General features: G+C 38.5%; 57 protein-coding genes, 1 pseudogene and 3 riboswitches (2 of these 61 cut by a window edge). Of the genes and pseudogenes, 11 read left to right on the top strand and 47 right to left on the bottom strand.

The window, feature by feature from the left end:
* The 3 genes from B1NLA3E_RS08350 to B1NLA3E_RS08340 form a co-directional block, all read right to left on the bottom strand.
* A protein-coding gene (locus tag B1NLA3E_RS08350) for a phosphoadenylyl-sulfate reductase (RefSeq protein ID WP_015593403.1) crosses the window boundary here: on the bottom strand, positions 1-680 show its 5' portion. The gene continues 37 nt to the left of window position 1, outside the view; 680 of the gene's 717 nt are visible here — the first part of the coding sequence; its start codon is at positions 678-680; its stop codon lies beyond the left edge, outside the window.
* Positions 681-799: 119 nt separating this feature from the next.
* On the bottom strand, positions 800-940 hold the full coding sequence (locus B1NLA3E_RS24725; RefSeq protein ID WP_144061565.1) for a YezD family protein: 141 nt from the start codon (positions 938-940) through the stop codon (positions 800-802).
* Positions 941-1,010: 70 nt separating this feature from the next.
* Positions 1,011-1,116: riboswitch (SAM riboswitch) on the bottom strand.
* A gap of 242 nt (positions 1,117-1,358) precedes the next feature.
* On the bottom strand, positions 1,359-1,760 hold the full coding sequence (locus tag B1NLA3E_RS08340; RefSeq protein WP_041580398.1) for an RDD family protein: 402 nt from the start codon (positions 1,758-1,760) through the stop codon (positions 1,359-1,361).
* Between the two features lie 239 nt (positions 1,761-1,999).
* Between B1NLA3E_RS08340 and B1NLA3E_RS08335 the strand changes: the two genes are divergently transcribed.
* Entirely contained in the window at positions 2,000-2,638 is a 639-nt protein-coding gene (locus B1NLA3E_RS08335) for a DUF2238 domain-containing protein (RefSeq protein WP_015593400.1), read from the top strand.
* A gap of 815 nt (positions 2,639-3,453) precedes the next feature.
* Here the strand turns inward: B1NLA3E_RS08335 and B1NLA3E_RS08330 are convergent.
* Both B1NLA3E_RS08330 and B1NLA3E_RS25230 read right to left on the bottom strand, forming a co-directional pair.
* On the bottom strand, positions 3,454-4,230 hold the full coding sequence (locus B1NLA3E_RS08330) for an ABC transporter ATP-binding protein (RefSeq protein WP_015593399.1): 777 nt from the start codon (positions 4,228-4,230) through the stop codon (positions 3,454-3,456).
* Between the two features lie 160 nt (positions 4,231-4,390).
* Positions 4,391-4,549: a hypothetical protein gene (locus B1NLA3E_RS25230; RefSeq protein WP_015593398.1), complete on the bottom strand. Its 159-nt coding sequence runs from the start codon at positions 4,547-4,549 to the stop codon at positions 4,391-4,393.
* A 332-nt stretch (positions 4,550-4,881) separates the two neighbouring features.
* On the opposite strand from B1NLA3E_RS25230, the gene B1NLA3E_RS08325 reads away from it, so the two are divergent.
* On the top strand, positions 4,882-5,757 hold the full coding sequence (locus B1NLA3E_RS08325) for an NAD(P)H-hydrate dehydratase (protein ID WP_041580973.1): 876 nt from the start codon (positions 4,882-4,884) through the stop codon (positions 5,755-5,757).
* Positions 5,758-5,989: 232 nt separating this feature from the next.
* Here the strand turns inward: B1NLA3E_RS08325 and B1NLA3E_RS08320 are convergent, their stop codons facing one another.
* The 12 genes and pseudogenes from B1NLA3E_RS08320 to B1NLA3E_RS08270 form a co-directional block, all read right to left on the bottom strand.
* Positions 5,990-7,771, bottom strand: coding sequence for a TIGR04190 family B12-binding domain/radical SAM domain protein (locus tag B1NLA3E_RS08320; RefSeq protein WP_015593396.1), 1,782 nt, complete (start codon positions 7,769-7,771; stop codon positions 5,990-5,992).
* 207 nt (positions 7,772-7,978) lie between these two features.
* Positions 7,979-9,106 carry an FMNH2-dependent alkanesulfonate monooxygenase gene (gene ssuD, locus B1NLA3E_RS08315; protein ID WP_015593395.1) on the bottom strand — a complete coding sequence of 376 codons (1,128 nt, stop codon included), beginning with the start codon at positions 9,104-9,106 and terminating at the stop codon, positions 7,979-7,981.
* 14 nt (positions 9,107-9,120) lie between these two features.
* Positions 9,121-9,672, bottom strand: coding sequence for an NADPH-dependent FMN reductase (ssuE, locus tag B1NLA3E_RS08310; RefSeq protein WP_015593394.1), 552 nt, complete (start codon positions 9,670-9,672; stop codon positions 9,121-9,123).
* An 87-nt stretch (positions 9,673-9,759) separates the two neighbouring features.
* A pseudogene (locus B1NLA3E_RS08305) lies at positions 9,760-10,491 on the bottom strand (ABC transporter permease); the annotation flags it as partial.
* Between the two features lie 159 nt (positions 10,492-10,650).
* A complete protein-coding gene (locus B1NLA3E_RS08300) occupies positions 10,651-11,676 on the bottom strand; it encodes an aliphatic sulfonate ABC transporter substrate-binding protein (RefSeq protein ID WP_187292183.1) in 1,026 nt (341 codons plus the stop codon).
* A gap of 16 nt (positions 11,677-11,692) precedes the next feature.
* Complete coding sequence (locus B1NLA3E_RS08295; RefSeq protein WP_015593391.1) at positions 11,693-12,460, bottom strand: ABC transporter ATP-binding protein; 768 nt, start codon at positions 12,458-12,460, stop codon at positions 11,693-11,695.
* A gap of 419 nt (positions 12,461-12,879) precedes the next feature.
* Entirely contained in the window at positions 12,880-13,062 is a 183-nt protein-coding gene (locus B1NLA3E_RS08290) for a YezD family protein (RefSeq protein WP_015593390.1), read from the bottom strand.
* Between the two features lie 501 nt (positions 13,063-13,563).
* A complete protein-coding gene (locus B1NLA3E_RS23785; RefSeq protein WP_015593389.1) occupies positions 13,564-13,704 on the bottom strand; it encodes an anti-repressor SinI family protein in 141 nt (46 codons plus the stop codon).
* 24 nt (positions 13,705-13,728) lie between these two features.
* A riboswitch (cyclic di-GMP riboswitch) is annotated at positions 13,729-13,822 on the bottom strand.
* A gap of 152 nt (positions 13,823-13,974) precedes the next feature.
* Positions 13,975-14,607: a TasA family protein gene (locus B1NLA3E_RS08285; RefSeq protein ID WP_015593388.1), complete on the bottom strand. Its 633-nt coding sequence runs from the start codon at positions 14,605-14,607 to the stop codon at positions 13,975-13,977.
* A 93-nt stretch (positions 14,608-14,700) separates the two neighbouring features.
* Positions 14,701-15,480: a TasA family protein gene (locus B1NLA3E_RS08280; RefSeq protein ID WP_015593387.1), complete on the bottom strand. Its 780-nt coding sequence runs from the start codon at positions 15,478-15,480 to the stop codon at positions 14,701-14,703.
* 83 nt (positions 15,481-15,563) lie between these two features.
* Positions 15,564-16,139, bottom strand: coding sequence for a signal peptidase I SipW (gene sipW, locus B1NLA3E_RS08275; protein WP_015593386.1), 576 nt, complete (start codon positions 16,137-16,139; stop codon positions 15,564-15,566).
* Between the two features lie 151 nt (positions 16,140-16,290).
* Positions 16,291-16,791: a SipW-dependent-type signal peptide-containing protein gene (locus tag B1NLA3E_RS08270; protein WP_015593385.1), complete on the bottom strand. Its 501-nt coding sequence runs from the start codon at positions 16,789-16,791 to the stop codon at positions 16,291-16,293.
* A gap of 567 nt (positions 16,792-17,358) precedes the next feature.
* Here B1NLA3E_RS08270 and B1NLA3E_RS08265 point away from each other — a divergent pair.
* Both B1NLA3E_RS08265 and B1NLA3E_RS08260 read left to right on the top strand, forming a co-directional pair.
* Entirely contained in the window at positions 17,359-17,976 is a 618-nt protein-coding gene (locus tag B1NLA3E_RS08265) for an RraA family protein (protein ID WP_015593384.1), read from the top strand.
* A 57-nt stretch (positions 17,977-18,033) separates the two neighbouring features.
* A complete protein-coding gene (locus B1NLA3E_RS08260; protein ID WP_187292163.1) occupies positions 18,034-19,020 on the top strand; it encodes an MBL fold metallo-hydrolase in 987 nt (328 codons plus the stop codon).
* Between the two features lie 51 nt (positions 19,021-19,071).
* On the opposite strand, the gene B1NLA3E_RS08255 is transcribed toward B1NLA3E_RS08260, so the two are convergent.
* Both B1NLA3E_RS08255 and B1NLA3E_RS08250 read right to left on the bottom strand, forming a co-directional pair.
* A complete protein-coding gene (locus B1NLA3E_RS08255) occupies positions 19,072-20,517 on the bottom strand; it encodes an HD-GYP domain-containing protein (protein WP_015593382.1) in 1,446 nt (481 codons plus the stop codon).
* A gap of 101 nt (positions 20,518-20,618) precedes the next feature.
* Entirely contained in the window at positions 20,619-21,224 is a 606-nt protein-coding gene (locus B1NLA3E_RS08250; RefSeq protein ID WP_015593381.1) for a hypothetical protein, read from the bottom strand.
* Positions 21,225-21,543: 319 nt separating this feature from the next.
* Here B1NLA3E_RS08250 and B1NLA3E_RS08245 point away from each other — a divergent pair, with 319 nt between their 5' ends.
* Entirely contained in the window at positions 21,544-21,996 is a 453-nt protein-coding gene (locus tag B1NLA3E_RS08245) for a ribosomal maturation YjgA family protein (RefSeq protein WP_015593380.1), read from the top strand.
* Between the two features lie 82 nt (positions 21,997-22,078).
* On the opposite strand, the gene B1NLA3E_RS08240 is transcribed toward B1NLA3E_RS08245, so the two are convergent.
* The 14 genes from B1NLA3E_RS08240 to B1NLA3E_RS08175 all read right to left on the bottom strand — a co-directional run bounded on the left by B1NLA3E_RS08240 (position 22,079) and on the right by B1NLA3E_RS08175 (position 36,231).
* Positions 22,079-23,086, bottom strand: coding sequence for a ThiF family adenylyltransferase (locus B1NLA3E_RS08240; protein ID WP_015593379.1), 1,008 nt, complete (start codon positions 23,084-23,086; stop codon positions 22,079-22,081).
* Positions 23,083-23,850, bottom strand: a complete 768-nt coding sequence (locus B1NLA3E_RS08235; protein ID WP_015593378.1) for a thiazole synthase — start codon at positions 23,848-23,850, stop codon at positions 23,083-23,085. The genes B1NLA3E_RS08240 and B1NLA3E_RS08235 overlap by 4 nt, the downstream gene beginning before the upstream one ends.
* A gap of 3 nt (positions 23,851-23,853) precedes the next feature.
* Positions 23,854-24,063, bottom strand: coding sequence for a sulfur carrier protein ThiS (gene thiS, locus B1NLA3E_RS08230; protein WP_015593377.1), 210 nt, complete (start codon positions 24,061-24,063; stop codon positions 23,854-23,856).
* Between the two features lie 12 nt (positions 24,064-24,075).
* A complete protein-coding gene (thiO, locus tag B1NLA3E_RS08225; protein WP_015593376.1) occupies positions 24,076-25,185 on the bottom strand; it encodes a glycine oxidase ThiO in 1,110 nt (369 codons plus the stop codon).
* Positions 25,185-25,787, bottom strand: coding sequence for a thiazole tautomerase TenI (gene tenI, locus B1NLA3E_RS08220; RefSeq protein ID WP_015593375.1), 603 nt, complete (start codon positions 25,785-25,787; stop codon positions 25,185-25,187). Before tenI ends, thiO begins: the two co-directional genes overlap by 1 nt.
* A gap of 154 nt (positions 25,788-25,941) precedes the next feature.
* Positions 25,942-26,051: riboswitch (TPP riboswitch) on the bottom strand.
* A 588-nt stretch (positions 26,052-26,639) separates the two neighbouring features.
* Positions 26,640-27,290 (bottom strand): 3-oxoacid CoA-transferase subunit B, encoded by a 651-nt coding sequence (locus B1NLA3E_RS08215; protein WP_015593374.1) that lies wholly within the window; start codon positions 27,288-27,290, stop codon positions 26,640-26,642.
* 206 nt (positions 27,291-27,496) lie between these two features.
* Positions 27,497-28,198: a CoA transferase subunit A gene (locus B1NLA3E_RS08210; protein WP_015593373.1), complete on the bottom strand. Its 702-nt coding sequence runs from the start codon at positions 28,196-28,198 to the stop codon at positions 27,497-27,499.
* Between the two features lie 47 nt (positions 28,199-28,245).
* A complete protein-coding gene (locus B1NLA3E_RS08205) occupies positions 28,246-29,790 on the bottom strand; it encodes an acyl-CoA carboxylase subunit beta (RefSeq protein ID WP_041580972.1) in 1,545 nt (514 codons plus the stop codon).
* Between the two features lie 55 nt (positions 29,791-29,845).
* Positions 29,846-30,628 carry an enoyl-CoA hydratase gene (locus tag B1NLA3E_RS08200; protein ID WP_015593371.1) on the bottom strand — a complete coding sequence of 261 codons (783 nt, stop codon included), beginning with the start codon at positions 30,626-30,628 and terminating at the stop codon, positions 29,846-29,848.
* 14 nt (positions 30,629-30,642) lie between these two features.
* Positions 30,643-31,560, bottom strand: a complete 918-nt coding sequence (locus B1NLA3E_RS08195) for a hydroxymethylglutaryl-CoA lyase (RefSeq protein ID WP_015593370.1) — start codon at positions 31,558-31,560, stop codon at positions 30,643-30,645.
* A 43-nt stretch (positions 31,561-31,603) separates the two neighbouring features.
* A complete protein-coding gene (locus B1NLA3E_RS08190; protein ID WP_015593369.1) occupies positions 31,604-31,816 on the bottom strand; it encodes an acetyl-CoA carboxylase biotin carboxyl carrier protein subunit in 213 nt (70 codons plus the stop codon).
* Between the two features lie 11 nt (positions 31,817-31,827).
* Positions 31,828-33,198, bottom strand: coding sequence for an acetyl-CoA carboxylase biotin carboxylase subunit (locus B1NLA3E_RS08185; RefSeq protein WP_015593368.1), 1,371 nt, complete (start codon positions 33,196-33,198; stop codon positions 31,828-31,830).
* Positions 33,199-33,219: 21 nt separating this feature from the next.
* Positions 33,220-34,863: an AMP-binding protein gene (locus B1NLA3E_RS08180; protein ID WP_015593367.1), complete on the bottom strand. Its 1,644-nt coding sequence runs from the start codon at positions 34,861-34,863 to the stop codon at positions 33,220-33,222.
* A gap of 228 nt (positions 34,864-35,091) precedes the next feature.
* Positions 35,092-36,231 carry an acyl-CoA dehydrogenase gene (locus B1NLA3E_RS08175; RefSeq protein WP_015593366.1) on the bottom strand — a complete coding sequence of 380 codons (1,140 nt, stop codon included), beginning with the start codon at positions 36,229-36,231 and terminating at the stop codon, positions 35,092-35,094.
* A gap of 305 nt (positions 36,232-36,536) precedes the next feature.
* Between B1NLA3E_RS08175 and B1NLA3E_RS08170 the strand changes: the two genes are divergently transcribed.
* Positions 36,537-38,378, top strand: coding sequence for a helix-turn-helix domain-containing protein (locus B1NLA3E_RS08170; RefSeq protein WP_015593365.1), 1,842 nt, complete (start codon positions 36,537-36,539; stop codon positions 38,376-38,378).
* Positions 38,379-38,456: 78 nt separating this feature from the next.
* Here B1NLA3E_RS08170 and B1NLA3E_RS08165 read toward each other — a convergent pair whose 3' ends face one another.
* The 6 genes from B1NLA3E_RS08165 to B1NLA3E_RS08140 form a co-directional block, all read right to left on the bottom strand.
* Positions 38,457-39,017 carry a dimethylamine monooxygenase subunit DmmA family protein gene (locus B1NLA3E_RS08165; protein ID WP_015593364.1) on the bottom strand — a complete coding sequence of 187 codons (561 nt, stop codon included), beginning with the start codon at positions 39,015-39,017 and terminating at the stop codon, positions 38,457-38,459.
* Positions 39,018-39,032: 15 nt separating this feature from the next.
* Positions 39,033-40,016 (bottom strand): heme-dependent oxidative N-demethylase family protein, encoded by a 984-nt coding sequence (locus tag B1NLA3E_RS08160; protein ID WP_041580397.1) that lies wholly within the window; start codon positions 40,014-40,016, stop codon positions 39,033-39,035.
* A gap of 52 nt (positions 40,017-40,068) precedes the next feature.
* Positions 40,069-40,626 (bottom strand): FAD synthetase family protein, encoded by a 558-nt coding sequence (locus tag B1NLA3E_RS08155; RefSeq protein WP_015593362.1) that lies wholly within the window; start codon positions 40,624-40,626, stop codon positions 40,069-40,071.
* Positions 40,627-40,671: 45 nt separating this feature from the next.
* Positions 40,672-41,967, bottom strand: a complete 1,296-nt coding sequence (locus B1NLA3E_RS08150) for an ammonium transporter (RefSeq protein WP_201765848.1) — start codon at positions 41,965-41,967, stop codon at positions 40,672-40,674.
* Positions 41,968-42,131: 164 nt separating this feature from the next.
* On the bottom strand, positions 42,132-43,352 hold the full coding sequence (locus B1NLA3E_RS08145) for an acyl-CoA dehydrogenase family protein (protein ID WP_015593360.1): 1,221 nt from the start codon (positions 43,350-43,352) through the stop codon (positions 42,132-42,134).
* 108 nt (positions 43,353-43,460) lie between these two features.
* Positions 43,461-43,877 carry a cupin domain-containing protein gene (locus B1NLA3E_RS08140; protein ID WP_015593359.1) on the bottom strand — a complete coding sequence of 139 codons (417 nt, stop codon included), beginning with the start codon at positions 43,875-43,877 and terminating at the stop codon, positions 43,461-43,463.
* Positions 43,878-44,108: 231 nt separating this feature from the next.
* Between B1NLA3E_RS08140 and B1NLA3E_RS08135 the strand changes: the two genes are divergently transcribed.
* Entirely contained in the window at positions 44,109-44,843 is a 735-nt protein-coding gene (locus B1NLA3E_RS08135; protein WP_015593358.1) for a hypothetical protein, read from the top strand.
* 396 nt (positions 44,844-45,239) lie between these two features.
* Here B1NLA3E_RS08135 and B1NLA3E_RS08130 read toward each other — a convergent pair whose 3' ends face one another.
* Positions 45,240-46,202, bottom strand: coding sequence for a PDR/VanB family oxidoreductase (locus tag B1NLA3E_RS08130; RefSeq protein WP_015593357.1), 963 nt, complete (start codon positions 46,200-46,202; stop codon positions 45,240-45,242).
* 240 nt (positions 46,203-46,442) lie between these two features.
* On the opposite strand from B1NLA3E_RS08130, the gene B1NLA3E_RS08125 reads away from it, so the two are divergent.
* Complete coding sequence (locus tag B1NLA3E_RS08125) at positions 46,443-47,186, top strand: IclR family transcriptional regulator domain-containing protein (RefSeq protein ID WP_041580396.1); 744 nt, start codon at positions 46,443-46,445, stop codon at positions 47,184-47,186.
* A gap of 100 nt (positions 47,187-47,286) precedes the next feature.
* Here the strand turns inward: B1NLA3E_RS08125 and B1NLA3E_RS08120 are convergent, their stop codons facing one another.
* The gene (locus tag B1NLA3E_RS08120; protein ID WP_015593355.1) at positions 47,287-47,646 is read right to left on the bottom strand and encodes a 2Fe-2S iron-sulfur cluster-binding protein; all 360 of its coding nucleotides are present in this window, start codon (positions 47,644-47,646) and stop codon (positions 47,287-47,289) included.
* 153 nt (positions 47,647-47,799) lie between these two features.
* Here B1NLA3E_RS08120 and B1NLA3E_RS08115 point away from each other — a divergent pair, with 153 nt between their 5' ends.
* A complete protein-coding gene (locus tag B1NLA3E_RS08115; RefSeq protein ID WP_015593354.1) occupies positions 47,800-48,264 on the top strand; it encodes a hypothetical protein in 465 nt (154 codons plus the stop codon).
* Between the two features lie 54 nt (positions 48,265-48,318).
* Here the strand turns inward: B1NLA3E_RS08115 and B1NLA3E_RS08110 are convergent, their stop codons facing one another.
* From B1NLA3E_RS08110 to B1NLA3E_RS08100, 3 genes are all read right to left on the bottom strand, one after another.
* On the bottom strand, positions 48,319-49,167 hold the full coding sequence (locus B1NLA3E_RS08110; protein ID WP_015593353.1) for a family 1 encapsulin nanocompartment shell protein: 849 nt from the start codon (positions 49,165-49,167) through the stop codon (positions 48,319-48,321).
* 16 nt (positions 49,168-49,183) lie between these two features.
* On the bottom strand, positions 49,184-49,774 hold the full coding sequence (locus B1NLA3E_RS08105; protein ID WP_015593352.1) for an IMEF encapsulin system ferritin-like cargo protein: 591 nt from the start codon (positions 49,772-49,774) through the stop codon (positions 49,184-49,186).
* Positions 49,775-49,884: 110 nt separating this feature from the next.
* Positions 49,885-51,096, bottom strand: a complete 1,212-nt coding sequence (locus B1NLA3E_RS08100) for an MFS transporter (RefSeq protein WP_015593351.1) — start codon at positions 51,094-51,096, stop codon at positions 49,885-49,887.
* A gap of 329 nt (positions 51,097-51,425) precedes the next feature.
* Between B1NLA3E_RS08100 and B1NLA3E_RS08095 the strand changes: the two genes are divergently transcribed.
* On the top strand, positions 51,426-52,595 hold the full coding sequence (locus B1NLA3E_RS08095) for a TIGR04053 family radical SAM/SPASM domain-containing protein (protein ID WP_015593350.1): 1,170 nt from the start codon (positions 51,426-51,428) through the stop codon (positions 52,593-52,595).
* 369 nt (positions 52,596-52,964) lie between these two features.
* Positions 52,965-54,194: an NAD(P)/FAD-dependent oxidoreductase gene (locus tag B1NLA3E_RS08090; RefSeq protein ID WP_015593349.1), complete on the top strand. Its 1,230-nt coding sequence runs from the start codon at positions 52,965-52,967 to the stop codon at positions 54,192-54,194.
* Between the two features lie 144 nt (positions 54,195-54,338).
* Here the strand turns inward: B1NLA3E_RS08090 and B1NLA3E_RS25225 are convergent, their stop codons facing one another.
* The 3 genes from B1NLA3E_RS25225 to B1NLA3E_RS08080 form a co-directional block, all read right to left on the bottom strand.
* Positions 54,339-54,485: a hypothetical protein gene (locus B1NLA3E_RS25225; protein ID WP_187292162.1), complete on the bottom strand. Its 147-nt coding sequence runs from the start codon at positions 54,483-54,485 to the stop codon at positions 54,339-54,341.
* Positions 54,486-55,005: 520 nt separating this feature from the next.
* Complete coding sequence (selB, locus tag B1NLA3E_RS08085; protein WP_083935064.1) at positions 55,006-56,886, bottom strand: selenocysteine-specific translation elongation factor; 1,881 nt, start codon at positions 56,884-56,886, stop codon at positions 55,006-55,008.
* Positions 56,887-56,911: 25 nt separating this feature from the next.
* On the bottom strand, positions 56,912-57,671 hold the end of the coding sequence (locus tag B1NLA3E_RS08080) for an AAA family ATPase (RefSeq protein WP_015593347.1). 2,378 nt of this gene lie beyond the right edge of the window; the window shows 760 of its 3,138 coding nt (coding positions 2,379-3,138); its start codon lies beyond the right edge, outside the window; its stop codon occupies positions 56,912-56,914.

The following is a 57,671-nucleotide window of genomic DNA, read 5'->3' as shown; positions in this document are numbered from 1 at the left end:
GTCCATCTGCCTGAACGTAAATCCTCGGCATTGAAAGCAGGCGCTGTACAAGGTTTGCACCCAATGCTTGGATATCCATTGTCGTGAAGTACATTGTATGGTAAGCCATTTTTGTGAGCGTATCTCCAAATATCCTTCCACGTCCAATGTATTAATGGACAAATTTTAATAGATTTAAATTTATTGTCTTGATTGAAAAAGTTGGTGTTTTTTCTCGTCTCCGATTGTTCGCGTCTTAATCCAGACAACCAAGCGGTAGTTCCAGAAAGAACACTATTAAGTGGGATGACCTTTCTTATTTCACAACATTTATTTGGTTCTCGTTCCCACAATTCATCTCCGAATTGTTCTGCTTGTTCCTCAAGAGTTAGACTCGGCTTTTTCAATTCGATCCGTAAATTAGGATATTTTTTCTTTACTTCATTAATAAGGTTGTAAGTCTCATCAAAATGAAGATCCGTGTCTAAAAAGACGATTTTCGCTGACTCATTCACTTTTGCAATCAAGTCGATGAGGACGATTCCTTCAATTCCAAAGCTACAGGCATAGACTAGTTCATCATCTTCATAATGGTCATAAGCCCATTTCAATACATTCAAAGCTCCCTTTGTCTCATCCTCTTCTAAAATATTAATCTGTGTAAAAGTTTCAAAATTGCTAAATGTTAGTTTCTCGGTCAAATTTGTGCCTCCATTCTTTATTTAAAGGCAGTTTTATTCCCATTTGGAATACAAATAAAACTCCCTCTAGTTTACTAGTCAGCAGTCAATCGTTTCATTTCTTCATTTCTTGCGTTTCATCAATTAATTCTAAGTTTTTCATTTTTTTCAATTTGAATGATTTTACCGTCTTGCACCACTAATGTAATAGATCCATATTTCATTGTTTCTAGTGTTTGTGTGATTTGCAAAAATACGGCTTCAAGTTGATTTTTCCCCAAACGAGCCCCTCCTCCTTTAAAATAAAAAATCCCTCCATCTTGGAAAGACTGTTCAGGTAAGTATGTTTTTACCTTATCTTCCAAAATGGTTTACATTTTGTTGGATTTAGCACCTTGCACATGTGCAGGTTGCCGGACATCTTCGGGCCAATTCCCTCCGCCTCTCTGGATAAGATTTAATTATTTTAAATTTTAACACAAATAGATCGGTTGTCAATATAATTTCGATAGGTTTAGTGTGAATTAAAAAAATATTTATTTATAATTTTTTAACTATTCGAAACATGCTCTCATATCCTACCGCAATCCATACCCCTTCACAACAAAAAGAGCCTCACTTTACTGCGTTGCCATACAAAACGGTGCCTGACCCCCGGTGCTTTACTGCGTTGCTGCACCGGGGGTCAGGCACCAATTTTTAATCGCGAGTTACATACGTTCCAGCAATAAAATCATGTATAGACCTTTTGTCCTGTCGAATTCCTACCATAAAGGCGCTTACGATTATGCCTATTCCAAGGGTAACGGTATATACAATGGCCCCTACTAATGAACGAAGTAGCATCGTAACTATTCCAACACTTTCTCCGTTCACTCTTGCGATCCTAATTCCCGCAATTCTTTTGCCAACTGTAAATCCTGACCATATAACTGGTATTAATAAGGCATATAACAAATCAAGTATAGAGCTAACTACATTTGCACTCGTTTCTCTAAAAATAAAATTACAAATTAATGAAATAGGGAAGCTAATAATAATTCCATCCAAAATGTTCGCAAGCAATCTTCTCCAAAAGCCAGCCGGATTTGAAATCACAATAATTTACCCCCTTTTTTTATTTCTGAGTTAAACTTGCCTGTTGATTTCATCTCCAGGCACTCGCTATATGTGGGGCCGTTATTGCTTCATAACACCCTTTATCATCATATTTTTTACATTTCATAATTATCACCAAATAGGCAAAAATAACGAATGATCTTGTGGTAGACATAGTTTAGATTTATACCAGTCTTAATGGAAAATTTCACAACGACACAATAAAAGGGGTGATTTTGAAAATGGCAAAAAAGAAAAGTAATTATATTCATTTATTAATATTGGTCATCGTAATAGCTGTTTTTATTTGGTCATTCATTAAACCTGTTCAATACTCAGATTGGATTTTAGAGGTGTCCCCCGCTCTGATTGGACTGATGATGGCCATTGTTATCTATAATAAGTTTCGTCTCACCACCCTTTCCTATATCATCATCGCTCTTTTGTCTATATTGGTATTTGTAGGTGGGCACTACACTTATTCAAAAGTACCGCTTTTCGATTGGATAAAAGACCATTTTAATTTACGCCGCAATCATTACGACCGTTTTGGGCATTTTTTTAAAGGTCTAATCACCATTCTGTTAAGGGAAATATTGTTAAAGAAAAGCCCCTTAGTTAAGGGGAAATGGTTGTTTGTTATTACGGTCAGTATGTCCTTAGCTATTGCTGCTTTTTATGAAATTAATGAATGGATATTTTCAAAACTAGCGCATGGGGGGAAAACTGCAAAAAATTTTTTAGGGACGCAGGGAGATATTTGGGATGCGCAGTGGGATATGGCATTTACACTAGGTGGATCTATATTAGCCTACCTATTTCTCGCAAACCTCCATAATCGTTTACTGAAGCAACAAAAGGAAAACAATCACCTAAAGTAATCAAAAAAACATATGCGTCCGCATATGTTTCAGATTGTCGAAAAAGGTACTATCTCGGCAACTTTCCATTTTGTCAGAACATTAAATGCCGATATTTAATATGAGATTGTCAATATTAAGGGACCTATTGATCTTCGCTCCAATCAACAAGGGGGTCAACCTAAAGAATTGCAACACACCTTATCCGACCTGGCTAAATGTGTTGCAATTTTCTTATGTTTTGGTAGGCTGCTGTAAGGCCTGTTACTTACATTCTTCAATCCCCGTAAACGGCAGTCGCGAAGCCCATGCAGCTCTTTGATTCCCGTTTTTTCGCGACTCTTGAATTTTGGTCATCAGTGCAGCTCTTTGATCCCCATTTTCCCACGAGGGTCCTTGAATTCAAACTTAAAAGTATTAAGGGATCAGTATAGGGCGTGAAATGTCATCAATAGACACAAATTCATATTCACTTTGGCTAGGCTCTTTTGGCTTAAACATTGATTTCATCACTTATTTTTATTATTTATTGGTTGAGTGGAAGATCTTTATTGGAACCTCTCTGTTGATGAGTGGAAGGCGCGAAGACTCCTGCGGGAGCAGCGGGACAGGTGAGACCCCGCAGGCGCTTTAGCGCCGAGGAGGCTCACCGCCCGCCCCGCGGAAAGCGAAGCGTCTGGAACGGAAATCAACAGACCTATTGAACATCCTATTTATTAATAATTATTAATGATATTACAACAAATTAGCGCGGTTAATTACTAAAGTTATTAAAGGGGGAATAATAGACTGTCGAGAGTTTCTCGACAGCCAGACATATGCGTCGGCATATGTTTTTATTTCTTCATTAATAATGGTCTTCCGTTTCTCCATATAACGGTAACATCAATTCCAAAAAAGTCTGAGAGAATTGATTCAGAAATCATATCAGATGTTAACCCTGCTGAAAAAACCTCCCCTTTTTTAAGTAAAAGTGTTTTTTGAAAAGTTGGTAAAATTTCCTCAACGTGGTGGGTAACGTACAACATCGTTGGTGACCCTGGTCCTTTTGAAATTTTCTCAATCGATTCTAATAGCCTTTCACGGGCTAAAAAATCAAGACCGTTCGTCGGTTCATCTAAGATGAGCAAAGCGGGGTCCGCCATTAATGCTCTACCAATTAAAACTCTTTGTCGCTCACCTTGAGATAGAGTTTCATAATTTCGGTTGGCATAATCGATGCAACCCAGGTCTTCTAATAATGAAATTGCCTTGTTTCTCATTTCATCCGTTGGCGTTTGGTAGAGGCCTATTGAAGCAAACGCACCACTTAACACAATTTCAAAAGCATTATCACCAGGATGTAGTTTTTCCTGAAGGCTTGAAGAAACCAGTCCGATGTGTTGGCGTAGGTTTTCAGCAAGAGGATCTTTGCCAAACTTTTTCCCTAAAACCATAATATTCCCCTTAGATGGATATTCATAGGCATTCAACACGTTTAGTAAGGCTGTTTTCCCCGCACCATTTAACCCAAACAATACCCAATTTTCCCCTTTTTTAACTTCCCAGTTTATATCACGTAATATCCAGTTACCATTTCTCTTTAATGATATATTTTTTAGATTTAAAACCATGTGTTTCTCCTTTCCATGATTTAACGATTTACAATGATTTTTAGACTATTTTTCAAAAAAGTCAATCATTTCGAATGTAAAAAAAGGGCAACACAAAAGGCTATTTTGTGCCACCCTCTATCATTATAGGTTTTAAGTGTTGCATCTATATATAAGTTTCTTAGACAGCTGTTAGTTGGAAACAAGGATCATTAAAGTAAACAACTTCTGAAAGAATTTTACAACCTTTGATTTCCTTGAAAGCCTCTCTTGCTTCCTTTTCGTTGTCAAATTCGAACATTCTAGTTTGTTCCTTTGAATGAACTGTGATTACCCACATTATTTAAGATCCCCTTTTTTTATTTACCCCAGGAAAACTCAAGCGGATATAACTTTTAAAGGAGTAAATTATTTTTAACCGGACTCATTATAACACCATTCTCTGTAATATTTTGTGAATAATCTTTGACATTTATCACCGTTTTATGAACTTTCCCACGGTAGAAAAAGGAGTTTAATAGAATTTCCATTATTAAAAAAATAAGATAAAATAAAGCATGAGAATCATTCAATTATGCTGAATTAGATATTACTGTTTTTTTAAAAGGGGTGATCGAAATGAATGTTAATAATAAAAGTAAGCTAAGAAAAGATAATAAGCTTGCTGAAGAAATGGCATCCTTGCAACTAGAGTTACCTCAAGATGGACATTGGAAGATATGTACAATATCTGATGTGATAAATACTTTCCCAAGGCGACCAAAAAACGGCCATAAGGGGACTTTTGGGACCGGACTACTGATTGCCGGAAGTGATGAAATGCCCGGAAGTGCTATGCTTTCTGGGATTGGAGCCATGCGCTGTGGAATTGGGAAGCTGATCATAGCTACGAGTACTTTTGCTTCGTCGATTATTTGTACAAGATTGCCGGAAGCAACTTATATTCATAAGGGGCTTGAAAAAATAGCTAATGGATACCTACCTGAAAAAATTAAAGCGATTGCGATTGGCCCAGGATTAAGCGATCAAACCCTGATAGAAAAAGCACTGGAAAATATATTGGTCAGTAACCTTCCTGTCATTATCGATGCTTCTGCTCTTTCTGCACGTTCCTATCCAACCAGAAAGGCACCTACCATCTTAACCCCTCACCTAGGAGAATTCAGTAAAATGGTTGGTCAAAGCATTACCTATATCCAAGCAAATCGGTTTAAGCTTGCTTGCCAATATGCACAAGAAAATCATGTAACCGTCGTATTAAAGGGGGAAAATACGATTATTGCCTTTCCTGATGGGTCGGGGCTTGTTAATCCAACCGGTAATTCTGCACTTTCAAAGGGAGGAACCGGTGACACGTTGACCGGAATGATTTTGGCAATGATTTGTACTCATGATAATGAACGCGCTGCTATCGCCAATGCAGTTTATCTTCATGGAAAATGTGCTGAGTATTGGACTATTGACCATTCTGAAGAATCGATGCTTGCCAGTGATTTTTCTGAGATACTACCAAAAGTATTAAAAGGGATTACTGAATCCAGTAAATAGTAACTTACCATATAATTTTTGGCTCTGTTAATGCTAGAATGTTGATTTCCATTCCAGGCACTCGCTTTCTGTGAGGCGGGCGGTGAGCCTCCTCCCGCAGGAGTCTTCGCGCCTTCCACTCCAATCAACATTGTGCAAAAAAATCAACATTGAGCTTTAACACAGTAGAATTTTATAAAATAAGGCTGCCGCAAGTCATTGCGACAGCCTTTTCTAATTAAATTGCGGATTATTAAAGGGTCACCTTATGTCGGTCAACCTTTCCAAGCTGTAATTTAACCCCTTTTACCATCTCTTTTAAAAGCAGTTCTAATCCAATAATAGTTAACGAACCAAAATTTGCGTATAACTTTTTCGTTTCCCATTTTAATTCATTTTTCCCACAGATACTATGTCGATTGACCTCGATTACTTCCCTTTTGATTTCAGCAAGTCCTGCTTCTCTTTCAAGTGGAGGTAATTCCAAAATCCCATCGATTCTATCGATAAATTCTAATGATTTCGTAATCTTAGTCTCAATATCATCATACGCTGCTTGGTCAATTAATCCGTATTTTAATTTAAATTGATTTAACAATAAGGCTGAATCATAAGTTGCTTTTACAATCTCGTCACGCTTCATTTGATCAGTTTCATAGCTAAGCATATATTTCCACGATGGTTGTACCATCGCCTGACGAAAATCTTCTAATTTTGAATAAATCTTGGTATAGCCGTATTTATCCGGATTTTCAAAAGCAGGGCTTCCTGGATCAAGGAATGGCGATAATGGTGCTACAAAATAAGATAGGCGGGTATCTTGATTGCAAATATTGTGAATATCTTCACAAAAACTAATGTTTTCAATTGCACTTTTATACGATTGACCCGGGATACCAACCATAAAGAATAGATCGATTTTCGCACAGTCATGGCTTAAAGCGTGTTGTAGTGTTTCGATTATTTTTTTGTTCGTACATGGCAGCTTTCCATTTAATCGCCTTAAATCTTCATCTGATGATTCTAATGTTAATTCTATGCTATATTTTGGAATTGCATCATGAAGCTGTTTGAAGAAATCTTCATCAGCAAATTGAAAAAGTTCAAAAACAATTTCATTTTTAATATTTAACTTTTTAAGACCTGATAAAAATTCCTGAACATATTCAGGGCCACCCTGTCTAATATCATTTAGTAGAAAAATAGGTGCACGACTAAATCTTTGAATAAAGGCGATGTCTTCTAACATTTTCTTTGGTGATTTCATCACAAGTTTTTTCCGATTGCAATTTATGTCGTAGGCTGTTCTGGATCCGCCGCAAATTAAACAATTAAATGTGCACCCCTTTGAAGTAAGCAGGGCAGTGTTCGGATATTGGAGCCAGCCTTTATATGGTAGAGGGTCTAATAGATTTCGATACTTAAAGACAGATTTAATGATATATCGATACCCAGGGAAATCAAACTCATCCAGATCATCTGGAACATATGTAATCGGATTAAAGTGGTATTGTCCATCTTTTTTCCAAGTTAAGTTCGGGATAGTTGAGAAGTCTTTATGTTTGTTTTCTATGCGGTTTAACAGCATCAACAATGGTTTTTCTGTGGTATCACCCCGCATAACAAAATCAATCTCAGGATATTCGATTAGTTCCTTGTGGAAGTAAGTGGAAGATAATCCCCCGAAGATAACTGGGACATCTGGGTGTAGTTTTTTGACGACCTTTGCCAGCTCAACACTTCCGTGTGCGTGTGGAAGCCAATGAAGATCAATTCCAAATGCTTTTGTCTTGATTTTACTTAATTTTTTTTCAACATCGAAATTTGGATTTAATAACATTCGGTTGGCGATGTTGATAATTTTCACCTTTAAGCCAAATCGTTCAAGATAATCTCCGATACTAGTTAAACCGATCGGATACATTTCAAATACCGGTGATGATGGGACGACGTCGCTGATGGGACCGGTAAAGATCATTTCCTTCCGAAAATCATACACGGTTGGTGGATGCAACAAAACCAGGTCATAAATCATAAGATCACCTTCATATATTTTATTTTTAGAAAAACAAGTTTTTCCTTAAATTTACTATACCCCAACTGTCCGGTGAAAGGCAGTGAACATTCGTTGAAATTTACAATATTTAGGAACATTACTACAATTGTTATAGGGTTATTGTTAACTCCCTTTTCCAGACAAAAAAGCGAGTTCCTCAGAACTCACCTTTTTTCATTAAAATATCTATAACAGTGAGAATGCACTGTAGCTTTTTCCATATACGCTCCCAACTATATTTTTCTTGGAATCAGCGCTACTTTCGTTAACTGGAAGAAGTGGGAATAGTAATTCTGCGGTTCGATAGGCTTCCTCAAGATGGGGGTAACCCGAGAGAACAAACGTATCAATCCCTAAATCAGCATATTCTTTGATTCTATCGGATACCTGAATCGGATCACCCACTAGTGCAGTTCCCGCTCCGCCTCGAACTAATCCAATCCCTGCCCATAAATTTGGACTAATCTCAAGATCCTCTCTTTCGAATCCATGCAAATCGGTCATTCGCTTTTGACCAACAGAATCCATCCGATCTCGACCACGTTGTGCAGCTTCTATTGTGTCGGAATCTAAATGTTTAATTAGTTTATCTGCTGCTTCCCAAGCTTCTTTTTCTGTTTCTCTTACTATGACATGGAGACGAATTCCGAAGCGAACTGTTCTTCCCTCTTTCTCTGCTAGGCTACGAACTTCCTTAATCTTTTTCTCAACCTCTGCAGGTGGTTCTCCCCATGTGATATAAACATCGGTATGTTTTGCCGCCACAGCGTGACCTGCCGGTGATGATCCACCGAAATAGACTGGAGGATGGGGCTGTTGTACCGGTGGAAATAGTAGGTTCCCTCCTACAACTTTAAGATGTTTCCCTGAAAAATCTACATCTTCTCCTTTTAATAACCCTTTCCAAACTGTTAAGAACTCATCTGTCGCTTCGTAACGTCCATCATGATCAAGGAAAATTCCATCACCAGCCAATTCAACTGGGTCTCCTCCAGCAACCACATTGATCATCACTCGACCATTTGAAACCCGGTCTAGTGTTGAAGTCATTCGAGCCGCAACAGAGGGAAGTGTAAGTCCTGGACGAACCGCAACTAAAAACTTTAGTCTTTCTGTATCAGCAGCAAGGGCACTTGCCAAAATCCAAGGATCCTCGCAAAAATTTCCGGTCGGAATGAGCACACCTGTATAGCCGAGACGATCCGTCGCTTGTGCAATCTGGCGGAAATAACTATATTCCGCTTGTCGTGCCCCCTTTGTAGTTCCTAAATAACGAGTATCACCACTTGAAGGAATAAACCATAAAATCTCCATTATTTGATCCCCCCTTACCCTTTTATCACTAATGTTGGTTGATTATTTACCCTGCTGATTAATTCACTAACATTGTTTCTCAGTCGCTGTTCCGCTTCATTTTCAATAAAGGTTATTTCTGTTTCTCGATACTGAACCTGTGAATCAACCAAATAAACACCATTGACAATATCTGTCGCACCTAATACCGAGAACACAGGTTTAAATGCATATTCAAGTGATAATAGATGCGCAACTGTGCCCCCATTTAAAATCGGTAATATTGTTTTATTCACAAGAGACTTTTCTGGAAGTAAGTCAATAAATGTTTTTAATAACCCTGTATAACTTGCTTTATAGACTGGACTAATAACCACCAAAGCATCAGCACTTTCAATCAGCCTAATTGATTTTTTGATTGCTTCACTGTCCCATTTTGCATAGACCAAATCTTCTGGTGGTAAATCTTTTACGTGGATGAACTCAACCTCGTTGTTTTCTTCCAATAATTCACCCACAAATTTGGCGATTGCCGCTGATCTTGAGAATTCTGCTGGACTGCCTGAAACAATTACAAATTTACCCATGTAAATCCCCTTCCTTTTTGTAAAATAAATATTAGTTTTCCAAGATGTTTACTTACTTTTAGAGCAAAAGAATGTATTACTGCTTCATTAATTCGTTTTATTTTCACCAGAGAAGTGATCTTGCCACTTTAATAGTCTAGTCTCAAAGAGACGGACAACTGAATCTGTAAATTTCCCAACTAATGCAAAAATAATGATGCCCACAAATACAACTTCGGTATTTGAAAATTGTCGTGCATCCATAATCATGTAGCCAATCCCTTCGCTTGATCCCATTAATTCAGCGACTACCAACCCAAGCCAAGCTACTCCAAGTGACAACCGTACACCAAGAAGGATATTTGGAAGTGCAGCAGGAATAATCAATTTGGTAATCAGTTTCAAGCGACTGAATTCCAAGACTCTTGCGACGTCAAACAATTTCGAATCGACACCTCTTATTCCCAAAAACGTATTAACATAGATTGGAAAAAATGCGCCCTTCGCAATCAGTAAAATTTTTGAAGTCTCTCCAAAACCAAACCACAAGATAAACAGTGGTGCGACCGCAAGATGGGGAACAGTCCTGAGCATTTGTAAAGAAGGATCCATAAAATGCTCCGTCTTATTCGAGAATCCTACAAACAAACCAAGTAATAAGCCTAACCCAGCACCAATGACAAATCCGATAGCAGCTCGCCATATACTAATTTCCATGTGGCCCCATAACTCACCAGTGACGATCAGATCTGTAAAGGATCCCAAAATCGCCCACGGAGTCGGTAACAACGTTTTTGAAACTAGTCCGAAGGAACCGACTAATTGCCAAATGGCAACCACAGCTACTGGTAATATGAGCCCTCGTAGCATGACAATGAGTTGTTTTTGTATCGTAACTCTCTTACCACGTTTTTTAATAAATAACGGAGCACGAAACTTAAATATTGGATTGGATGAAAGAGAAACTTCCTTTGTTTTACTCATCAAATTCACCTCCGATTATTTATTTTCTTTTTCTAACTCTTTTAATGCTTTGTTAATAAACGTGTTATCTGCAACCTTTGATACATTTATTTTTTTGTTGATGGCCTTTAAAGAGTATTGGAAGTCGGCGGTGTCCTGTTGTGCTTCCACAATTTTCTCATCAACTGGTACATTAATCGCTACAGAATTTTTCAACACCTGCTTTACCACTTCTGGATCGATTTTTTTCTCTTTTGCATATATTTTAATTGCTTCATCGGTATGCTCATTTTGGTATTTTAGAGCTTTCTCATATATTTTTAAAAACTCAACCACAAGCTCAGGGTGTTCATCTGCAAATTCCCCACGTACAATGGTGAAACTTGGTGAAACGACCTTTAAGGTGTCACCGTCTGCCAAAACTCTGGCGTCATGGTTTATTTGCTGTAAGCTGACAAAAGGATCCCAAATGGCCCAAGCATCAACTGAACCTGTTTCAAACGCAGGTTGCGCTTCATCAGGCTGAAGTTGAATAATCTCAATATCATCTGGTTTTAATCCAGCTTGATCGATGGCACGATACAGTAAATTAAAAGCGCTGCTTCCCTTTGCTACGGCAATTTTTTTACCTTTAAGATCTTTTATATTTTTAATTGGACTATTTTTTTGTACGAGAATGGCATTTCCCTTTAATCCCTTACTGATCGTGTTAATTTCCTTAAAATCAATATCTGCTGCCTGTGCTGAAATGACTGGTGAGTTTCCAACTTGACCGAAATCCAAGCGGTCAGAGGCCATTGCTTCAAAATGAGGTGGACCACTTTGGAATTCTGCCCAGGTTACCTTAGCTCCAACTTTGGCGAAGCCTTCCTCAAACCATCCCTTGTTTTTCGCTAACAGAAGTGGTCCGATGAGTTGTTGAATCCCGATATTGACAGTGACATTTTCACTTTTTGTGGTTGCCTTTACGCTTTCTTGCTTTGATTCTGTGGAGGAACACCCTGCTAGTAAACTCAAACTAAGAATAAATATTAAACCAATAATTTTAAATTTTTTCATGATTTTTATCCCTTTCCGATTAAATTCCGGAACCTTCTACTAAAAGAAGGTCATCCGATTTCTCAAATTCTTCTAAAACGCGTTGTCTAAGCTCCTGAAACGTACGATTTACTTTTTTACGAGGATATGGTAAATCAATTGTAATTGTTTTGCTAACTCTTCCTGGTCTAGGGCTCATAATTACCACGCGTTGTCCAAGATAGATAGATTCATCAAGATCGTGGGTCACTAGAATCATTGTTGTGCCTTTCTTCCTCCAAATATCAAGGAGTACATCTTGCAGGTGAGTCCTTGTGAATGCATCAAGTGCCCCAAACGGTTCATCCAGAAGTAGGACCTCCGGATCTCTAAGTAGCGCTCTGGCTATTGCCACTCTCTGTGACATTCCTCCCGATAATTCCCTTGGGTATGCTTTCTCAAACCCTGTTAATCTGACAATCTCAATTAATTCATCTACCTTCTTCCTTACTTCAGGATCTTTTAAAGATAGATCTGCTGCAATATTTTTTTCGACAGTCAACCATGGGAAAAGACGATGCTCTTGGAATATGAACCCTTGCTTAATTCCTGGACCTTTAAGGTCGACATTACTAATTTTCACTGTACCTTCAAAATTGAGATCGAGCCCTACAACAATCTTTAATAAGGTACTCTTCCCACACCCACTTGGACCAATAATCGTAATGAATTCTCCTTTGTTAATATGTAAATTGACATCCTGCAAAGCTTGAATAACTTGTTGTGATTTTATAAAGGTTCGATTCAACGATTCAATGACTACACTCATCCTTGCTTCCCCTCCTCCTTCTTGTTTGCTCCAGACTTACCCAAAAACGACAAATTTGCCTTCCCCCTATCAACACTTACTGATTTAAAAAAAGAATAAAAAAAAGACTGCTATCTTTTATCAATATAAAAAAAAAGAAGAGCAGCCTTCAGTTGTCTGATAAGCCAAATATCTTATTAAGTTGTCTAATTTGTATTAACCGTAATAAACGGCTATAAATTTTAGTTTTAAACATCTCTAAAGCTTTCAGTCCTTCCGTTATCGGATAGCAACTGCTGATATCCTAAGAAATGTTAAATAATTTCCTAATAATTGCTATATTATCCTTATTTATCACATAAGTCAACTTGGAATTTAAAATAAACTAATCATTTCGAAAAATACAAATAACTCGATCATCATTTCTTAGTTAAAAGCTCTTAATTATAAGTTTGTACTGCCCTATTGGTCTTTGATTTACTTTTTGAAATAAAACGATTTTTCTCGGTTTTGTCCACTTGTGTAATTTGCCCGTCATGAATGGTAATCACGAGAGAACCAAATTGCAAATCCTTTAATGAATCCAAAATATATTTCTTTTTCTCTTGTTCAAAATCTGCCATTTTATCATTCTCCTCTCAATTTTGAAATCTACGATAATCATTTATCTCATTAAAGAATCCATCATATTTAATTAAGAAAGATGAATCCCCCCTTTTTTTTTGAGTAATAAAAAAGGCGCATACTTTTATTAAGTATGCGCCTTCGGTTTATCCAATCAGCATGCACTATTAGCTTGAAGGATTCCCCACTTTTCAGACAAAACATATATCAGGTGGGAATTCCAAGTTATTATGTTAAATATTACCTAACAATATCTTCATCTTATCCTCACTTATCCTACCTGTCAAGTGTGATTTTGAAATTCAAAAATTCCCCTATCATTTTCTTTAATGAAATACCTATAATGAACAACCACGAATACTTGAATCAAAAAAAGCAAAAAAATAAGCTGAATTTTGGTTATTCCAAAATAGCAGCTTATTTTTTTTGTCTTACATCATCTATGTTATTAATAACCATTATGATCAATTCGAATCTTCCTTTTCATTTTAGTTTTCTATCTAATGAGGTATACTTTGTGTAGATTCATCCAAAAATGACCTAATCTCCTCTTCTGACAACCCCATATCCAGAGCATTCATTATTAGCTCAACCCATTCCAAATCTAATTCCTCATGACTAAGTATTACTCCCCCTACCATTCCTCTCCCTCCAGCCCAATTATTTCAGGCAGCCCAGCCGTCATAATCAGAGAACTCCTCTAATTTTAGACCTGTAACTTTGCGTCACTATCTTTCAATAGATTTGCCTTTTACTGTTCACCGATACAAAATTGTTGTTCGAAAAGAAATAAATCCTAAGAGGTCAAAAACTTTTCAATGGATATCATGAGGTAGTATATAATAGACATCATGGGTATATTATATCATCTATGGACACTCGTTCCTAATAATACGAATTCAATAATTTTTTTATTCAGCTTTTTTCGAAGAAAGGCGAGCTAATCGTTTTCCACTTGAAATTTTTTTACTTAACAAAAATGTACCACCACCAAGGGCTAGGAATGCTCCGGCAATTAATAAATTATAAATACCAGTTGCGCTATTAGGAAGTTTATACCCGGCAACTGATAAGACTCCACCATTTGTCCCATCAACAAAAAACCTAAGCTGGAATTCACTATTAAGATTTTGAAATTCATTTCCAAGTTCAATAGGTATATAGATATTAAATTTTAGTATCTCTGAAGCATGCCTTTTCAATTCCCTTGAATCTAATTTTTGAAGATCCTTAAATTTCCCATCAAATATTACACCATTTTTATCTTCAACTTTTAATAATAATTCATTATAAAATTTTTCAGACCCATTTAAAAAGCTATTTGAAAATAGATACTTAATATCCTGGTCCCCATTATTTTTAACTTCTATTTCTTTAATGTAAGTATCGCCTGGTCTCCCACTTTTTATATCAAAGAAAACTTTCTCGGGACTTGTTGAAATATCAATTTCTTTTTTAGTCCCATTGGCATTAATTAAACTTAAGGGGGAATACAAGGAATAAATGGTGACAATTATTAATATAACAAAGGATTTTTTTAACATATTTACCCCCCATTTCCCCTTTTTTTAAAAGAGGTGGATAATAACCCTACCTTTAAAACAAAATATCTTTCTGTATTTAGTAAATTTATTTTTCTAATCCTGCCAAGCAGGCGCGTCAACTACTGCTGGTTGGTTAGCAACATTACTAGTTGAATCAGTTGTTGCACGGTCACCAATTATCCCATTACCTGTAAGGTTTCCGTTAGGTGCATTTTGATCATGATATTTTGGAGCCATTACTTGCCTTGCATCGAAGTTAAAGGCAACTTTTGCTACCATACCTTGTAAATTATTTTGCGGCTGTCCAGAGTCTTTAAACTCTATGATGATACGATATCTATTTGTTTCACTTGAATTTATTCCCAGAGGTGTTAAATTTAGTTTTCCATTTTTAATATAGTCAGCTTTGATTTTTCCTGCAAAATCTCCAGCAATCGCTTCTCTTAATGAAATATCCTGAGAGTTAATAAGGAGATAACCAGCATCTGGTGCATCTGGGTCAATATAAGGTGGTGTTGCATCAACAAAGTATTTTACATTTAGGGCATCCAAAAATTGATCAGAAGTTCCACCTGTGCCTAACGGATTTGTTACATTAGCCGTTACACCCATGAATACATCTTCAATAGCAAGGCTTCCGGAATTTTTTAATACAAATTGTCTTTCAAAACTGTCACCAGGTTGGATATTACTTAAGTCAAAGTTAAGTGGAAAATCCCATGCTTTCTGTAATTCAACATTTAATGTGCCTGCTGCAAATCCATTATGAAGGGTTGCTGCATCACTAAAATAAGCGAATGTACCACCACCGATTAGTGATAAACCTAGTGCAGCTGATGCTGCTCCTAACCCTAACTTTCTTTTAATACTCATTCCCTTTTCCTCCCTTTTCCACCTCTTTAAAGAGGTATGTAAATTTATGATGGATCCTTATGACAACATAAGGAAAACAACCGTTAAATAGTTTCATGACCGTCTTTTAGTTCTTTCTCCCTACCCTTATCAAGTTCTTTTACAGCTTTGAAAATTGTAACCCCTGAATATGCAAGCAATATTATCCCTGGCAATATAAGTAATAGCGAAATTCCTTGTTTTGATTTTGCAAAATCTATTAAGTAGCCCGCGTAAGGGACAGTAAATCCAGTGTATTTTCCAACTACATTTTGTGAAAGTACGGCATTTGCATCTGGATCCTGGTTATTATCCCCTTTTGTTTTATACATTGTTTGATTACCATCTTTATTAACTTCAACTATTCTGTGTGTAACTAACTTATTATCTGATTCCATAAATGTTATTACATCTTTCTTTTTTAGGCTTGCAGGATCACTAACAGGTTTTATTGCAATTATCGAGCCTGTCTTAAAGGTTGGTTCCATTGAACCAGATAATACGGTTTTTAATTGATAGCCAAGAAACTGTGGTTCTCCACCTGCAATTTTCGAAGAAATCACTATATAAACCATAAAAATTAATAAAAGAAAAAGTAGTATTGTAATAAAGTTGCTAACAATTTTCATGCTTTTTTTCATAGATTTCACCTCATTATTCATACTCATTATTTATTGACTTATAATTATTTATCAGCAAAGGTAGATTTTCTTCATTGGAGAGAGAATTGCTATCTTTTGTCGGAATATTATCTTGAGATCAGGTGCTATTTGTTACTTCATTACCTCCCGATTAATTGGTTGCTTCGGACTGATTTATCGGTGTGCTACCTGTTTTTAGAAGTTCCTCACTTTTTTTTTGCTCTTCGGTTAAAGCGTTATTATTCGATTTATCATTTACGTTAGGATGATCGTCACATACTTCTCTTTCTGGAGTGTTTGGATCATCTGGACAATAAGTTTCTTGATGCCCTGGGTTATCCTCATCACCAAAATCATCATCATATTGATCACATTGTTCGCTTCCATTACCTAAACCAGAGTTATCTTTGCACTTGCATATATCTTTATATTTCTTTGCATATTCTGGATCTTTACAAAAATTATTTGATGCTGAAAATGAATTATTTATTTGCTCAGAGTCATTAAAATAAGAAAATGTATCGTTCGATATAAAACTTGAGGAAAGGATAATTAAATATAAAAGCCAAAGATTCAAAATTAGGTAAAAAGGCTTTTTATGTCTTTGAATTACCTTATTGTGAGACCGCTTCTTCCGCCTTGTATAATCCATTTGAACTACCCCTCCTTTAAGTTCTTTAAAGTGAACATATCTTATCGTTAGATCGCAAATTATATATCGCCCAGTTCTTTATAAAGAACCTCCCTGTTTGAGTATAGGTCATTTTTCCTAATAATAAAAATCCCAAAATAGGGCAAAAATACTAAATTAAGCACCTTTCACTTGAATTATCTCTTGTTTTCTTAATTTCCTGTACAATATAAAGAATTTAACGTTCTATATAATGAACTATTTAACAGTATTAACTATTAGAATAGAGTAAAATTAGAGATAGTTCGATTGAAGATGATCAAAGAGACTATAGCTTCAAAGTAATATTCCATTACTGATATGACAACCTTAGTTACAATTAGGAGAGGGTGTTTTTCGTAGGTTTCGACAAAATCCTAAGTAAATGTAATGCTCTGGGTTTGAATGGAATCCAAATAGGATTAATTATGCTAACTTGTCGGTAGTGATTACAATTTCTTATGACACCTTATAGTATTTTCTTATTTTTCCATTTAATTGTAAGAGTTGTATAATGGATAATAGACTATTTAAAAAGGGGAATGCGAAATGGATGAACTTGTGTTAAAATATCAAAATATTCCAACAACATGTATTTCTGATGCGATGGACGGATTATATAATTTGGATCCCTCTATTAAACCTTTAAAGGAAGAATATAAATTTGCTGGAAGAGCTTTAACTGTTAAGATTCCGGTCGGTGATAACAAAGCTGTATTACGTGCGATTAGAGAATCAAAGCCAGGTGACATTATTGTCGTTGATGCCAAAGGAAATCAATATCGAGCGATTGCGGGCGATTTTGTGGTAGGAATGGCCCAAACTCTTGGCGTAGCCGCTATTGTCGTTGACGGTGTTATCCGCGATATCGTTGGGATTAAAGACTTAGACTTCCCTATTTTTTCAAAAGGAACAGCTGTTGCGGCCAGTGGAAAAGCAGGTGTTGGTGAAATTAATATTCCAATCGCATGTGGTGGACAAGCCGTATATCCGGGCGATATCATAGTTGGGGATGCTGATGGGGTCGTCGTTATCCCGCAATCGGTGGAACAAATAGTTTACACGAAGGCATTGGACAAACTAGAGAAGGACCAGGTGCGCGAAGAAAAGATTTCAGGGGATCGTAACGCGATCATTAAACATTTAGACAAGCTTTTAGCTAAATAGAATGATGGAGGGGGAGAAAGCTCTCCCCTTTTCATTTCAATGGAAATTGCGGGGTGTATGCTGTTGATAGATTTAAAGAGAAATGGTTGCGAGGTTTTCCCTATTTTTGTGCCGAATCAGTCAGGATTAAAAAGTATTAATTTTTATTTACTAAAACAAGACCATTCTCTTACGCTGATCGATGCGGGTTTGAATAATGAAGACTGCTGGAATTCATTACTATCCACACTTATCAGGAACGGTTTTCGTTTGGAAGATATGACTGAAGTGCTCTTAACCCACCATCATAATGATCATATTGGGTTAGTAAATAAGATTGTTGAAAATCATCAGATCCCAATATACGCCTCCCCCCATTCCATTCCCCGATTAAAAAGAGATCAAGCTTTTTTGGAAATGCGGGTTGAATTTTTTGCGCAGTTATATAAAGAAATGGGTTGTGGTGAGACTGGTGAAACCCAAGTGGCATTTTTAAGAAAAGCTATTCAAAAAAATAAGGATCAAGCTATTCAAACGAATATTATTGAGTTAACTAATAAAAAATTTTTAAATTTTAACGTTATGCAAACTCCAGGCCATGCATCTGACCAACTTGCATTTCATGATACAGCAAATAACTGGTTATTTGCTGGTGATTTATTGATTGAGCATATTTCAAGTAATGCCTTAGTTGAGCCCGACTTACATGGGAAAAGAATCCACTCGCTCATCCAGCATTCAAACTCGTTAGAGCGGTGCTTATCGCTTAATGCTGATCTTGTTTTTGCAGGTCATGGAGTATTGATTGAAAATCCAAATCCGTTATTCAAAAAAAGATTGGACCGAATAGAAGGAAAGTCACTGCGACTTCTTCAATTGATCCAATCTGGAATTCATACTGCAAGTGAACTTGCCCAAACATTATATAAAAAAATGTATGATCAGCAATTTTCTCTTGTTATGTCTGAGGTTATCGGACATTTAGACTATTTAGAGGTCCAAGAAAAAATTTACAAAGATTTAATTGAGGGCATTTGGCATTATTCGATTGCCAGAAAATCTTGAAGTCAGAGACTTCATTTTCAAAATTTACCTAGATTAAGAAGATTAACCAAGTTATAAGGTAGCAAGGCATTTAGCTGTAGTTTCATCCTTTATCGTTTGTGATGGAATTTGATAAACCCTTGGATCTTGCTCACAAACTTTTACCCAAGCATCAACACATTGAGGGTCAAAGTGTGACCCTTTGTTATCTATTATAAAATCCATTGCCTTAGAATGTGGCCAGGCCTTTCTATATGAGCGATCGGATGTCAATGCATCGTAAACATCTGCAACGGCTACTATCCTAGCATAAAATGAAATTTCCTCTCCCTTAAGTCGATCGGGGTAACCACTCCCATCCCATTTTTCATGATGAGAGCGAATGATGCTTAACTCTTCTTTCATAATCCCGAGGACTCTACACATTTCATACCCTTTGACAGGATGTTCTTCAATCAAAGCACGCTCATCGGGTAATAATTTTCCCGGTTTATTTAGAATAGTGTCGGGTACATTTATCTTTCCAACATCATGGAGAAGTCCACCTTGAACTAATGCTCGCAATTGTTCTGGTTTTAAATGGAGTCCTTCAGCAAGCTTCAAGGCATACATTGTCACTCTCAAGGTATGGCCTGCTGTGTATATATCTTTCTTTTCCGTTGCCATTATAAGAGCTTTTACACTTGGTACTATACTGTTTGTAATTCGTTCAAACGGATCATTAGTGAAAAGTGACTTTAATGCGCCTATCATTGTTCCTTTTACGGCATACTGCTTAACAAGACCTATAAGCATGACCACCATCGATGCAAGCAATAAAAAATGATAGATCCACCAACTTAATCTCCACAATTCTCCTCTTACCATTATCCATTGTGATACCATAAACCAGCCAGTACAATACACAATCGCAATCTGTAAAGGAAACCGAGAATATCGATAAGACCGGTAATAACGATACATCGCTATTGCATTTAGTAAAATAGTTAGTGTCATAATAATTACATTAAGTGGTTTCACATTTAGCGGAATCCACTCAGCAACAGTAGGAAAAATCATTCCTATAATAGCGAAGATAGATAACGCTATCGCCCAACTAGGAAGCAACCAATTTTGTTTGCGCGATAATAATTCAATCCATTTATTGTCCGATGGCAGTGAGGATAACCACAACCAGATTGTTGCTAGAAACAAACTTAATTGTGCAGAAATAGCTGGTATATGATTCATGTCCATAATAAAATGTGGCGTTGATAAACCATGGACGGAAAACATTAGCCCAAGAGTAAAGAAGGATAAGGCTAAGAAACTTACTTTAATGTTACGTACTCTGTTTCCAGCAATCCCTACTGCTATTGAAATCATGGTCGATAATACAGACACTATACTTACAATATAAAAATGTCCCCTCGGCATCTCGAAAAAAGGATCTGCTAAGATCCCATTATGAAAAGATTCGAACAGAATAAATGGTAGTATTACGGCTAATAACGGACCTATGAAAGCAAAACTCTTCATTATACTTATAGACCTCCGAAGCACATCAATATAGTTGGTTATAACACCCTCTATCGTAACACATCCAAAATAATCCTGAAATAATATTCCGTTATAATCTCCTATTTCTGTTCTACTGCTTCATCAAGTTTAAATAGAAATTGATAAATCAAACCGTAAGCTTCTCTCATTGACATTTCTTCATTAAATCCCTCTACAAAGTTTAAAGCAAAGTTTAAACTCCATAAACCGTCCCCTTGATCAAACATTAAATCGAACTTCGCGCCGTCATTGTGCAAAGAGTTTTGAAGAAATTCCTTAATTGAAGGTTCAAATTTCTTTTGCAGCTTTAAACCTAACATGACATCGTATGTTCCGAATACATCATCAGCTTCAAAGGCAACTGCATCTACTCCAATCAAATCAAACCACTTAGATTCCACATAAATAAATTCATTTTTATGTTTTTTAAAGTAATCGATCGGTTGTTCTAGAAAAGGGGCTGTTTCTTCAGCGATTACTTCTTCTTGTTCTTTGTCACCCCGTTCAATATAGGCGTCTGCAAAACGTGATGCGGAGTTTTTCTCGATAAGGTTTACTTCAGCTTCGATTAAATGATTTTTTTCAATATATTCTTTTTCTTCCTTATATAATTCAATCGTTTTCGGTGATGCTTCCTGCTCACCCATTATTTCTGATATATATTTTTTCATTTCTTTATTTAACATTGATTATTCCTCCTTGGTTTCCTTTGGATCATGATCTACTATGTACATGAACAGTATATCCCAAAAACAATCAAGGTTCATTCTTTCTTACTAGAATCCAATTATTTTTACATAAGCAATGTTAAACTAGAATATTGATTTCCGTTCCAGGCGCTTCGCGCACCTTAGGGGCGGGCGGTGAGCCTCCTGGGCGCTAAAGCGCCTGTGGGGTCTCACCTGTCCCGCTGCTCCCGCAGGAGTCTTCGCGCCTTTCACTCCAATCAACATTGAGCTTCAACACAGCTTTTACATATGCAAATTTATTTATTAATGAGATACAATGAATATCAATCCATACAAAAGAGTGATTCTATTGACTACTAAAAATGAACCAATCAATCCGCGTTACGGTAACTTGAGAATAGCTTATTTGATAGCCGTTTTTATGACCATTTTATTAGGCCTAGCCTCCAGAAAATACAGCCAACACCTTTTGTTATATTTAGCCGAGAACGCAGGGGATGTGCTGTGGGCGATGATGGTCTATTTCGGTTTCCGTTTCTTACTCGTCCGTAATAGGCTGTTCATTGCCATCTGGCTTAGTTTTATATTTAGTTTTGGCATTGAGTTTATTCAATTGTATCAGGAAGACTGGATCAATCAGATTCGGGGTACCTTGCTCGGAGCACTTGGCAAAGGATTTCTTATCGTAGATCTGTATCGTTATTCAACAGGAATTATCATCGCCACAGTCTTGGATTGGCTGACGATAATGCTCACTCAACGTAGATAACCGCATCGTCAATATTTTCAGATGATAAAGGGCACTGAAAAGGTTAAAAGGCGATCCTTCATGGTGAAGAATCGCCCTCAATTTAGCCAAACATTTTGTTATAAATTGATCTTGCCCTGGAAGGTTCATTTGTTCCGTGAATGATCGCCCTACCATCTTTAAATAAGACAATTCGGTGGTCTTCAAATGTACATGAGAGCAAATAAGGATTAACAATCAGGTTATTTACAATCCCTGTTAAGTTTTGCGCTAATCCCTCAAGTGAATGAATTTGAACAGTACCCGGACGAAGTTGGATAGCATCTCTGCCACACAAAACATCGGTTTTGGTTTGATTTTCAAATGACAAATATGGAAAAATGGCATCCTTACCACAGGTTGGGCAATGTTGATTCTTTAATTTCCCAACGTTTATTTGGGCACTTTCATCTTTCCATATATCAAAAGATTGTAATACAGGACGCAACTCATGTCCTGTTAAATACTGCAAAACTCGGGTTACCTGATAGGACGCTACTAGTTGGACAATCGGACTTATGACACCTAATGTATCACAAGTCATACCTTGTGCTGGTAAATGACTTATTAGGCAATGAAGACACGGTGTTTTACCAGGGATAATCGGATATGTAAGTCCGTAGCTGCCCACGCAGGCGCCAAATATAAACGGGATCCCTAGTTTTACTGCACAATCATTCATGATCATTCTTGTTTCAAAGTTATCGGTGGCATCCACGATAATGGACTTGTTTTTCATTAACTCTTCAATATTTTGAGCATTAATGTCGCCGACTAGACCATTTATGGTAATCTCACTATTTATTTGCTTGAGACGATTTTTTGCCGCAATTGCTTTCGGCATTTTATTTATTGCGTCGTCCTCTGTATATAATTGCTGCCTTTGCAAATTGCTGGCTTCGACATAATCTCTGTCAACGATGGTGATTTGACCAATACCCGCTCTGGCAAGCATCTCCGCACTTGTTGACCCAAGTGCTCCCGCCCCCATTATGATGACATGGGCATTCTGCAATCGAGCTTGCCCAGCACTTCCTAAAAATAATTCCTGCTTTTTGTAACGGTCCTTCAAGATGTCACCATCCCGGCTTGCGGGCTACTGGCAACAGCATAATCCTTTTCGGTAATTCTACCAGCCTCAAAACCAAGTCGGCCCGCCTCAATTCCCAACTTCATCGCTAACGCCATTTTTACTGGATCTTTTGCTCCGGAAACAGCGGTATTAAGCAAAACACCATCCGCACCAAGCTCCATTGCGAAGGCAGCATCTTTTGGTGAGCCGATGCCAGCATCGACAATAACCGGGACAGTAGCTTGTTCAATAATAAATTTAAGATTTAACGGGTTGACGATGCCTCGTCCTGAGCCGATTGGTGAAGCACCTGGCATAATCGCATGTACCCCAAGTTCTTGAAGTCGTCTCGCTAACACGACATCATCGGACGTATAAGGTAGGACAATAAATCCTTCTGCCAACAGCATTTCTGAGGCTTTTAAAGTTTCTACCGGGTCAGGTAGGAGCGATTTGTCGCAGCCAATCACCTCGACTTTAATCATGTCACATAAACCGGAAGCCTTTGCCAGCCTTGCGATCCTAACGGCTTCTTCTGCAGTTTTTGCTCCTGCAGTATTGGGAAGTAATTTGTATTTTTTTAAATCCAACTGTTCAAGAAAATTAGGTTGGGATTCTTCAAAAATATTCATTCTTCTGACGGCAAATGTTAATATTTCTGCTTCCGATACCTCAACAGAACTTTTTTGAATTTCAAATGATGGATATTTCCCTGTTCCAAGTAATAATCTTGATTTAAACGTTTGGTTTCCTATTTTTAGCATAGGTCATCCTCCTCCAACAAAATGAATAATTTCGATTGCATCTCGATCTGATAATAGGGTTGATTGGTATTGTTCCTTGTCGGTGATTTCTTTGTTTATCTCCACGACAACAATTCGATTTTCTAAATGATAAAATCCTAATAAATCTTGGACAGAGCAAACTTCTTCAGGCAGTTGAACCATTTTCCCATTTAAATGAACGGTCTTAGTCATTTCATTTCTCCTTTAAACTAGCACTGGGTTTTTTCGATCAATTTTGAATGCTTCTTGCCAGTCTTTATTTACCGGTTTCTCAAGAATCAAATCGCGGATCATTTCCCCAGTTGCCGGAGCGAGTAGAATTCCGTTCCGAGAATGACCGGTTGCAAATAAGATTCTATCTTGTTCGGGATGTTTACCAATGAATGGCTTTTGATCAAAGGTTTGCGGACGAAGCCCTGCCCAAAAAGAGTTGATTGTCATATCGGTCACAGCAGGCAACATCGACTTGGCTTTGTCGATTAGTTTTTCCATCCCGCCAAGTGTCGGTTTTTCATTCCAGTCGTTTGCGATCATCGTTGCACCAATTATGAGTTCACCATTTTTCCTAGGCATCACATAACTACCATTATGAAAAATCGTGTGTTTCAGCGAAACCGATTCACTTGATACAGACAGGATTTCTCCTTTGATTGGAAAAAGCTGATGGTTCAAACCAAACCGATAAAACAATTCACTGCTCCAAACACCATTTGCCACGACAACATAATTGGCTTCGAACGATCCTCTGGTTGTTTTAATGAGGTAGCTTTCTCCATTTTTTTGAATATCTAGTACAGTAGTATATTCATAGATTGAAGCACCAAGTATTTTGGCCCCTTTGCTTAAACCGCGAGATACAGAAGTTGGCAATACATTGACATCTTCTTTAATATAGGCAGCGCCAATTATGTTTTGATTTACGCCAGGAACACTGTTTTCGACTTCGTTCGCTTCAAACCATTCAACCGTAGGGAGAGCAAGCGCTGAACGGAGCTCCTCTTTTTCTGAAGCTGAATAGGCTACCTTAAAAATACCACCGGTCTTTATTTCGAAATCAATGCCAGTGAGAGTTTGAATTTCCTCTTGAAGCTGAGCGTATGCCTTTTGACTGCTCCGAGCAAACGGATAAAAGATCTTCATATCATCACATTCTGAATGGGCACCGAGCATTCCCGCCGCTGCTCCAGATGCTTTACATCCAATCTGTTGGGCCTCAAATAGAGCAACCTTCATGTTTTCTTTCGCTAAGTGATAGGCTACTGAAGAACCGATAACACCTCCACCAATTACCGCCACATCATATTTATTAGTCATTATCTTTCCTCCTTACATTTTTCAAAAAGGTTTCGGGCGCTTGCCACAGGATCGCAAGAGGCAAAGATTCCTGACATAACAGCTATTCCAGCTGCACCAGTGTTTCTTACCACATCGACCCGATCAGGATTAATTCCGCCAATTGCGTACACAGGTATTTGTAATTCGTTGGCAATTTTCGAAAGCACTTCGAGACCATTTGGCGGTTTCCCTTGCTTACAATTAGTTTCAAAGCAATGACCATACAGAACGTAATCCGCTCCATCCCTTTCCGCTTGCTTCGCTTCCTTCAAGGAATGGACAGAACGCCCCACACGAATCTGTGGATACCGCTCTTTTACAGTCTTAGCCGGTAGGCCGTTACCGGGCAAATGAATATTTGGAATATCGTGAAGTAACCCGATATCCAACCGATCATTGATAACAATTTTTTCATGGCTGACATTTCCTGCTTTTAAAAGCTGAAGTAGTGCAACAATTTCACTGGTGGTTTTTCTTTTTTCGCGAATATGTACATAATCAACCATGTCCTTTATTTGAATAATGCTGTTTGCCAGATCTACCACAGAATGTTGATCATCTGTTATGGCGATCAATTTCATTTTTACTTACACCTCCTTTTTAACTGAAAAATAGGGGGGAATCACAACATTTGGAAAATAACTAACAAACTTTTCCGTTTTTCCCCAAAATAAAAACCACTCTCCTACATGGGAAAGTGGTTTGAAAATTTGCACGTCGAATAAACCAGCACAAAATTACAATGCGCCACTTCCCTACGCAGGTACGAACCTGTTCAGGTTTTGAGGGTTTAAAAGTAACTACTTTATTCTCAGCCCTTATCAAGGGATCCCCTAGTGATATTTTAATAATTAGGTTGATAATGAAATTCAGTCCCTATTATAGCATAATATGGACTTCGTGCAATGGTTAATTGAAAATTGTGTTAATTATTCAATTTTAAGTTTACTAATCTAGTAAACATTTACCCCTAAATTTATAACGAGGCTTAGTTTTGAAGTACTAAATTGCAATTTTTCAACATTTGACCCCGTTTTTTGAAAACTGCCACCTTAATTTTAGATATTTCCCGATTTTTGATGTGTTAAGGTCGATTTTCGAGGTTTTATGCTCGACTTTTATGATGTTATGCTCGACTTTCGAGGTTTTATGCTCGACTCTCAGGTTTTATGCTTGACTCTCAGATTTTATGCTCGACTCCCAGGTTTTATGCTCGACTCTCAGGTTTTATACTCGACTCTCAAGGTGATTTACACGAAGTAATTTTAATATAGTAATCGATAAGTTTTAACATTTGAATTTGAAAGATGACAATAACAACTTCTATCATCCTGCTAAATCAGGTGCGAATTCTTATTCACAAATTAACAATAAGAAGCAGTCCAATTCATATGGATTGGACTGCTAATTGGTCGAAAACCGAACTCGTTACGTTATTTTGCTGATGTTTCTAGACCGATTGTAAAAGCAGCATCTGTCTTTTCAACAACTTCCTCGACAGTTACTCCCTCTTGTGTTTCCACGAGTACCATGCCTTCAGGAGTAAAATCAAATACTGCCAAATCCGTGATTAATCGGTGGACCACTTGTTTACCAGTAAGTGGCAGGGTACACTCTTTCTTCACTTTCGATTCGCCATGTTTATTTACATGTTCCATTATGACAACAACACGTTTCGCACCATTAACTAAGTCCATGGCACCACCCATTCCCTTGATCATCTTACCTGGAATCATCCAGTTGGCTAAATCTCCAGATTCAGAGACTTCCATTCCTCCTAAAATAGCTAGGTCAATATGGCCACCACGAATCATCGCAAACGATTCGGCACTATCGAAATAAGAAGCACTTGGTACAGCTGTAACCGTTTCTTTCCCAGCATTGATTAGATCAGGATCTTCTTGGCCTACTACAGGGTAGGGTCCAATCCCCAATAATCCATTTTCTGATTGAAGTAGCACATTATATTCACTCGGAATCTCATTGGCAATGAGAGTTGGGATTCCTATTCCAAGGTTTACGTTCATTCCGTCTTGAATTTCCAATACTGCCCGTTTGACGATAGTTAATCGATCATCCTTCATATCCTCACTCCTCGTCTATTTTTGTCGATTTCCGTTCCAGGCGCTTCGCTTTCCGCAGGGCGGGCGGTGGGCCTCCTCGGCGCTTAAGCGCCTGTGGGGTCTCCCCTGTCCCGCTGCTCCCGCTGGAGTCTTCGTGCCTTTCACTCCAATCAACATTGTGCAAAAAATCAACATTGAGCTTTAACACGGCCTAAAAATAAAACCGCTTATGCTTTTGCTACAGTAAGTCTTTCAATCCGCTTCTCATAATTGGTGCCTAATAGGACCCGTTGAACGTAGATTCCAGGTGTATGTATTTCATCCGGATCTAATTCGCCCATTCCTACAATCTCTTCTACTTCTGCAATGGTAATTTTCCCAGCCGTTGCCGCCATTGGGTTAAAATTGCGAGCTGTTTTGCGGAAAACGAGATTACCAAGCGGATCTGCCTTCCAAGCTTTTACTAAGGCAAAATCTCCAACGATTCCCTCTTCTAACAGATACGTTCTACCGTTAAACTCTTTATGTTCTTTCCCATCGGCAATCGGAGTTCCTACCCCTGTTGCGGTGTAGAAGCCAGGAATCCCAGCGCCACCGGCACGAATCCGCTCAGCTAATGTACCTTGAGGGACTAGCTCTACTTCAAGCTCTCCACTTAAATACTGACGCTCAAAAATTTTGTTTTCGCCAACATAGGAAGAAATCATTTTCTTAATTTGTTTATTCGCAAGGAGTAAACCAAGTCCCCAATCATCCACACCACAATTGTTGCTAACAATCTCTAAATCTTTCGTACCTTGATCTCGCAATGCTAGGATTGCTTTTTCAGGAATTCCACAAAGTCCAAATCCGCCGACAATGATGGTTGCCCCATCCTGAATATCTTGAATTGCTTCCGAAAAAGAATCTACTATTTTACCTTTTTTCATTGAACAAACCCCCTTTTGAAGAATGAATGAGCTTCAAAAAAACAAGATTAGACCGGATAAACTGGATGCTTCCGTTCAGAGAACATCACATATTTAGATGAATAAACCTCAAAGCGATTCACCAACTCTTCACGTAACGAATCTGCTGGGATAATTCCATCAATAATCATTTCAGAAGCTAGGCGATAAATGTCAATATCCTCTTTGTACTCCTCGCGCTTTTCATCAACAAATGCAGCACGCTCGCTTTCAGGTAAGGAGGCAATTTTATTGGCATATACGGCATTTACAGCTGCTTCAGGTCCCATAACAGCAATCGAAGCTGATGGCAAAGCTAGACAACAATCAGGTTCAAATGCTGGGCCCGCCATGGCATATAGTCCCGCACCGTATGCTTTTCGGACTATAACCGAGATTTTTGGAACACTCGCTTCAGCCATCGCTGAAATCATTTTGGCACCATGACGAATGATTCCTGCACGCTCAACCTTTGTTCCAATCATATATCCTGGAACATCAACTAGGAATAATAATGGAATATTGAAGGCGTCACAAAGGTTAATAAATTTAGCTGCTTTATCTGCAGAATCATGGAATAACACCCCACCTTTGACTCGAGGCTGATTCGCAATAATCCCGATAGGCTTTCCATTCATTCGTGCTAAACCAGTAATAAGTTCACCTGCAAACAGTTTTTTGATCTCGAAGAAGGAGCCTTCGTCAATAAACCCTTCAATCAGGTGATGCATATTAAATGGAGAATTCTGATTCGGCGGAATGATATCCGCTAACTTTTTCGTTAACTGCTTAGGTGCGACAACATCTCGAACAGGTGGTTTCTCAGAAAAATTAGCTGGGAAATACGACAAATAATTTCGTGCTAGTGAAATTGCTTCTTCTTCATTTTTTGCAAGGATATCACCACAGCCTGAAACAGAACAATGCATCCGGGCTCCGCCCATTTCTTCGAGGGTTACTTTTTCACCAATAACCATTTCTGCCATACGCGGCGAGCCAAGGTACATTGAAGCATTCTTATCGACCATGATTACGATGTCACAAAATGCAGGAATATAAGCTCCACCAGCAGCTGACGGACCAAACAAAACACAGATTTGCGGCACTTTACCCGAAAGTTTAACTTGATTATAAAAGATTCGTCCTGCACCACGGCGACCAGGGAACATTTCCACTTGATCTGTAATCCGGGCTCCGGCTGAATCGACTAAATAAAGAAGAGGTACTCGAAGTTTCTCGGCCGTTTCTTGAATTCGAATAATTTTCTCAACCGTGCGAGATCCCCAAGAACCCGCTTTGATCGTTGAATCATTTGCCATTACACAAACAACCTGACCATTGATTTTACCCATCCCAGTGACAACACCATCTGCCGGAAGATCGCCAGCTGCACAGTTTGCAAAAAGGGCATCCTCTAATCCAAACCCAGGATCAAACAATAACTTTAACCGATCACGAACAAACAATTTGCCTTGTTCTTGATTCTTTTCATGGTATTTAGGGGCTCCACCCTTTTTAATTTGTTCCACTCTTTCCTGAAGGGTCTCCTGAATGGTCTTTACCTCAACTGTCATTGCTTTTCCTCCCTCTGTTAAACTAGTTTCATCTATATGATTATTTCGCTTATTCTCATTCTCCAACATAAACCGGCGGTCTCTTTTCCTTAAATGCTTGTAAGCCCTCGATACGATCCTTCGTCGGAATCGTAATTTCGTAGGCATTTTGCTCAATAGCTAGACCTGTGTTTAAATCAACATCATAGCCTTTATCAATGGCAAACTTTGCTTGAGCAACCGCGATTGGACCATTACGAACTATTTGATTTGCTAATTCTAAAGCTTTTTCAAGCAAGAGATCAGCTGGCACTACATATTCTACTAAGCCAATTTCTCGTGCTTCCCACGCATCAATCCGGCGGGCGGTAAAAATAAGTTCTTTAGCTCGACCCTTGCCTACCAATCTAGGCAAGCGTTGCGTCCCCCCAGCACCTGGAATGATTCCGAGTGCGGTTTCAGTAAGTCCTAGTTTGGCAGTTTCCGAAGCAACACGGATATCACTCGCCAATGCTAATTCTGTTCCTCCACCAAATGCTACTCCGTTCACTGCGGCAATTACTGGCTGAGGCAATGCTTCTAATTCATTTATATTTCCACGAATTAATGAAACTGTTTTCCGTACTTGAATCGGATCCATTCCGGCCCGTTCTTTTAGATCAGCCCCTGCACAAAAAGCTTTCTCCCCTGCTCCGGTAATAACCAGGCAGCGGATGGTCCGGTCAAATTTACAGGTCAGGATTGCTTCATGAAGTTCTTCCAACATATGGATCGATAATGCATTGGCTGCTTCCGGGCGATTTAGCGTTATCAGAACAATTCCATTTTCCAATCTTGTAACTAACACCGATTTACCCACGTTTTCACCTTCCCCTATACTGATTGTTCATCCTTACTTGCACAAGCAAAGCTAAGACTGCGACTTGGTAATGGCTTACCGATCTTTTCCTGAATGAAACGGGCTGCCTGAAGCAATTTCCCCTGATCCACGCCTGTGTGAATTCCCATCCCGTTTAGCATATAGTTAAAATCATCTGTTGCCACATTCCCAGATGCCCCTGGTGCATACGGGCAACCACCTAATCCACCAAGAGAGGAATCAAAAGTGGTAATTCCCATGTCTAACGATACTAGGATGTTGGCTAACGCTGTTCCCCTTGTATCGTGAAAATGCATAGCTAATTTCTCGGCAGGAAATCTATTTAATAAGACTTCCAACACCATTTGTACCTGCTTTGGATTAGCCACACCGATGGTATCACCGAGGGAAAGCTCGTCAATCCCCATTTCAAACAATGTCTCTGATACTCGAATGACGTTTTCAATATCAACGCTACCTTCATATGGACAACCAAATACAGTAGAAACATAGCCGCGACTAGATTTACCAGCTACAATGGTATCCTGCACCAATTCTCGTAAAATCGGAAAAGTAGCTTCTATTGACTTATTTATATTTTTTAAATTATGCGTTTCACTGGCTGACATAAACACAGCCACTTCATCAATGTTCGCTTTCAACGCTCGTTCCAGACCTTGCTGATTGGGAACAAGCGCGGTGTAGATTACACCCGGAACACGGGTAATACCTGTTGATACCAAAACAGCATCAGAAAGAGCAGGAATCCATTTTGGGTTAACAAAGGAAGTTATTTCAATATTTTTCAATCCGCTTGCTGACAATTGGTTAATCCAAGCAATTTTATCCTCCGTCGAGATAAAAACCTTTTCGTTCTGCAATCCATCCCGGGGACCTACTTCCTTAATTGTTACATCTGTCGGCCAGTTCATCGCTTATTCTCCCCTCAACCGTTAATTAAATATGGGCTCTTATCTACTCAACTACGATAATGACGTCCCCTTCATTAACAAAATCACCTTCATTTATTTTTACCTCGACAACGGTCCCATCAAATTCCGCTACAATCGGAATTTCCATTTTCATTGATTCTAAGATGACCACATCTTGATCTTCTTCGATTTGATCCCCAGCTTTCACTAGAACCTTCCATACATTTCCTGCCATACTTGCTACTACTTCACTCATATTTCTTCCTCCTATTTAGCGCGATTCGTCGCGGTTTTTTGTTTTGTTTGTATATACTGAGCCACAAAATTAGTTGTCGTATCGCCAGAACGGAACGCTGGGTGCGCGACTACTTCTTGGAGCATCGGGATATTTGTTTTGATTCCTTCAACTTGGTACCCTGCGAGTGCATTTTGTAAACCTTCAATCGCATCAGCGCGGTCTTTTCCTTTCACGACAAGCTTGGCAATCATCGGGTCATAGAATGGAGTAACAGCTGATTGGTCGTGAATAGCTAATTCATGACGTACATTTGTTCCTTCTGGTAAAACTAATTTCGTGATTTTTCCAGGAGAAGGGAAGAATGTCTTCGGATCCTCCGCATAAATACGCACCTCAATTGCATGCCCCTCACGCAAAACCTCATCCTGTGTAAACTTCAACGGAAGTCCGGCTGCAATTCGAAGCTGCTCTTCTACCAAATCCAATCCAGTAATTTCTTCCGTAACTGGATGTTCTACTTGCAATCTTGTGTTCATTTCAAGAAAATAGAAATTCTGATCCTCATCAACTAAAAACTCTACAGTACCTGCATTTTTATAGCCAATTGCTTTAGCCGCTTTAACGGACGCCTCTCCCATTTTGTTCCGAGTGGCTTCGGTCAAAAATGATGAAGGCGCTTCCTCAACCACTTTTTGATGACGGCGTTGGATTGAACATTCACGTTCCCATAAATAAACTGTATTTCCCTGATCATCTGCTAAAATTTGAATTTCGATATGTCTTGGATTTTCAACAAATTTCTCAACATACATTGCTCCATCACCAAAGAAATCAGTCGCTCTTTTTTGGTTTCCCTCAAAGGCCTTTTGAATTTCTTCTGGACCGCGGACAACCTGCATTCCAATCCCGCCCCCACCTGCAGAGGCTTTAAGCATGACTGGGTAGCCAATTCGATTGGCCACTTCAACCGCTTCTTCAGCATCGGCTAATGGAAAGGTGATCCCTGGTACGACTGGAACACCAGCATCTTCCATTGCTTTCCGAGATTCAATTTTGCTTCCCATTTGCGATATAACTTCAGGAGAAGGACCAATAAAGACTAGTCCCTCTTTCTCACAACGTCGTGCAAATTCCGCATTTTCAGATAGTAAGCCATACCCAGGGTGAATAGCCTCCGCTTTCGATAAACGGGCGATTTCCAGGATTTTATCTACATTTAAATAGCTCTCTGCTACTCTAGATCCACCAAGGAGATATGACTCGTCTGCCAATTTGACGTGTGGCGCCTCTGCATCAGCATCTGAATAAACGGCAACCGTAGATATTTCTAACTCCTTACATGTCCGGATTACTCGTGCTGCAATTTCCCCACGATTAGCGATCAAAACCTTTTTAAACATTCTATTCACCCGTTTCTAAAGTTATTTAAGTACGTTTACAAATTTTATTGCATCTTCACGAAGTTTGAATTTTTGAATTTTCCCCGATGCGGTCATTGGAAAGGCTTCACAAAATTCGATATATCTTGGAATTTTAAATCGAGAAATTTTCCCTTTGCAATAATCACGAATTTCTTCAGATGTTGCTGTTGTATCCTCTTTTAAGCGAATCCACGCCGTTACTTCTTCTCCATATTTCTCGTCTGGAATTCCTACAACTTGGACGTCGAGTACTTTAGGGTGTGTATACAAAAACTCTTCGATTTCACGAGGATAAATATTTTCTCCGCCTCTGATAATCATATCTTTTAGACGACCGGTAATCTGGCAGTATCCATTTTCATCCATGACCGCAATATCACCAGTATGCAACCAGTTTTCTTCGTCAATGGCGTCAGCAGTAGCTGCAGGATTTTTGTAATAGCCTTTCATGACATGATAGCCACGGGTACAAAGCTCACCAGGAACTCCAAAGGGAACCTCTTTGTTTGTTGTAGGGTCGACTATTTTTACTTCGACATTCGGCATCGCTCGACCAACACTGTTGACTCGTAAATCAAATGGATCATTCGTTCTCGTCATGGTAATCCCAGGCGAGGATTCAGTCTGACCGTATGTGATCGTAATTTCGCTTGCCCCCATCGTTTCGGTAACGGCTTTCATGACTTCAGCAGGACAGGTTGAACCCGCCATGATTCCTGTACGCAATGAGGATAGCTCATATTTTTCGAATTCCGGATGGTTTAATTCCGCAATAAACATCGTAGGGACTCCGTGTAATGCTGTACATTTCTCATCTTGTACAGCGCTCAGTACGTCTGTGACGTTAAATTCTTTGACAGGAACCATCGTAGCTCCTACCGCAACGCAAGTGAGCGTCCCGAGAACACAGCCAAAGCAGTGGAAGAATGGTACTGGAATACACATACGATCTTTGTGGGTCAGATTCATACAGGCTGCGACATTTACGGCATTATTAACTAAATTATTGTGAGTAAGCATGACACCTTTTGGAAATCCTGTTGTTCCTGATGTATACTGCATGTTTATGACATCATCTGGATCTAGTGATTCCATTCTTGCCTTTAGTAATTCATCACTAACCAAATCTGCCATTTCTAATAGATCCGACCAAAGGAACATCCCTGGGTAGCGTTTCTCTCCTAACACGATTACATTCTTTAGGAATGGTAGTTTTTCAGATTTAAGTTGTCCTGGAACGGATGTTCTTAACTCAGGAACAATCTCATATAGTGTATCTACGTATGATGTTCCGCGATACTCTTCCATCAACACCATCGTTGTAGCATCTGACTGTTTTAATAGATACTCAAGTTCAGCTGACTGATAGCTTGTATTAACGGTAACGAGGATAGCTCCCATTTTCCCGGTTGCGAATTGTGTTGTTAACCATTCCGGGTAATTAGTGGCCCAAATCGCCATTTTGTCGCCCGCATCAAGACCAAGTTTCATATAGCCTTTAGCAACTTTTCTACACTGGTCATCGAACTGCTTATACGTATATCGAAGGTTTCGATCTGGATAGACAACCGCTTCATTATCTGGTCGTTCATTGGCCACTTGTTCTAGCAATTTTCCAACCGTAACATGTAAGATCTCACTCATACTTGAAATCCACCTCTTATTAAGATTTTTTTAACAGCTATCCTTTTCAAGCACCTGGCGCTTCCGCTTTTCGCTTTGTCTAGCTCCAGCGCCCAGCGACTAGTGGACTTCACCCACCTCCGCAACGATTGCGTCAACATCGAATCGCTCTCGCTCTTCGTGTTTCCTTTATCTCAGTCGGTGTGCTCCAGTCCATACGTCGCTAACCGGCCGCTTCCGCTTTTAGCTTTAGCACCCTATTTCGCGTGCAATTACCATTCTTTGTACTTCTGATGTTCCTTCACCGATTTCTAATAGTTTTGCGTCACGGAAGAAACGTTCCACTTGGTATTCCTTCATATACCCGTAGCCACCATGAATTTGAACGGCTTGGTCACATACCCGCATACAAATTTCTGATGCAAATAGTTTAGCGATCGCTGCTTCCTTCTTAAATGTTCTACCTTGATCCTTTAACCATGCCGCTTTGTAAACCGCAGTACGAGCTAATTCAATGTTCATCGCCATGTCAGCTAATTTAAATTGGATTGCTTGGAATGTTGATAAGCTTTTACCAAATTGTTTTCTTTCTTGAGCATACTGCAATGCTTTTTCGTAAGCCCCTTGAGCCAGTCCTACAGCCATCGCGCCAATTCCGATTCTTCCACCATCAAGGGTAGCTAAAAATTGCTTAAAGCCATGGCCTTCTTTTCCAAGAAGATTTTCCTTGGGAACCCTTACATTTTCCATTATTAATTCGGTTGTATTGGAAGAATGAAGACCTAATTTTTCATAATTACTGACGACAGTAAATCCAGGTGCATCTGTAGGAACGATAAAGGCACTAATTCCATTTGTTCCTTTTGAGCGATCCGTTATAGCTGTGACTGCGAGATGTTTTGCATAGCTTGCATTGGTAATAAAACATTTAGAGCCATTAATAACCCACTCATCTCCATCAAGGACGGCAGTTGTTTGAGTTCCTCCAGCATCAGATCCAGCGTTAGGTTCAGTTAAACCAAATGCCCCAAAGGATTCTCCAGTACAAATCGGCGTTAAATATTTCTCTTTTTGTTCATGAGTCCCAAACAAATTTAGTGGGGCGCCACCAAGAGAGATATGAGCCGAATATGTAATACCCGTTGAACCACAGACACGGCTCAATTCTTCAACTACGATTGCAAAGCTAGTCGTATCTGCCTCACCACCGCCGTATTGTTCCGAAAAAGGAAGACCCATAATTCCAAGTTCACTTAGCTTTTCAAATATTTCCTTAGGAAATTCCCCCGTACGATCTCTTTCATCTGCACCAGGAGCAACTTCTGCTTCTGCAAAATCACGGATTAACTTTCGAATCATCTCTTGTTCTTTCGTTAAATCAAAATTCATTTATCTTCAACCCCTTCTTTTTCTTAATATTCTGACTTTTTTCGACATAACTTTCTGCTTTACTACAAAAAGACAAATGGCTGACAGCATAATTACGAAAAACTTGTCAAAACACCGCTAAATCCCTCTTCGACAACTCCTTTCAATATTTTCTAAACTTTCTTATAATTATAACAATTGAAAAATAGATTGCTATGTTCATTCTTCTGAATAACAGCACCAAAAATTTGTTGCTTTTACACAAAAACACACCAAAAGCTATTATTTCTAGGGCTTTTATACCATAAGTTTAGGGGTGATTATCGATGAAACAGATTCAAGAGTGTCAAGAAACATTAACTCGCCGACAAATGCAGTCTTTAATCCATGTTTCAAACGTTATCAATTCATCATTTGATATCGACACAATCATTGATTCGATAATGATTGAAACCATATCAGTTGTTGATGCAGCTGGTGGTGGGTCTTTATGGTTATTTAATATGGAAAAGAATTGTTTGATTGCTCAATCAGCACAAGGAATTTTTTATCCGCAGATTTTTAGACAAATTCGACTGCAAACTGGAGAATCCATGACAGGAAAGGCCTTTGCAGCAAGAAAATGTGTAATCTACCCTAATGAAGAAGAAATAAAAAAGTCATTATCAACCTTAAAAATACATAATCGTGATTTATTAGACAGATCCATTCCACATAACTTTCATTTTACCTCAGTGATGTGTTCACCAATCATGTCAAAGGGACACTGTATCGGTGTCATCACGTTAGACTCATTTCAACAATCTTTAACCTTTAAACAAGAGGATATTAATCTACTAGAGGCAATTTGTCACCAAGCAGCCATCGCTTTAGAAAAATCAAACCTATACCGCGAAAAAGAGCAAACTGTTCTTAAGCTTTCCCAATCAATTGAAATCCATAGAAATTTAGCAAATCTTGTTTTGAATGGGGAAGGGCTTCAATCCATCATGACTTATATACATAAAACAATCCGTCAGCATACGCTTCTTTTTGATGATTTAGGTGAAATAATTGCTTCAGCCTATGGCCCTTCTCTATCAAATGAAATGGTCGATTTTATAAAACAACAAGCCCAACAAATTATTTTCACACTTGAAAAATCTCACTCTGTTACTGAGATTGAATTAGCTGGAGAAAACTTTCAATTAATTGTGTTATCACTTGGTTCAAAACCTAAGTCACTCGGGATGTTAATGATCCTCTCCAACAAAGTAATGGCTGAAGTGGATATCGCCGCACTTGAACATGCTTGTACCGTTATTTCCCTTGAATTGGTGAAAGAACAGGCAGTATTTGATACGCAGCAAAGATTACGGGGGGAATTGGTCACTAAACTCTTTTCCGGTCAAATGGATGAAACACTGATTCAAAAGGCAAAGAACCTCAATCTTGATCCAAATCGAAACTATATTGCTCTCATTATTAACTTGGGTGATTCTGACAAACTAAAATTCAGCGGGGATCATTTGATGAGAAATTTACAACATATTTCAAATGGGATTTTTATCGAAAAAAATCCCCAAGGAATGTCTGTGCGCAATGAGAATCAAATTGTTTTCCTCCTCTCTTTTGATCCAAAATTATCACAGACAATCATCTTTGCTCAGTTAAAAGAGCAAGCCAAAAGATATCTAAAGGAGATTCACTTAAAATATCAAATTGGTGCAAACGTTGGAATTGGTAGAGTGAAGCCTGGATTACTTTATGTTCACCATTCATTTAAAGAAGCGAACAAATGTATTACGTTTATCCAAGACTATCATTTCGAAGAAAATGTTCTCTGTTATACCGATCTTGGCATTCAAAGATTTATTCTGCAAAATTCCGAGGAAGAATTAATCGATTTTATCCATGAAGTATTGGGACCTCTTATTGATTATGAACAATCTCGAAAAGGTGAATTATTATCAACCCTGTTTGTTTATTTTGATCAAAATCAAAACGTGAAGAAAACGGCGGATATCCTGCATATCCACACGAACACCTTTAATTATCGTTTAAAAAGGATTGAAGATATTCTCTTATTAGACCTAACCAACAGTCAACAATTATTCAACATTCAATTAGCAACCAATATATACCAATATATAAAAAATAAAGAACTTTTACAGATAAATAAAAACTAGGAACACAACAACATAATTTTTCATGGTAACAAAAAAGTGGCAGACTCCAATAGGTTGGGGTTCTGCCTCTTTTCCTTTTTAAACTTTAATATAGCCAAGATAGGCATCATGACGCTTGGAATAATGGTTTGAAACATCTAAAGTTGTAGAGCATTTTTCACAAGTCAAGACGGGTTGATCGTTTTTTTTATTTTGATGATAGCACCTTACACAAAACACTCTTTCTTCTTTTTCACCAATGCCACACACGATTATTTCCGGTTCTGAAAAACCAATTTTTTGTGCGATTTTTTTAATTTTAATAACCATCTTCCAGTAACCAAATAAGAACAATTTTGTTCCCATCGTTTCTTTCTTTAGGATCGGCTGGATCTCCTTTTCTGTAAAATCGGGAAGGATGATCACATCAGATTGAAGTTTCGATTTAAAATAATCGAAGACTTTTTCCTCGACCGCACCATTTTCCAAATAAATTCTCGGCCTAAACTGCTTTATTTTTAAATATTCAACCAGTGCTAAACTCTCAATAACCGTTGAATGATCAATAAAAAAAAGCAACTTATTCCCTTTCATGGAATTATCTATTGATTTTTTTATTGATAAAGATAACTCAAAAATTTGATCCTCCAACTCCAACATTTTCTCACCCTCTTATTACAATGCTTGTATTTCCTTATCTAAATAAGCAATCAACTTGTCTTTATAGGAGTTAAATCCTTTATACTCTGCCATATAGTCAGGAAGATCTACTAAAACTTGATGGCATTGTTGAAGCCATTTTTCATTTTTTCTTAATTCCTTCATAGGGATTAAATAGGTATGAATACTAAACAAGATTCCGTTACTTTGGGGTAAACGGAACAAACGCTGATCTTCGGTTCTAAGATGGACTAGTTCCCCTACATTTTCAACCGTTATCTTGTCTTTTTTCACCCCCCAATCATGATGATTTTCAGGGAAAGTATTTAAAATAGGCTCAACCGTTAAGGTCCAATTTAAGCGGGTCCAAGGTTTCCCCGCTTCCATTCTCATTAAAAATCCTTTTACTTTTTCAGACATTCCACTATCGGAAAAATGGGGAACCGGAGAGTGCCATTCAGTAAATGTCATCCCTAGATCAAAGGCAATCGACCAGTTGGCAGGAAAACAAATTTGACCGGCATCCATATATAAATCGCTATCCCTTTGTGCAACATAGACTAAATCCTCTTGCACATGCCTGCCAATAAAATCTAATGGTTCGTAGGGTAATGTTGAAGCATCGCCAAACATAAATTCTTCTTTTTCATTAAGAAGATAATTCTCAAAGAACCAAATATTTTCTCTTTTTTCCAACTTAAAATAGTTGGGATACATCTTACACATTTCATCCAAAACCATCTCTAATATTTCCCATTGTGCTTCTAAAGAGTGATTGAAGGATTGATAAGAACGGTTGTGAGTATTATTTAAAATGTGGCGTTTTTTTTCGATTTCCTCAAAATATTCCGGAGTAATATCTAGGATATTTCCAGACTGTAAAGCAACAGAGTTATTTGAATACCGGTAGGAATTTCCTTTAAACGGAAATGGAAATCTAGAAATTAGTGGTCGATCGTCTATTAATCTATTAGATGGGGTCACCTCTGCATTGGCCATAATTCTACTCCTCTCAGGGTTTTGGTTTTGAATCCTTAAGACGAAAAAAATATCAATTAACTTGTTCAAAAGCTTGAGAAATCATTTTCCACCCTAATAGCTGTTCAGCTTCATTAAACAGGTTTTGATTCATTAATGACCGTATTCTACTTGAAGAAATGATTTCTCCCATACTGCATCGAACCGGCTCTAACACGCGTACAACAAAATGATTTCGTAACGTGAAAATATTACCTGCCCTATTTTTCCCGAAATGAAAATCCGTTCCAGCCCATACTTCCAAAGGATTTAAGTCTGTCAATTCTTCAAGAAACGAACAGACATTCCGATTAACATATTCAATATCAAAAGGTGCTACAACCACATGATCTACCCCAAGAATTCTTAGTCTCTTAATCTTATCTGGTAGTGGTGTTAACAACCTAACGTTTGAGAAAAAAACCCTTGGTGGAGGGTCAAAAGTATAAACCACCAGAGGGACTCCTAAATCTATGGCACGCTTCTTTGCGCTTTTAATTAAACTCTGGTGCCCGTAATGAACTCCATCCAATGCTCCAATGGTCATAACTGAAGCCGGAAGCTGCAAGGATTGATCACTGTGAATATGCACCTAACTCCCTCCTTTGATGGTGAGCCTTGCCTCAAGTCATTCAACCTAACCACCGATTGGTTGATCAGAAATGATCCCTGGATTTTGAATTGGTTTTGAAGTCTGTGAACCAACTGGGTGTTGACTACTATTATGATAAGCAGGTTCCTCATGAAAACTAAGATCTAAGCCCATCAATTCATCTTCCTTACTGACACGTAATGGAGTAAATATACTGATGAATTTTAAGATAACAAAGGTTCCAACTACCGCTAACACCAAGGTTACCCCGATTCCCATTACTTGATGGAGCAACTGTTCTGGATTGCCATATAGTAAGCCGTTATTTCCTGCAGGATTCACCTCTTTTGTTGCAAAAATGCCAGTAGCAAGTGCTCCCCATACTCCACCTATTCCATGGATTCCAAAGGCATCCAGTGTATCATCATATTTAAAACGATTTTTCACGAAGTTAACACCAAAATAGCAAACCCAGCTACCAAGAAAACCCATGATTAAAGCAGATGGAATGGTCACATAACCTGCTGCCGGAGTAATCGCAACCAAACCTGCGATGGCCCCAGTTGCAGCGCCCACCAGTGTTGGCCGTTTTCTGAGAATCCACTCGATCGTAACCCAGCCAATTCCTGCAGCACAGGCAGCAACATGTGTATTAGCAAAAGCTAGAGATGCAAGTCCACCTGAAGCAAGTGCACTCCCTCCATTAAATGCTAACCATCCAAACCAAAGCGTTCCTGCACCAATGAGGAACATAACAAGATTATGCGGGGCACTTTCATGCTTCCGATGCCTAGGACCTATCATTAATGCAGCCACCAAAGCACTTACTCCAGAGAGGATATGGACAACTGTTCCTCCAGCAAAATCTAATTCACCGATACCTGATAGCCAGCCGCCACCCCATACCCAGTGTGCCATTGGAGCATATACAAAGGTCGGCCATAATACTGAAAACATCACCCATGCCGGGAAGGAGATTCGACCGGCGATTCCTCCAGAAACAATCGCAACAGTAATCGCCGCAAAGGTTGTTTGGAAAATCGCAAAAATATAATGAGGGATCGTTAATGTCCCAAAGGTTGCTTCCCCATCAACCCCTTTAAAGCCAAGATAATCAAGCCCGCCAATAAACCCACCAATATCCGTACCATAGGTTAGGGTATATCCCCACAGGACCCAAACAACACTCACGATCAAAAGACTGGCAAAGCTATGCATCATCGTTGACACGACGTTTTTTTGACTGACTAATCCTCCATAAAATAGGGCCAATCCCGGCACATGCATAAACAATACAATTGCTGTTGCTGCCAAAATCCAGGTGGTATCTCCAGTATCGATTTCCACAGAATTTCCCTTAGCAAATGCTGATATTGGGAAAATTAATAAAAAGATGATGGTAGATAGCAGAAACTGAGGACCTCTCCCTTTAAAAAAACGACCCATATTGTTCTCCTTTCCTTGTTCATTTTTGAAGGTTATAAATGCTTAATATTTTTTCTCCACTATTCAAACCACGGTGCTTCAATTAAAGTGAGACCAATCCATTCACGTAAAATTTCATTAGTTGGCCCCATTAAGGCTCCGGCACGACCATCACGGACAAATTTTTCAATTTGACCAGTTAAATAACCTCTACCACCTGAAATTTGGAGCGCTTGATTGGTTACTTGGATAACCATATCGGCAGCGTACGTTTTCAACTCCCAAAGCGGGTATAAACAAGTAGATAATGTTTGACCATCAGCTAGGCTCTGATCCATTGCTTCAGAGGTTCGATAAAGCATACTTTTAGCACTGTCAATTAAGATTTGAGCTTTAGCCAGTTCATGCCTGATAACTTGATAACCAGAAACTGACTTTCCAGTATCTGCGTGAACTTTTTTCTTTGCCCCATCTAAGGCCGCGTTCAGCGCTCCTTGCGCAATCCCTATCCAGCATGCTGAAGTCCCTAATAAAAACAACGGATCTATAACATTATCATTAAAATAGAGCATCCCACCTTCACTTCCAAGGAGATTATTGCGAGGAACATACACATCTTTGAATTTCATTGGACCGCTGGAATTACCACGCAAGCCCATGGCTGAATAAGGAAAACATTCGACCCCATCCTGATCCTTATCAACAATTAGGAACATAAGCTTATCCGCTTCGACACTATCAGGGTAACTTGTGCAAACGATATACCAATTTGCTTCACCAGCGCTGGTGACAAATGATTTATCAGCATTTAATAAATACCCTTGACCATTCCTTGGAGCAGAACTAACCACATTCCAAAAATGCCCCCCAGTTGCTGGTTCACTAAATGCTAATGCTCCAATTTCTCCTTTGAGTACACCTGGGATAAATCGTTGTCTCTGTTCAATCGTACCTGCGGAATAAAGTGTTTGGACTGCAGCAGTATGCATGACCCAACACATAGTAGAAGATGCACAGTATTGGGCAAAACTTTCAGCTAACACCGCAAATCCTGTAAATCCTTTCCCAAGACCGCCTTCCTCAACGGGAATTGTTACTGCACCAAAACCAGCCTCAGCGATTGCCTTTAAACTATTAGTCGGGTAAATGCTTTTCTGATCAGAAATTGATGCCCGCGGTAGCAATTCTTTTTTCCCGAGCGCGTGTGCCCTTTCATGCAAGCTCTCATAACCAGTTGGACACTTCCACCAGTTTGGAATTTCCATAACTCCTTCATTTAAAACTGTATTTTCGATTGCCAATTCACTTCACTCCTTTTTTTATAAAAGTAACGGTTAAGGCAACCGAGAATCACCATTTGTGAATGATCTCGATTGCCCACTTTTACACTCTTTGAAAGTTGACTAATATTACATAAATGAAGGTTCAGGCAGTCGGTGCCCAGTATAAATTGCCTCTCCATCACTTTCTTTATCAAAGATGACCGTTGTTTCTGGAGTAAAGATTAAAACATCTCCCACCTCTGCCACATACTTGACTCCATGATCGTCACGGACGACAATCTTTCCACTCAAAATGACTTTAACTTCTAAGTAGGTATACGTGAATTCAAAATCCTCTGACGGCTGCATCGAGAAATATCCAAGTGATAATGCGTTATCTTTTGAACAGATGGGTACGTCAATAATTTGACTTTTTAATGCCGGAATTCCAAGCAGACCATTTAATTCTTTCTTTGCATAAGTTCCTGCTTTGATTAACTGCACTCCAGGCTTTTGACTCAAATAATTGTACTTTTCTGTTTTGGTTACGGTTTTTTCACTCATTTTCCTTCACCCCTATAGTTTTTAGTGTTTTTTATCCCTGTGTCCAAGTTTTGATTTTTCTTAAAATTGAAAATGTTATTGGGATGACCTTATATTCACACATCCACAGATAAAATGAAATCCGGTTTTCCCGGACATTGAGATGAAATGAAGTTTCATGTAAGGAACACTGACAATGCAATAAAAATGATCGATTTTATGTGGATAATAAAGGGAAAGGAGTGATAATCCATGCATACGACAAAATCAATTAGCTCGGCAGATTTCTCAATCAAAATAAACGAACATCCTGCTTCAATCGCAGATGTTTTTCCTGGCTTCAATAAACAGGATCGGATTGGAATTGTAGTTCGGCGACCAGGTGGTAGCGCAGGCGTAAGCGGCCTGCTTATGGCAGCAATCACGAGTTTCTATGATTTTCATCGGTCACAGTTAGGGTATGGAGCCGACAAACTCTGGATTTATCCCGATTTCTTTATTTTTCACATAGACAATTGGCATATGGACCATTACTGGATGGATATTTGGCCACCAAACAAGGAGGTTATTGTTGAGGATGATCCTGAACAGATCCTAGAGGCGATAAATGACCGTGGTATCACTCGCTTAATCGTCGAGGACATTCCTGCTGCGACGGCGACGTTTTTGCGTGAAACAGTTAGCAGTGCGAACAAGCGGATTATTAGTGCGCTTGCCTATTCTCCTAACGGAAGAGTCCAACATGGAGATGTAAGTGTAAGGAACTGTTCAAATACAGAGAATTATGTTCTTGATTCCTTAAAGAGAACGAAAGGGATTTCAACAGATCTTTACAATCAATTTTCTAAAAACAGACAGTCGTTAGTTTCTGATGGGGGTGTAATGGAGACATATCGCCGGATTACTGTGACTGATGCACTAAACATGCTGACCGATTCAACGGAATTGGGTCCAACCACAAAACACTATATTTCATTGTTAGAATAAACCCTCTTCTTTAGAGGGTTTTTTTTATGACGTCCTTCCCCCTCCAAAGACGAAAAAAGCTGGCATGAGCCAGCTAAGGCTGTCGTTAAACTCTCGACAGTCTATTATTTCGCCTAAAAATTCAAGTGATTCACCAGGTTAATTTTTTTATGATTTTATTAATAATTATTAATAAATAGTGTTTAATAGGTCTGTTGATTTCCGTTCCAGGCGCTTTGCTTTCCGCGGGGCGGGCGGTGAGCCTCCTCGGCGCTTAAGCGCCTGCGGGGTCTCACCTGTCCCGCTGCTCCCGCAGGAGTCTTCGCGCCTTCCACTCAACCAATAAATAATAAAAACAAGTGGTAAAATCAATGTTTAAGCCAAAGTGAATATGAATTTGTTAGTTAATAATCCCATTTAAATATCTAAGACAATACAATTATTTTTTCCTCTTGAAACACAAGTTAACATAACATCATTTTCTTTTTTCTCTTGGTCTGTTAGAAAAACATCCCTATGCTCCACTTTGCCTTCAAGCACATCCAACCCACAACTTCCGCAGCCCCCTATTTTACATGAGTAGGGCGCTTGAATCCCATTCTTTAAAAGGACCTCTAGTAAGCTTTCATCTTCACCAACATTCAGCACCTTATTGCTTTTATTTAATATTACCTGAAACCGTTGAGTCGGACCGAAATCTGGTGGAGTAAACAACTCAAAATGAATACTTTGATCATGGTAACCAAAAGTCTTCGCGTCCTCAACATACTGGTGTACCATCGATTCTGGTCCGCAAAAATAAACATGAGTCCCAATCGGCTGTACTTTCATAATTTCTGACTTCATTCGGTTCTGCTGATCAGAAAAATAAAAATTGGTTTCATCAGGATAATTCGAAATAAGAAACTCAAAATATGCACAGGTGGCTTGGGAAGGCGCAGCATAATGGATTTTAAATGTTTTCCCCTTCCTTTTTAACTCAGCAGCCATCGCTAAAAAAGGGGTAATCCCTATTCCTGCCGCAAAAAAGATATGATGTTTTGCCTGGAAACTCAAGGGAAAATGATTTTTGGGATAACTAATCTCAAGCTGTTTCCCTATTTCCACCTCATCATGCCAAAAAACAGAACCTCCTTTTGACTGATCACTCCGATTAATGGCGATTTCATAGTAGTCTGTTTTCATAGGGTCATTGGTTAATGAGTAGTGGCGTTCGATTAGCTGATGATTATGATTTATGGATGTAGTAATATGGGAACCTCCACTAAACTTTGGCAATGCGGTTCCATCTTTTGATTTGAGCCTGAACCGTTTTACCTTTGGAGATTCAGCTTTAATTTCGGATACTACTGCACTGATTTGTCCTTGTTTAACGGCCATTTATTAAAATACCCCCTCCAAAATCCTTAGATAAGAGTATAGTCACAAAAAATATAGGCATTCGCAACTTTTGTTTCTTGACTATCGGGATTTTTACAAAAAGTATGTTAGATTTTTATGTTAATTTCATACATTAGGCGGATTTCGTACCAAAAATTAACATTTGTTTCGTTTTTTACAATACCTGTCCTGTAAAAAGGTTTATTTTTAAAATAGATAAAAGTGAAGGAAGTGAAGACTTTGTCCAGTGTAATTCATAAATCAATGGAACTTCTTGAAGCAATCCAACCAGAAAATGATAAGGAAGAATGGAGTGCCACCGAAATTAGTCGAAAGTTAAATATACCTGTTCAAACGGTTCATAGATTGTTGTCGTCTCTTTCGGAAGCTAGATTAGTTTACAAAAGTAAAGAAACGAAGAAATTCCGGTTAAGTTTTAGCATCATTCAAATGGGCTACGCTTTAAGAAATAGTTTAGCAGCGTATCCTTGTTCGCTCCCAATCATGGAAAAACTAGCCCAAAAAACAAACCACTGTGTCTGTCTATCGGTTTTAGAAGGAACGGAAGGAATCATCGTTGATACAGTAGCTTCTAAAACAGCCCAAATTATTGAACCCGAACTGATGAGAAATCCCCTTCATATCGGTTCTGCCAATAAAGTGTTATTAGCCCACCTTCCTTTATCGTTAAAAGAAAAATTAATAAACTCACTACTAAAGGATGATAATAACCTTTCAAAGGAAGGATTAGAATCGGAGTTAAAAACGATAAAAAAACATGGTTTTTCTATCACTGTCGGTGAGATTAAGGAGGGTTTTACCGAAATTGCGGTACCCATTTTCTCCTGGGAGGAAAAGACTGTGGCAGCGATTAGTGTCTTGATTTCTGGACGGAATGTAAAAAATCACATTTTAGAAGAAACTGCTATCTCAATTGTGCAAGCAGCTGAGGAAATATCATTAGAATTAGGCTGGTATAAATAGGGATGAAAACAAGGATGCCTGACCCTCGGCGTGGCACTTTAAAGCAGCACCGCACCGGGGGTCAGGCACTCAATAGTAGTTTAACGCGTTAAATCATTTTTTATTTTGCTTTTGTTTGGCAAGCGAGGCGGAATTCTTGTTGGAGTAAGTGCTGAAGTTTTGTCTTTTCGAGATGATTTGCCGGTTGCAGCAAGGCTGATCCATTTACAATTTTCACCTTACACCGACCACAAGTCCCTTTTTGACATTTATAATCCAATGGGACTCCTTGCTCCAGGGCTGCATCTAAAATCGTTTGGTCTTTTTTTACTTCGAGCTGGTAACTAGACTGATTTTGTTCTATTTTCATAATCCGCTTAATATTCATATCCTTAATTGACGGTTTGTTCTTTAGACTAGGGAATGTTATTAAATCCCTAATGGTGTTACCTTTCATGGATCCTACGGTTAATTTTTTCACTGTCTAGCCCCCTTTTTACACAACATTGTTAACAAAATTGACACTTAAAAATCCATTGACCGATTCCTTGCTTCCTAGTAAAATAAATCTATACTAATAGTGATAATCATTATCAATTAAATAGATTCATTCTCATCTTAGGAGGTCTACAACATGACTTATCAAATAAATGGCCTAAAAGACATCCATAAATTAATCACAAATGAAAGAAAAATTGGTGGCGTGATTGAAGTTAATACTCTTCGTCTACGCACTGGTGAAGAATATCAACACGCAGTTATCACCAATATTGATTTAATCGGCTCATCCATCTATTCAATCAGTTTTGTGACAGAAGATCAGCAGCACTTAATTGCAAACATAACTGAGCTTGGGTTGCTTCACGAGCCTAAGCATAAAAAAATATATGAGCTTAATAATCAAGCATACAAAACAACAAAAACAGCTGAAAAGTTAAAATTTTTAAAACGATTATGTGAGATTAACTGTGGTTCTTCAACTTGTATTTTCGTCGAAGAAGCTAGATTGATTATTGATGATATTGGACTTCCAGCAGCAAAAAAAGAAGTGGACACTACTTTGATTTATTCCGAAGAAAAAGTATATACAATTGCCTAAAGAAGCACAGCAGGAATGAATTCATTCCTGCTGTTTTTTAAGTTTCTACAAGTATTATTCATCAAAATCCTCCAACGTACAAATGGCTGTAGGCCGCTTGATCCGTGGGACAATCGCTTCGTATACTCGATAATGGTAATTCAAGTTATCAAGATCTAAAAACACCGTGTCATAATCACTGGCAATCGCAAGATCAAGATTCTGTTTCCCCGCATCTAAAACAACCCCTGTACCACTTTTTATCATTGGGGACTGATAGACACCTGCTGTCATCAATTCACGAACATGCTCGATTTCTAATACATGCGTTCCTTGATGAACCCGATGAACAAGCGCATACAACTCCGGTGACAACACCAGTGCATATGGTCCAGTATGTCCCATCCTCAATAATTTGTTACGCGCTTCAACCACATCACTAAAGGCATTTCCAGATTCCATCCAATCGCTACGAATGTGCGAAAGTTTTCCCTTTACATTCATAATCCCTTGAAGCTGAAATTCCTTTGAACCGTTAAAAATTAGATCATCTTCAAGCAATGCACTTTGCTGTGCGGCATTGGCAGAAGCTGAAAAATCGATTGGGCTCCCTAAAGTTTTTGCCTGCTGAATATCACGCCAATATAAAATAAAATCCTTATACAACATCGGAATGGTCAAGGTAACCCTTCTTGATGGAATAGAAAGCTGAGAATCCTCGCCGTGAAAACTGATTGCACCTTGTTCAGGTGAATCATAAATATCATTTGTAACAGATTGAACCCCTTCGCCAAGAGGTCCATATATATCAATAAATCTCCTACCAACCAACTGCTTTTTTACACTTTCAAAAACAGTTTGGTCAAGCTCAGTCCATTCCTCTCTTGATAAGGGAGAATCGGGAAATTGTGTCGTTTTATCCAAATGAATCACGATCCTTTTATTGTAGTTTTAAACTGCCAACCGTTAAGGCTTTTCTTACAGTCTGTTTTGGCTGTGACTGACCCGATGAAAAATTGTGCGTATAAGCCTCAATTTTTAGATTCGATCCAGCCCCTTCTTTTTCATCGGTTGGAATCGAGGTATTTAATTGAATACCACCTTTAAATTCCTGATTTAATCTTTCCAAAATGACTTTCATTTGTTGATAGTCATCATAGGTAAAATCTCTTAATGATTGGATTTTTGGTTCGAATTCCGTTCCTTTAAACTGAAAAAGTGACAAATCTAAATGCTCTAAAAAATTATGTAACCCAAATTTCTCCAAACTTATATCCTGCAAGAGGTGAATAAAATCAGCTTGATGATCTGAGATATTCATTTCATTGTGGATGAGTTGCTGGAGCTTTGGTAAGAGGAGTTCCAATCGATCTGAGCGATGTTCTTCTTCTTCATAAATATGGTGCCAATAAAGGCGCTCGTGATCATCTTTCGCATCATTAATGATTGGTGTGATGATCCCCATAAACTCTACTAAGGCCTGTTTCGTTCGTTGAAAAATCGAATCCATTTCATTAAATGTAGTATCCAAGTGATAATCCCTCCTTGAAAAATATCCCTAATGAGAACTTTAACCACATCCACTAGGGTTTAAACCTCTTATGGGGATATTCTTAGGAAAAGAAAAAAACGAAATCGGATCTATTTTTTCAAAAAAGCCTGATACACAGGGATTCGTTCCTCCTTCTGGGCGAGAGCTACCAGTAAGATCCCAATCATCAATAAAATTGAAATAAATGTAATTAAACCAATCCAATCAAAATGTAACCAAAAATAACCACCGACAGACCCGACAATACTTGATCCAAGGTAGTATAAAAGGAGATATAACGAGGAGGCCTGCGCTTTATTTTTCCCCGCACAGTCACCTACCCATGTACTGGCAACAGAGTGGCTTGCAAAGAAACCAAATGAAAAAATCGAAATGCCAATGATTTTTCCGATTAACAAAGGTATGGTGGTAAAGATTGCTCCGCCCAACATAATTCCAAGCGAGACTTTCAAAATCAACGAAGAACCAAATTCATCAGCCTTTTTCCCCATATAAATCGAGCTGAAGGTTCCGAACAAATACACAATAAAGATGAAGCCAACCACAGTCTGGCTTAAATGATAAGGTGCTTCAACAAGTAAGAAACCAATATAATTAAATAGGGTGACAAAACTACCCATTAATAAAAAGGATAACAAAACCAAATACATTAATTGTCTATTCCTGAAATGCCCTTTATAGGCATCCCAAGCCTGTTTCCAATTTAGCTTCTTATTCACGGAATGACGGGATGACGGAAGAGTTAACAAAAAAGCAATACTTAAAAAAAATGTCATCACTCCCACAACGATTAGGGCCAGTCTCCATGAAAAAATATCTGTTAGTGTGCTAATGATCATTCTTCCTGCAAGCCCACCAATACTTGTACCGCTAATATAAAGCCCCATAATTTTTCCAATGCCAGAAGGGTTAAATTCTTCTGCGACATATGCCATTGCAATCGAAGGAATACCTGCAATAAACAAACCAAGCATGGCTCGTAATAACAACAGAAGCAAAAAGTTGGGACTAAAAGCAGTTATTAGTCCGAGAATGGAAGTGGAAAACATCGATAAAACCATCAGTCTTTTTTTACCGATAGCATCAGCTAATGTTGCAGATAATAACATGGCAATCGCCATTACACCTGTAGAGGATGATAAGGTAAGACTTGCGATTGGTGCAGTTACATGAAACTCCTTTGCAAAAACCGGCATCAATGGTTGAGTGGTGTAAAGAATCGCAAACGTAACAAACCCGCCAAGAAATAATGCAAAACTTGCCCTTCCATATTCCTTTGTTCCTTTTTCAATATAAGTCACAAACCCTCTCCTCTTTCCCTGTCGAAAAAATGTTTAAATTATAGAAAACTAATAATTCTATTTTACAATTCAGTATTACCAGCGTCTAGAATTCGCTCTCTCGCTTATAAAGGAGTAGTCGGATATTTATGTTCACAAAATCGGTTCATTTCTGTAGCAATATTGTAATAAACAACACCGTCACATGCTTTTTCTCACACTATAATGAAAGAAGCAAAAGAAAAAATGTTAAACTGCATGACAATAGTGGTTGACACAATAACAAGTAAGGTTTGGTGATAAATATGCAAAATAACGGACATCCACAAGGAATGGGACATCCACATAGTATGGGCCATCCAGGCGGCCACCCACATAGTGCTGCTAGTACAATCGATTATAATGAAAATCCGTTTATTGTTATTTGGGAAGTTACAAGAGCCTGCCAATTGAAATGTGTACACTGCAGAGCAGATGCGCAGGTTACGCCTGATCCTCGTGAATTAAATCATGAAGAAGGCATAAATCTTATCGACCAAATCTATGAAATGAATAATCCAATGCTTGTTTTTACCGGTGGAGATTGTATGATGCGAGAAGACCTATTCGAACTTGCTGACTATGCAGTGAAAAAAGGCATGCGTGTATCCATGGTTCCAAGTGCCACAGATAATGTGACTAAGGAAAAAATGCAGCGCGCAAAAGATGTAGGCCTATCCCGTTGGGGTTTCAGCCTAGACGGACCAACTCCAGAAATTCATGACCTTTTCCGTGGCACTCCTGGTTCATTCGATTTAACCGTTCAAAAAATTCGTGAATTGGTTGAAATGGGTATGCCATTACAAATAAATACTGTTATTTCTCGCTATAATTATGATCATCTTGAAGAAATGGCCAAACTAGTTGCCGAGTTGGGTGCCGTAATGTGGTATATCTTCTTACTTGTACCAACTGGACGTGGCCAAGCAGATGCTTGTATCACACCGGCTGAACATGAAAAGGTATTTCGCTGGTTATATGATTTGAGCAAAACAGCTCCTTTTGATATTAAAACAACTGCATCACAACATTACCGTCGCGTAGTTTTCCAACAAAAAGCACGAGAGCATGTTGATGGTGTGGACAAGCACGAAATTAATTATGAAGATACATTAACAAAAGATGGGGCATCTAAGGTTGACGGATTAAAACGTGCGCCTAAAGGGGTTAACGATGGTGTTGGTTTTATCTTCGTTTCCCATATTGGTGAAGTATTGCCAAGCGGTCTACTTCCAATAGTAGTAGGTAATGTTCGTGAAAAGCCATTGGCTGAGATTTACCGTGAATCTCCTGTTCTTAGGGATTTACGAAATCCTGACAATTACAAAGGAAAATGCGGAGTATGTGAATTCAATAAAGTTTGTGGTGGATCACGTTCAAGAGCTTACGGAATGACTGGTGACTACATGGAAAGTGAACCATTCTGCGTCTACATTCCAGAAGCAATGCGCAAAAAAGAAGCAACTCCTGTTAACGCTTAATCAATTAACGCTTATTCTAACGAATAAGCGTTTTTTTATTTGATTTAGCACTGCTCAAATATTATGTAGTTGTTTATTAATTTTGAAAACGCCTTACACCAATTTTTACTTATTATATTATTTTGTGTAATATTGGATAACTTTTGGGTAACTTTTTTGGTTTTTTATTGTTATTTATTAATTTAACAAATTGTCACAAATATTACCGGAATATACCTTGAACAAAAACTATGAATATCGTAAGCTATATCTATAGTTATTGTGAAAGGATTCACATGAGTAATATTGATTTTGCCCTTATTTTTTCGATACTCTTGTGAACCGATTCACATATTCGGATACATATCATTTTTAAAGGGGAAGATTATTATGGCAAAACCAAAAATCGTAATATTAGGTGCAGGCTACGGCGGAATCATGACATCAAAGAATCTTGAAAAATTACTTAAACCCGGCGAAGCGGATGTTACACTGATTAATAAACATGATTATCATTATGTTACAACACAGTTACACAAAACTTGTGCAGGGACAGCGCCGGACGATAAAATTACGATGCAAATTCGTGAACTAATTGATCAAAGTAAAGTTACTTTTAAGAAAGCTACTGTTGCTTCGTTTGACTTTGATCAGAAGAATATTCTTTTAGAAGGCGGAGAATCCGTAAACTACGACTATCTACTTATTGCACTGGGATTTGCAGTTGAAACATTCGGGACTCCTGGAATAAAGGAACATGCTTTTAACCTTAGAAGCTTCCAAACCTCTAAGGCTGTATTCCCTCATATTCTAAAGCAATTTTCTCTTTATAAAGAAGACCAGGATGAGAGCCGCTTAACATTTGTTGTTGCGGGTGCAGGCTTTACTGGTACTGAGATGGTTGGGGAATTGATTGAAAAACTTCCTGATTTAGCAAAATCTTATAGCGTACCTTTTAATAAAATAAGAATCATAAACATCGAAGCTGCGCCAACTGTATTACCAGGATTTGAAAAATCAGCTGTTGATTATACATCAAGATTACTTATCGAAAATGGTGTTGAAGTTATGACATCTACAAAAATCCTTGAGCTCACAGAAAATTACGTTAAGGTCGCTAATGGCGAAGAGATTCCAACAAAAACACTTATCTGGTCTTGTGGGGTTCGCGGACATGAGCTTTTCGATAAGGCTGGTTTGAAAACAGTTCGTAGTAAAATGGTTGTTGACAAATATTTAAGAATTCCAAGCTTAGAAAACGTATTCTGTATTGGTGATAATGCCATGTTCATGAAGGATGAAAAGTCACCACTTCCTCCAACTGCACAGGTTGCTCTTCAACAAGCTCCAGTTTGTGCAGAGAACATTGTTGCAACTCTTCGTGGACAAGCGTTAAAAGAGTTCGAATACCACCACAAAGGATCAGTTGCTTCAATTAGTGACCATTACGCTGTTGGTAAGGTTGGTAGTGTTGTCGTTAAAGGAAAAATTGCAGCATTCTTAAAACAGGTAATTGAAATGAGATACTTATTCTATCTAGGTGGACCTTCACTTATGATGAAGCAATTCTCAAAACGCAAACCTTTACCAACTAATGTTCAAATAAAACAAATTCAGTAATTAAATAAACGCAAGGCAACTTGCGCTAGATATAATGACTTTTAAAAAAACACGTTATTATCTAATCAAAAAGCTGACTCGATATCCAAATCGAGTCAGCTTTTTTTTGATGGGACCGCTCTCCCATCGTCCTTATATGAAGCTCTATACCCATTTATATTTCCAGCCAGTCCTGCACTCACCAGTAGGAACAACCATGGCTTCCTCTGGAAATACTTGAATTACATGCATTTTTTCTCCATCGACAGTTTCCTCTATTTTTTCTAAAATCCATACTTTTAAGCTTTTCATTTCAAATCATTCCTTTCCACAGGATGTTTATCGCCTCTTTCTTATAAAGTACCATCTATATATGAACAAACTATTTCCAATAGATGACCTATCATTTAAATATCAATTTAGGGAAATATCGCCCATTCTCTTGCCAGGATCCCAATGCTCTGTTTCAGCTACCGTTCCACACTTTTTCCACCCTCTTCGGTCACTACTTCCTTGTCTCAGTTACCGCTCCACACTTTTTCCACCCTCTTTGGTCACTACTTCGTTGTTTCAGTTACCGCTCCACACTTTTTCCACCCTCTTCGGTCACTACTTCCTTGTCTCAGTTACCGTTCCACACTTTTTCCACCCTCTTTGGTCACTACTTCCTTGTTTCTGTTACCGCTCCACACTTTTTTCATTCTCTTTGGTCACTACTTCCTTGTTTCTGTTACCGCTCCACACTTTTTCCACCCCTGTTCGGTCAACTCTTCTAAAAAAAAGCCGTCATTCTTGTTTTTCCAAGAATGACGACTTTTTTAATTTGTTAACTCTATTGCCAAACTCGTTTATTTTCAACTCGTTTTGTAAGCCCTTTTGCATCAAGGCGCTCTAAAAACGGAATCATATATTTTCGAGACAGATCCAATACTTCCTTGGCATCGCCCACTTCAAATTCAGGACCCGTCTTGCTTTGCATGGCAACTACCGAATCCCTAAACACATCACCATGCCAATAATATTGATCATCAAGTGGAACAATTAGGCCTTGTTCCATAAGGAATCGTCTTAGGTCACCAGTTAACTGTTCAGGAATACCAGCCTCTTTAAAATAGTCTTGTAAATAACGGACCTTTAATCCTTCCTTTTTGATCACAAGGAGCATATTTTCTGTGCGTTTTTGCCAGTTTTGAGGCACATGAGGAGTAAACTCGCTTTGGAAAACAAATTGTTCTCTTCGACCGAAAGTTCCATTCGTAACTCCTTGTTCAATCACATAATCCAATAAAGACTTAGGGTAAAACTTTAGCATCGTTTGCAAAATTTCAGCCTTATTGATCCCCTGCTTCATCGGATACGCCTTATGAAAATCGCCCAATCGATCATAAAGATCATCTTCAATCAACAAGACTAACGATTTTAACGTATATTCCTTCTCATTATATAGAAGGAACGCGTCACTCTTTAGTTCAGCTAATAAAGTTTCTTCAATTAAAGCCGTTCTTTTAATTAACTCAGGAAGGATGAGGCTTTTTCCTTCTGTTAAGGCAGCGATGATTCGCTCCTTAGGTGTTCCCACTTTTTTCTTCTCAAGTTCTTCCATTGTTTGAACACCAAAGCGGTATTTCTCTCCTCTTGGATCAATGACCCAGCCTCCGCCAATCGTTTCTTGTGGGCTAGGACGCCGGATAATGAACCGGTCTCCCCTTTTTGTCACAATTTCTTCTTCAAGTCGAAGTTGGCACAGGATTTCACTATTTTCTTCTGTTAACTCATTTCGGTCAAAGAAAACAATTCTGCCCATCACTTCCGCCGTACCAATATGACATTTAATCGGCATCCGTTGTTTTACCATATAATCTAAATCTTCGACTACACGAATGGCCACGTCGATAGTTCTCGTTACATTAAAATGCTCAGAGGAAACAACCACATCACCACGTTCTAGATCCTCTTTGGAAACGTTTGAAAGGTTTATGGCTGCCCGTTGCCCTGCGAAGGCCTTTTTTGCCTGCTTGTGATGAACCTGTAGTTGACGAGCACGGACCTCTATCCCACTTGGCATTATCATAAGTGCTTGTCCTTCTTCAACCGTCCCCTCATAGACCGTTCCACGAACCACTGTCCCTTGACCCTTTACGGTAAATACTTGGTCAATTGGCAACCGAAATGCACCCTTTGCATCCCGCATTTCCTGATCTTTTAGGGTGTCAATAATCAGGCTTTTCAGCTCTTCAGTTCCCTTTTTAGAGAGGCTGTCGACAAGAACATAGGGGGAATTCTCAAACACCGTCCCTGTTAATTCTTCAAATATATCGTCCTTAACTAGATCAATAAACTCTTCATCAACACGATCAATTTTTGTGATGGCCACAATGCCATTCTTTATTCCTAAAAAACCAAGGATATCTAGATGCTCCCTTGTTTGTGGCATGACCCCTTCGTCTGCGGCTACCACTAACACAACAAGGTCGATTCCTGCCACCCCAGCAATCATTTGCCGAATAAATCGTTCATGACCTGGAACATCGATTACTGAAATTTGAATTTCATCATCCTCAAAAAGTGGAGCAAATCCCAATTCAATTGAAATTTGCCGTTCTTTTTCTTCTTTTAATCGGTCAGTATCTACGTTTGTTAAAGCCTTCGTCAAGGAAGTTTTCCCATGATCGATGTGACCGGCCATCCCGATGGTAAAATATCTTTTCTCCAAATCCTTCACCTACTTTAAGATCTAGTTAGTTCATTAATTGAAATTCTGTCCGGCTTCCGGATTGAGTGGCAAAAACCTCTAAGCGAGCATCAATCCGTTCCTTTAATTCAGGAACGTGGGAAATAATGCCCACCAGCCTCCCACTACTTTGGATGTCAATCAACGCTTCTATTGCTTGGTCTAATGACTCAGGATCCAAGGTTCCAAAACCTTCATCTATAAACATTGTTTCTAAAGACACTCCACCAGCATGATGCTGAACAACCTCAGCAAGTCCTAATGCTAATGATAGAGCTGCTTTAAAGCTTTCGCCACCCGAGAGAGTTTTAACATGTCGCTCTTGCCCAGTATATTGATCGAACACTAGTAACTCAAGACCACTTTGGCCAGCTCCTTTAGAACGATCCGTCTTCCTTGATAACTGATATCGACCACTCGTCATTTTTGTTAAGCGAACATTGGCTTGGGCTAAAATCTCATCTAAAAAGGCTGCCAGCACAAACCGTTCAAATGTAATGCGGTACGTGTTTTGCCCCTTGGCAATTTCATATAAATGTCCAATCAATTTGTATCGCTCTTCTAACGCCTTTAAGCCTTGATTAAGCTGTTCCACCTTTATTAAGATTTCTTCGTTCGATCTTTTTTTCATTAATAAGCTTGTAAATTCATCATTGAGAGCTTCTAATCGTCGATTCATATCCTCAAAATTTTGTCTTAAATTTTGTAATTCAGGCACTTTAACATCCTTGAGTAATTCAGCTAATTCATGATAACGGTCTGTGACT

It is taken from the genome of Bacillus sp. 1NLA3E (assembly GCF_000242895.2).
Classification (GTDB): Bacteria; Bacillota; Bacilli; order Bacillales; family Cytobacillaceae; genus Bacillus_BU.
This window is presented reverse-complemented; position numbering and strand designations above follow the sequence as displayed.

Coding starts and splice junctions, on each gene's coding strand:
- B1NLA3E_RS08335 (WP_015593400.1), top strand. CDS start 2,000: ATGGCAAAAAAGAAAAGTAATTATATTCATTTATTAATATTGGTCATC.
- B1NLA3E_RS08330 (WP_015593399.1), bottom strand. CDS start 4,230: ATGGTTTTAAATCTAAAAAATATATCATTAAAGAGAAATGGTAACTGG.
- B1NLA3E_RS25230 (WP_015593398.1), bottom strand. CDS start 4,549: ATGTGGGTAATCACAGTTCATTCAAAGGAACAAACTAGAATGTTCGAA.
- B1NLA3E_RS08325 (WP_041580973.1), top strand. CDS start 4,882: ATGGCATCCTTGCAACTAGAGTTACCTCAAGATGGACATTGGAAGATA.
- B1NLA3E_RS08320 (WP_015593396.1), bottom strand. CDS start 7,771: ATGATTTATGACCTGGTTTTGTTGCATCCACCAACCGTGTATGATTTT.
- ssuD (WP_015593395.1), bottom strand. CDS start 9,106: ATGGAGATTTTATGGTTTATTCCTTCAAGTGGTGATACTCGTTATTTA.
- ssuE (WP_015593394.1), bottom strand. CDS start 9,672: ATGGGTAAATTTGTAATTGTTTCAGGCAGTCCAGCAGAATTCTCAAGA.
- B1NLA3E_RS08295 (WP_015593391.1), bottom strand. CDS start 12,460: ATGAGTGTAGTCATTGAATCGTTGAATCGAACCTTTATAAAATCACAA.
- B1NLA3E_RS08290 (WP_015593390.1), bottom strand. CDS start 13,062: ATGGCAGATTTTGAACAAGAGAAAAAGAAATATATTTTGGATTCATTA.
- B1NLA3E_RS23785 (WP_015593389.1), bottom strand. CDS start 13,704: ATGGTAGGGGGAGTAATACTTAGTCATGAGGAATTAGATTTGGAATGG.
- B1NLA3E_RS08285 (WP_015593388.1), bottom strand. CDS start 14,607: ATGTTAAAAAAATCCTTTGTTATATTAATAATTGTCACCATTTATTCC.
- B1NLA3E_RS08280 (WP_015593387.1), bottom strand. CDS start 15,480: ATGAGTATTAAAAGAAAGTTAGGGTTAGGAGCAGCATCAGCTGCACTA.
- sipW (WP_015593386.1), bottom strand. CDS start 16,139: ATGAAAAAAAGCATGAAAATTGTTAGCAACTTTATTACAATACTACTT.
- B1NLA3E_RS08270 (WP_015593385.1), bottom strand. CDS start 16,791: ATGGATTATACAAGGCGGAAGAAGCGGTCTCACAATAAGGTAATTCAA.
- B1NLA3E_RS08265 (WP_015593384.1), top strand. CDS start 17,359: ATGGATGAACTTGTGTTAAAATATCAAAATATTCCAACAACATGTATT.
- B1NLA3E_RS08260 (WP_187292163.1), top strand. CDS start 18,034: ATGCTGTTGATAGATTTAAAGAGAAATGGTTGCGAGGTTTTCCCTATT.
- B1NLA3E_RS08255 (WP_015593382.1), bottom strand. CDS start 20,517: ATGAAGAGTTTTGCTTTCATAGGTCCGTTATTAGCCGTAATACTACCA.
- B1NLA3E_RS08250 (WP_015593381.1), bottom strand. CDS start 21,224: ATGTTAAATAAAGAAATGAAAAAATATATATCAGAAATAATGGGTGAG.
- B1NLA3E_RS08245 (WP_015593380.1), top strand. CDS start 21,544: ATGAATATCAATCCATACAAAAGAGTGATTCTATTGACTACTAAAAAT.
- B1NLA3E_RS08235 (WP_015593378.1), bottom strand. CDS start 23,850: ATGCTAAAAATAGGAAACCAAACGTTTAAATCAAGATTATTACTTGGA.
- thiS (WP_015593377.1), bottom strand. CDS start 24,063: ATGACTAAGACCGTTCATTTAAATGGGAAAATGGTTCAACTGCCTGAA.
- thiO (WP_015593376.1), bottom strand. CDS start 25,185: ATGACTAATAAATATGATGTGGCGGTAATTGGTGGAGGTGTTATCGGT.
- tenI (WP_015593375.1), bottom strand. CDS start 25,787: ATGAAATTGATCGCCATAACAGATGATCAACATTCTGTGGTAGATCTG.
- B1NLA3E_RS08215 (WP_015593374.1), bottom strand. CDS start 27,290: ATGAAGGATGATCGATTAACTATCGTCAAACGGGCAGTATTGGAAATT.
- B1NLA3E_RS08210 (WP_015593373.1), bottom strand. CDS start 28,198: ATGAAAAAAGGTAAAATAGTAGATTCTTTTTCGGAAGCAATTCAAGAT.
- B1NLA3E_RS08205 (WP_041580972.1), bottom strand. CDS start 29,790: ATGACAGTTGAGGTAAAGACCATTCAGGAGACCCTTCAGGAAAGAGTG.
- B1NLA3E_RS08195 (WP_015593370.1), bottom strand. CDS start 31,560: ATGAACTGGCCGACAGATGTAACAATTAAGGAAGTAGGTCCCCGGGAT.
- B1NLA3E_RS08190 (WP_015593369.1), bottom strand. CDS start 31,816: ATGAGTGAAGTAGTAGCAAGTATGGCAGGAAATGTATGGAAGGTTCTA.
- B1NLA3E_RS08185 (WP_015593368.1), bottom strand. CDS start 33,198: ATGTTTAAAAAGGTTTTGATCGCTAATCGTGGGGAAATTGCAGCACGA.
- B1NLA3E_RS08180 (WP_015593367.1), bottom strand. CDS start 34,863: ATGAGTGAGATCTTACATGTTACGGTTGGAAAATTGCTAGAACAAGTG.
- B1NLA3E_RS08175 (WP_015593366.1), bottom strand. CDS start 36,231: ATGAATTTTGATTTAACGAAAGAACAAGAGATGATTCGAAAGTTAATC.
- B1NLA3E_RS08170 (WP_015593365.1), top strand. CDS start 36,537: ATGAAACAGATTCAAGAGTGTCAAGAAACATTAACTCGCCGACAAATG.
- B1NLA3E_RS08165 (WP_015593364.1), bottom strand. CDS start 39,017: ATGTTGGAGTTGGAGGATCAAATTTTTGAGTTATCTTTATCAATAAAA.
- B1NLA3E_RS08160 (WP_041580397.1), bottom strand. CDS start 40,016: ATGGCCAATGCAGAGGTGACCCCATCTAATAGATTAATAGACGATCGA.
- B1NLA3E_RS08140 (WP_015593359.1), bottom strand. CDS start 43,877: ATGAGTGAAAAAACCGTAACCAAAACAGAAAAGTACAATTATTTGAGT.
- B1NLA3E_RS08135 (WP_015593358.1), top strand. CDS start 44,109: ATGCATACGACAAAATCAATTAGCTCGGCAGATTTCTCAATCAAAATA.
- B1NLA3E_RS08130 (WP_015593357.1), bottom strand. CDS start 46,202: ATGGCCGTTAAACAAGGACAAATCAGTGCAGTAGTATCCGAAATTAAA.
- B1NLA3E_RS08115 (WP_015593354.1), top strand. CDS start 47,800: ATGACTTATCAAATAAATGGCCTAAAAGACATCCATAAATTAATCACA.
- B1NLA3E_RS08095 (WP_015593350.1), top strand. CDS start 51,426: ATGGGCCATCCAGGCGGCCACCCACATAGTGCTGCTAGTACAATCGAT.
- B1NLA3E_RS08090 (WP_015593349.1), top strand. CDS start 52,965: ATGGCAAAACCAAAAATCGTAATATTAGGTGCAGGCTACGGCGGAATC.
- B1NLA3E_RS25225 (WP_187292162.1), bottom strand. CDS start 54,485: ATGAAAAGCTTAAAAGTATGGATTTTAGAAAAAATAGAGGAAACTGTC.